General features: G+C 74.5%; 55 protein-coding genes and 1 pseudogene (2 of these 56 running past the window's edge). 29 read left to right on the top strand and 27 right to left on the bottom strand.

All coding sequences use genetic code 11. From position 1 onward, the window contains the following. Positions 1–1,111: the 3' portion of an alpha/beta hydrolase gene (locus ACIRVF_RS17920; protein WP_402818052.1), read on the top strand. 149 nt of this gene lie to the left of the window's left edge; the window shows 1,111 of its 1,260 coding nt (coding positions 150–1,260); its start codon lies off the left edge, out of view; the stop codon is at positions 1,109–1,111. 54 nt (positions 1,112–1,165) lie between these two features. On the opposite strand, the gene ACIRVF_RS17925 is transcribed toward ACIRVF_RS17920, so the two are convergent. Further along, on the bottom strand, positions 1,166–2,395 hold the full coding sequence (locus tag ACIRVF_RS17925; protein ID WP_402818055.1) for an MFS transporter: 1,230 nt from the start codon (positions 2,393–2,395) through the stop codon (positions 1,166–1,168). A 190-nt stretch (positions 2,396–2,585) separates the two neighbouring features. Here ACIRVF_RS17925 and ACIRVF_RS17930 point away from each other — a divergent pair, with 190 nt between their 5' ends. The 3 genes from ACIRVF_RS17930 to ACIRVF_RS17940 all read left to right on the top strand — a co-directional run bounded on the left by ACIRVF_RS17930 (position 2,586) and on the right by ACIRVF_RS17940 (position 3,492). Then, on the top strand, positions 2,586–2,822 hold the full coding sequence (locus ACIRVF_RS17930) for a DUF2277 domain-containing protein (protein WP_402818058.1): 237 nt from the start codon (positions 2,586–2,588) through the stop codon (positions 2,820–2,822). Positions 2,823–2,866: 44 nt separating this feature from the next. Next, positions 2,867–3,103, top strand: a complete 237-nt coding sequence (locus tag ACIRVF_RS17935) for a DUF6296 family protein (RefSeq protein ID WP_402818061.1) — start codon at positions 2,867–2,869, stop codon at positions 3,101–3,103. Between the two features lie 104 nt (positions 3,104–3,207). Next, positions 3,208–3,492: a DUF427 domain-containing protein gene (locus ACIRVF_RS17940; RefSeq protein WP_402818064.1), complete on the top strand. Its 285-nt coding sequence runs from the start codon at positions 3,208–3,210 to the stop codon at positions 3,490–3,492. A gap of 106 nt (positions 3,493–3,598) precedes the next feature. Here ACIRVF_RS17940 and ACIRVF_RS17945 read toward each other — a convergent pair whose 3' ends face one another. The 5 genes from ACIRVF_RS17945 to ACIRVF_RS17965 form a co-directional block, all read right to left on the bottom strand. Next, on the bottom strand, positions 3,599–3,934 hold the full coding sequence (locus tag ACIRVF_RS17945; protein WP_402818067.1) for a hypothetical protein: 336 nt from the start codon (positions 3,932–3,934) through the stop codon (positions 3,599–3,601). Between the two features lie 103 nt (positions 3,935–4,037). Next, positions 4,038–4,202 (bottom strand): hypothetical protein, encoded by a 165-nt coding sequence (locus ACIRVF_RS17950; RefSeq protein WP_402818070.1) that lies wholly within the window; start codon positions 4,200–4,202, stop codon positions 4,038–4,040. A 237-nt stretch (positions 4,203–4,439) separates the two neighbouring features. Beyond that, on the bottom strand, positions 4,440–5,657 hold the full coding sequence (locus tag ACIRVF_RS17955) for a cytochrome P450 (RefSeq protein ID WP_402818073.1): 1,218 nt from the start codon (positions 5,655–5,657) through the stop codon (positions 4,440–4,442). A gap of 156 nt (positions 5,658–5,813) precedes the next feature. Further along, entirely contained in the window at positions 5,814–6,032 is a 219-nt protein-coding gene (locus tag ACIRVF_RS17960; RefSeq protein ID WP_402818076.1) for a ferredoxin, read from the bottom strand. 218 nt (positions 6,033–6,250) lie between these two features. Continuing rightward, positions 6,251–7,795 carry an ATP-dependent DNA ligase gene (locus ACIRVF_RS17965; RefSeq protein ID WP_402818079.1) on the bottom strand — a complete coding sequence of 515 codons (1,545 nt, stop codon included), beginning with the start codon at positions 7,793–7,795 and terminating at the stop codon, positions 6,251–6,253. A 342-nt stretch (positions 7,796–8,137) separates the two neighbouring features. On the opposite strand from ACIRVF_RS17965, the gene ACIRVF_RS17970 reads away from it, so the two are divergent. Both ACIRVF_RS17970 and ACIRVF_RS17975 read left to right on the top strand, forming a co-directional pair. Further along, positions 8,138–8,689: a DUF3291 domain-containing protein gene (locus tag ACIRVF_RS17970; RefSeq protein WP_402818082.1), complete on the top strand. Its 552-nt coding sequence runs from the start codon at positions 8,138–8,140 to the stop codon at positions 8,687–8,689. Between the two features lie 13 nt (positions 8,690–8,702). Continuing rightward, the gene (locus ACIRVF_RS17975; protein ID WP_402818085.1) at positions 8,703–8,990 is read left to right on the top strand and encodes a hypothetical protein; all 288 of its coding nucleotides are present in this window, start codon (positions 8,703–8,705) and stop codon (positions 8,988–8,990) included. On the opposite strand, the gene ACIRVF_RS17980 is transcribed toward ACIRVF_RS17975, so the two are convergent. After that, the gene (locus ACIRVF_RS17980; protein ID WP_402818088.1) at positions 8,977–9,582 is read right to left on the bottom strand and encodes an SGNH/GDSL hydrolase family protein; all 606 of its coding nucleotides are present in this window, start codon (positions 9,580–9,582) and stop codon (positions 8,977–8,979) included. The two genes, ACIRVF_RS17975 and ACIRVF_RS17980, sit on opposite strands and share 14 nt — an antisense overlap. Before the next feature lie 259 nt (positions 9,583–9,841). Between ACIRVF_RS17980 and ACIRVF_RS17985 the strand changes: the two genes are divergently transcribed. After that, complete coding sequence (locus ACIRVF_RS17985) at positions 9,842–10,636, top strand: glycerophosphodiester phosphodiesterase (RefSeq protein WP_402818091.1); 795 nt, start codon at positions 9,842–9,844, stop codon at positions 10,634–10,636. A 7-nt stretch (positions 10,637–10,643) separates the two neighbouring features. Next, on the top strand, positions 10,644–12,035 hold the full coding sequence (locus tag ACIRVF_RS17990) for an MFS transporter (RefSeq protein ID WP_402818093.1): 1,392 nt from the start codon (positions 10,644–10,646) through the stop codon (positions 12,033–12,035). Positions 12,036–12,086: 51 nt separating this feature from the next. On the opposite strand, the gene ACIRVF_RS17995 is transcribed toward ACIRVF_RS17990, so the two are convergent. Then, complete coding sequence (locus tag ACIRVF_RS17995) at positions 12,087–12,845, bottom strand: hypothetical protein (protein WP_402818095.1); 759 nt, start codon at positions 12,843–12,845, stop codon at positions 12,087–12,089. Positions 12,846–13,067: 222 nt separating this feature from the next. Between ACIRVF_RS17995 and ACIRVF_RS18000 the strand changes: the two genes are divergently transcribed. The 4 genes from ACIRVF_RS18000 (at position 13,068) to ACIRVF_RS18015 (ending at position 17,481) form a co-directional block, all read left to right on the top strand. Further along, positions 13,068–13,574, top strand: a complete 507-nt coding sequence (locus tag ACIRVF_RS18000; RefSeq protein WP_402818097.1) for a GNAT family N-acetyltransferase — start codon at positions 13,068–13,070, stop codon at positions 13,572–13,574. A 120-nt stretch (positions 13,575–13,694) separates the two neighbouring features. Then, the gene (locus tag ACIRVF_RS18005; protein ID WP_402818099.1) at positions 13,695–14,681 is read left to right on the top strand and encodes a CAP domain-containing protein; all 987 of its coding nucleotides are present in this window, start codon (positions 13,695–13,697) and stop codon (positions 14,679–14,681) included. Between the two features lie 156 nt (positions 14,682–14,837). Then, complete coding sequence (locus ACIRVF_RS18010; RefSeq protein ID WP_402818101.1) at positions 14,838–16,505, top strand: sigma-70 family RNA polymerase sigma factor; 1,668 nt, start codon at positions 14,838–14,840, stop codon at positions 16,503–16,505. A gap of 223 nt (positions 16,506–16,728) precedes the next feature. Continuing rightward, positions 16,729–17,481, top strand: coding sequence for a hypothetical protein (locus ACIRVF_RS18015; protein WP_402818103.1), 753 nt, complete (start codon positions 16,729–16,731; stop codon positions 17,479–17,481). A gap of 120 nt (positions 17,482–17,601) precedes the next feature. Here the strand turns inward: ACIRVF_RS18015 and ACIRVF_RS18020 are convergent, their stop codons facing one another. The 5 genes and pseudogenes from ACIRVF_RS18020 to ACIRVF_RS18040 form a co-directional block, all read right to left on the bottom strand. Continuing rightward, the gene (locus ACIRVF_RS18020) at positions 17,602–18,480 is read right to left on the bottom strand and encodes a DUF4436 family protein (RefSeq protein ID WP_402818106.1); all 879 of its coding nucleotides are present in this window, start codon (positions 18,478–18,480) and stop codon (positions 17,602–17,604) included. 1 nt (position 18,481) lies between these two features. Then, entirely contained in the window at positions 18,482–20,071 is a 1,590-nt protein-coding gene (locus ACIRVF_RS18025) for an alpha/beta fold hydrolase (protein ID WP_402818109.1), read from the bottom strand. Beyond that, positions 20,068–21,150, bottom strand: coding sequence for an alpha/beta fold hydrolase (locus ACIRVF_RS18030; RefSeq protein WP_402818112.1), 1,083 nt, complete (start codon positions 21,148–21,150; stop codon positions 20,068–20,070). The genes ACIRVF_RS18025 and ACIRVF_RS18030 overlap by 4 nt, the downstream gene beginning before the upstream one ends. Positions 21,151–21,597: 447 nt before the next feature. Then, entirely contained in the window at positions 21,598–21,834 is a 237-nt protein-coding gene (locus ACIRVF_RS18035; RefSeq protein ID WP_402818115.1) for a hypothetical protein, read from the bottom strand. Positions 21,835–21,902: 68 nt separating this feature from the next. After that, a pseudogene (locus tag ACIRVF_RS18040) lies at positions 21,903–22,275 on the bottom strand (hypothetical protein); the annotation flags it as partial. A 627-nt stretch (positions 22,276–22,902) separates the two neighbouring features. Here ACIRVF_RS18040 and ACIRVF_RS18045 point away from each other — a divergent pair. Next, positions 22,903–23,808, top strand: coding sequence for a carbohydrate kinase (locus ACIRVF_RS18045; protein WP_402818118.1), 906 nt, complete (start codon positions 22,903–22,905; stop codon positions 23,806–23,808). Between the two features lie 8 nt (positions 23,809–23,816). On the opposite strand, the gene ACIRVF_RS18050 is transcribed toward ACIRVF_RS18045, so the two are convergent. After that, positions 23,817–24,344, bottom strand: coding sequence for a GNAT family N-acetyltransferase (locus ACIRVF_RS18050; RefSeq protein WP_402818121.1), 528 nt, complete (start codon positions 24,342–24,344; stop codon positions 23,817–23,819). Between the two features lie 158 nt (positions 24,345–24,502). Here ACIRVF_RS18050 and ACIRVF_RS18055 point away from each other — a divergent pair, with 158 nt between their 5' ends. Beyond that, the gene (locus tag ACIRVF_RS18055; protein WP_402818124.1) at positions 24,503–25,459 is read left to right on the top strand and encodes a polysaccharide deacetylase family protein; all 957 of its coding nucleotides are present in this window, start codon (positions 24,503–24,505) and stop codon (positions 25,457–25,459) included. Positions 25,460–25,481: 22 nt separating this feature from the next. Here the strand turns inward: ACIRVF_RS18055 and ACIRVF_RS18060 are convergent, their stop codons facing one another. From ACIRVF_RS18060 to ACIRVF_RS18075, 4 genes are all read right to left on the bottom strand, one after another. After that, positions 25,482–25,913 (bottom strand): YchJ family protein, encoded by a 432-nt coding sequence (locus ACIRVF_RS18060; protein ID WP_402818127.1) that lies wholly within the window; start codon positions 25,911–25,913, stop codon positions 25,482–25,484. Positions 25,914–25,991: 78 nt separating this feature from the next. Further along, complete coding sequence (locus ACIRVF_RS18065) at positions 25,992–26,648, bottom strand: NADPH-dependent F420 reductase (RefSeq protein ID WP_402818130.1); 657 nt, start codon at positions 26,646–26,648, stop codon at positions 25,992–25,994. Positions 26,649–26,740: 92 nt separating this feature from the next. Continuing rightward, entirely contained in the window at positions 26,741–28,294 is a 1,554-nt protein-coding gene (locus ACIRVF_RS18070) for an FAD-dependent monooxygenase (RefSeq protein ID WP_402818133.1), read from the bottom strand. Positions 28,295–28,321: 27 nt separating this feature from the next. Then, the gene (locus tag ACIRVF_RS18075) at positions 28,322–28,936 is read right to left on the bottom strand and encodes a TetR family transcriptional regulator (RefSeq protein WP_402818136.1); all 615 of its coding nucleotides are present in this window, start codon (positions 28,934–28,936) and stop codon (positions 28,322–28,324) included. 204 nt (positions 28,937–29,140) lie between these two features. Between ACIRVF_RS18075 and ACIRVF_RS18080 the strand changes: the two genes are divergently transcribed. Next, on the top strand, positions 29,141–29,539 hold the full coding sequence (locus tag ACIRVF_RS18080; RefSeq protein WP_402818138.1) for a cytochrome C oxidase subunit I: 399 nt from the start codon (positions 29,141–29,143) through the stop codon (positions 29,537–29,539). An 84-nt stretch (positions 29,540–29,623) separates the two neighbouring features. Here ACIRVF_RS18080 and ACIRVF_RS18085 read toward each other — a convergent pair whose 3' ends face one another. Further along, entirely contained in the window at positions 29,624–31,243 is a 1,620-nt protein-coding gene (locus ACIRVF_RS18085) for a cytochrome bc complex cytochrome b subunit (RefSeq protein ID WP_402818517.1), read from the bottom strand. 409 nt (positions 31,244–31,652) lie between these two features. On the opposite strand from ACIRVF_RS18085, the gene ACIRVF_RS18090 reads away from it, so the two are divergent. From ACIRVF_RS18090 to efeB, 3 genes are all read left to right on the top strand, one after another. Further along, positions 31,653–31,979, top strand: a complete 327-nt coding sequence (locus ACIRVF_RS18090) for a hypothetical protein (protein ID WP_402818141.1) — start codon at positions 31,653–31,655, stop codon at positions 31,977–31,979. 243 nt (positions 31,980–32,222) lie between these two features. Beyond that, complete coding sequence (efeU, locus tag ACIRVF_RS18095) at positions 32,223–34,277, top strand: iron uptake transporter permease EfeU (RefSeq protein WP_402818144.1); 2,055 nt, start codon at positions 32,223–32,225, stop codon at positions 34,275–34,277. After that, positions 34,277–35,629 carry an iron uptake transporter deferrochelatase/peroxidase subunit gene (efeB, locus tag ACIRVF_RS18100; RefSeq protein WP_402818146.1) on the top strand — a complete coding sequence of 451 codons (1,353 nt, stop codon included), beginning with the start codon at positions 34,277–34,279 and terminating at the stop codon, positions 35,627–35,629. The genes efeU and efeB overlap by 1 nt, the downstream gene beginning before the upstream one ends. A 93-nt stretch (positions 35,630–35,722) precedes the next feature. Here the strand turns inward: efeB and thpR are convergent, their stop codons facing one another. Next, a complete protein-coding gene (gene thpR / locus ACIRVF_RS18105) occupies positions 35,723–36,334 on the bottom strand; it encodes an RNA 2',3'-cyclic phosphodiesterase (protein WP_402818149.1) in 612 nt (203 codons plus the stop codon). 208 nt (positions 36,335–36,542) lie between these two features. On the opposite strand from thpR, the gene ACIRVF_RS18110 reads away from it, so the two are divergent. The 7 genes from ACIRVF_RS18110 to ACIRVF_RS18140 all read left to right on the top strand — a co-directional run bounded on the left by ACIRVF_RS18110 (position 36,543) and on the right by ACIRVF_RS18140 (position 43,053). Continuing rightward, complete coding sequence (locus tag ACIRVF_RS18110) at positions 36,543–37,439, top strand: DUF4129 domain-containing protein (RefSeq protein ID WP_402818152.1); 897 nt, start codon at positions 36,543–36,545, stop codon at positions 37,437–37,439. Continuing rightward, entirely contained in the window at positions 37,436–37,984 is a 549-nt protein-coding gene (locus ACIRVF_RS18115; protein ID WP_402818155.1) for a hypothetical protein, read from the top strand. The genes ACIRVF_RS18110 and ACIRVF_RS18115 overlap by 4 nt, the downstream gene beginning before the upstream one ends. Positions 37,985–38,057: 73 nt before the next feature. Next, a complete protein-coding gene (locus ACIRVF_RS18120; protein WP_402818158.1) occupies positions 38,058–39,110 on the top strand; it encodes an AAA family ATPase in 1,053 nt (350 codons plus the stop codon). Continuing rightward, complete coding sequence (locus tag ACIRVF_RS18125) at positions 39,107–40,507, top strand: DUF58 domain-containing protein (RefSeq protein ID WP_402818161.1); 1,401 nt, start codon at positions 39,107–39,109, stop codon at positions 40,505–40,507. Before ACIRVF_RS18120 ends, ACIRVF_RS18125 begins: the two co-directional genes overlap by 4 nt. Next, positions 40,504–41,214 carry a hypothetical protein gene (locus tag ACIRVF_RS18130; protein ID WP_402818164.1) on the top strand — a complete coding sequence of 237 codons (711 nt, stop codon included), beginning with the start codon at positions 40,504–40,506 and terminating at the stop codon, positions 41,212–41,214. The genes ACIRVF_RS18125 and ACIRVF_RS18130 overlap by 4 nt, the downstream gene beginning before the upstream one ends. A 106-nt stretch (positions 41,215–41,320) precedes the next feature. Then, positions 41,321–42,187 carry a helix-turn-helix domain-containing protein gene (locus ACIRVF_RS18135; protein ID WP_402818167.1) on the top strand — a complete coding sequence of 289 codons (867 nt, stop codon included), beginning with the start codon at positions 41,321–41,323 and terminating at the stop codon, positions 42,185–42,187. Continuing rightward, a complete protein-coding gene (locus ACIRVF_RS18140; RefSeq protein WP_402818170.1) occupies positions 42,184–43,053 on the top strand; it encodes an alpha/beta fold hydrolase in 870 nt (289 codons plus the stop codon). The genes ACIRVF_RS18135 and ACIRVF_RS18140 overlap by 4 nt, the downstream gene beginning before the upstream one ends. 96 nt (positions 43,054–43,149) lie before the next feature. Here ACIRVF_RS18140 and ACIRVF_RS18145 read toward each other — a convergent pair whose 3' ends face one another. Together ACIRVF_RS18145 and ACIRVF_RS18150 are read right to left on the bottom strand one after the other, a co-directional pair. Further along, positions 43,150–44,538 (bottom strand): ATP-binding protein, encoded by a 1,389-nt coding sequence (locus ACIRVF_RS18145; protein ID WP_402818173.1) that lies wholly within the window; start codon positions 44,536–44,538, stop codon positions 43,150–43,152. After that, positions 44,535–45,218: a response regulator transcription factor gene (locus ACIRVF_RS18150; protein WP_402818176.1), complete on the bottom strand. Its 684-nt coding sequence runs from the start codon at positions 45,216–45,218 to the stop codon at positions 44,535–44,537. Before ACIRVF_RS18150 ends, ACIRVF_RS18145 begins: the two co-directional genes overlap by 4 nt. Before the next feature lie 162 nt (positions 45,219–45,380). Between ACIRVF_RS18150 and ACIRVF_RS18155 the strand changes: the two genes are divergently transcribed. Beyond that, on the top strand, positions 45,381–46,898 hold the full coding sequence (locus tag ACIRVF_RS18155; RefSeq protein ID WP_402818179.1) for a glutamate synthase subunit beta: 1,518 nt from the start codon (positions 45,381–45,383) through the stop codon (positions 46,896–46,898). A 119-nt stretch (positions 46,899–47,017) separates the two neighbouring features. On the opposite strand, the gene ACIRVF_RS18160 is transcribed toward ACIRVF_RS18155, so the two are convergent. The 4 genes from ACIRVF_RS18160 to ACIRVF_RS18175 form a co-directional block, all read right to left on the bottom strand. Beyond that, on the bottom strand, positions 47,018–47,587 hold the full coding sequence (locus ACIRVF_RS18160) for a hypothetical protein (RefSeq protein ID WP_402818182.1): 570 nt from the start codon (positions 47,585–47,587) through the stop codon (positions 47,018–47,020). Between the two features lie 923 nt (positions 47,588–48,510). After that, positions 48,511–50,151 carry a TolB family protein gene (locus ACIRVF_RS18165; protein WP_402818185.1) on the bottom strand — a complete coding sequence of 547 codons (1,641 nt, stop codon included), beginning with the start codon at positions 50,149–50,151 and terminating at the stop codon, positions 48,511–48,513. 407 nt (positions 50,152–50,558) lie between these two features. Continuing rightward, positions 50,559–50,780 (bottom strand): hypothetical protein, encoded by a 222-nt coding sequence (locus tag ACIRVF_RS18170; RefSeq protein ID WP_402818188.1) that lies wholly within the window; start codon positions 50,778–50,780, stop codon positions 50,559–50,561. A gap of 23 nt (positions 50,781–50,803) precedes the next feature. Next, positions 50,804–52,105 (bottom strand): MFS transporter, encoded by a 1,302-nt coding sequence (locus ACIRVF_RS18175; RefSeq protein ID WP_402818191.1) that lies wholly within the window; start codon positions 52,103–52,105, stop codon positions 50,804–50,806. A gap of 102 nt (positions 52,106–52,207) precedes the next feature. On the opposite strand from ACIRVF_RS18175, the gene ACIRVF_RS18180 reads away from it, so the two are divergent. Beyond that, entirely contained in the window at positions 52,208–52,849 is a 642-nt protein-coding gene (locus ACIRVF_RS18180; protein WP_402818193.1) for a TetR/AcrR family transcriptional regulator C-terminal domain-containing protein, read from the top strand. A 25-nt stretch (positions 52,850–52,874) separates the two neighbouring features. Beyond that, positions 52,875–53,414, top strand: a complete 540-nt coding sequence (locus tag ACIRVF_RS18185; RefSeq protein WP_402818196.1) for an isochorismatase family protein — start codon at positions 52,875–52,877, stop codon at positions 53,412–53,414. A gap of 18 nt (positions 53,415–53,432) precedes the next feature. Here ACIRVF_RS18185 and ACIRVF_RS18190 read toward each other — a convergent pair whose 3' ends face one another. Continuing rightward, entirely contained in the window at positions 53,433–54,059 is a 627-nt protein-coding gene (locus tag ACIRVF_RS18190) for a class I SAM-dependent methyltransferase (protein ID WP_402818202.1), read from the bottom strand. Positions 54,060–54,332: 273 nt separating this feature from the next. Here ACIRVF_RS18190 and ACIRVF_RS18195 point away from each other — a divergent pair, with 273 nt between their 5' ends. Further along, positions 54,333–54,817, top strand: partial view of a helix-turn-helix domain-containing protein gene (locus tag ACIRVF_RS18195; protein ID WP_402818205.1) — the 5' portion only. The gene runs 88 nt beyond the window's last position; 485 of the gene's 573 nt are visible here — the first part of the coding sequence; the start codon lies at positions 54,333–54,335; its stop codon lies off the right edge, out of view.

Below are 54,817 nucleotides of genomic sequence, written 5' to 3' on the forward strand. Positions count from 1 at the left end.
GAGTGGTGCAATGTTGCCCAAGGCGTGGGCCACCGTGGCCGGCCAGGCCGAGGAGCGCGCCGCGCACCACGAGCGCGGGGGCTTCGTCCGGACCGCCGCCGACCTCTACCTGCGGGCGGCGGTGATGTGGGGCCGGGCGCAGTACTCGATCTTTGACGCCGCCGATCCGCGCAAGGCGGCCATGCGTGCCCGGGCCAACCACTGCGTGGAGCGTCTGGGCGCCCTGCGCGACGGCCGGGTGCGGCGCGTGGTGCTGGATTTCGAGGGCTCGCGGATCTACGCCCTGCTGCACCTGCCGGCCGGCCGGGTCGAGAACGCGCCCGCCGTCATCCTCGGTCCGGGGATGGACATGATCAAGGAGGACTACATCTGGGCCGCCGAGCGCTACTACACCTCGCGCGGCATGGTCGCGCTGTCCATCGAGGGCCCGGGCCAGGGTGAGAGCCGGGCCGGCGGACTGACCGTGGACCTCGGCAACTACGAGCGGGCGATCGGCCGCTACCTCGACCACCTGGCCTCGCTCCCGGAGGTCGACGCGGAGCGGATCGGCATGTTCGGCATCTCGATGAGCGGTTACTGGGGCTCCCGAGCCGCCGCAACCGACCGCCGGCTGGCCGCGCTCGCCGCCTTCGAGGCCGTCACCGGGGACTTCTCGACGATCTTCGAGCGGGCCCAGCCGACGTTCAAGAACAACTACATGTACATGGCCGGATACACCGACGAGGAGGCCTTCGACCGGGACCTGGCCCACCGGATGCCGCTCGGCGACCTGGTCGCCGACATCACCTGCCCGGTGCTCTACGGCATCGGCGAGTTCGACGAGCTGACCGACCTCGGCCAGGCCATGGAAAGCTTCGAGCGCATCCGGGCTCCCAAGGAGCTGCGGGTCTACGAGGGCGAGTTCCACCCGCTGGGCGGGGTGGCGGCCGAGGCCTTCCGCTTCGGCGCGGAGTGGCTGGAGCGAGCCCTGGGCGGCGAGTTCGCCGACCCCGGCCGCGACGTGCGCCACCATGTCCACCGCGACGGGCGCACCACCGACGGCACGGCCGACCCGGCCTGGTGGCTCGGCGCCGCCCCGGCGGCGCTCACCGACCTCCGCCGGGGTCAGTAGTAGCGCCCTACGGCCCCGGCGGCGCCCAACGACCCCCGCCGGGGTCGGTAGAGCCTACGGCGCCGGGATCAGGGCAGTGTCCGCCGGTTCCCCTGTTGCCCCCGTCGGTTCCCTCGCCGGTTCGACCGGTGCGGGGCCCGGCGGGCGCCGGTCGGCGGCCCAGGCCAGCACGGCCACGGCGGCGCCGGCGGCGGCCAGGCCCGAGCCCACCAGGGTGGGTGAGGTCCAGCCGAACCCGGCGTCCAGCGCCAGCCCCCCGAAGTACGCCCCCTGGGCGTTGGCCAGGTTGAAGGCGCCCTGCACCGTGGCCGAGGCCAGGGTGGGCGCGCTGCGCGCCTTCTGCATGACCAGGGTCTGCACCGCCGGGACGATGGCGAAGCCGAACAGTCCGATCAGCACCACCGTGACGGCCGCCGACCAGCGGGCGTGCGCGGTCACCGCGAACAGCGCCAGGGCGGCCGAGAGCAGGACGAAGGCCGCGCAGACGGTCGGGCGCAGCGCCCGGTCGGCGGCGAACCCGCCGAGTACGTTGCCGATCGTCATCCCCACCCCGAACAGCGCCAGCACCAGGGTCACCGAGCCGGTCGCGTACCCGGAGACCTCGGTGAGCAGCGGCGCGATGTAGCTGTAGCAGGCGAACAGTCCGCCGCAGCCGAGCACCACGGTGGCCAGCGCCAGCCAGAGCTGCCCGCTGCGGAAGGCCCACAGCTCGTGCCGCAGCCCGGACTGGGCGGGGGAGGGGAGGGCGGGCACCAGCCGGGCGATGGCGAGCGTTCCGGCGGCGGCGATCAGCACCACCACCAGCATGGTCGTCCGCCAGCCCAGGTGCTGGCCGAGCAGGGTGGCGGCCGGGACGCCGACGATGTTGGCGACGGTCAGCCCGGAGAACATCACCGCGACCGCCCGGGCGCGCCGGTCCGGCGCCACCAGCTCGGCGGCGGCCACCGCCCCGGCCCCGAAGAAGGCGCCGTGCGGCAGTCCGGTGATCAGGCGGGCGGCGGCCAGGGTCCAGAAGTCGGGCGCCAGGGCGCACAGCAGGTTGCCGGTCGCGAACAGCCCGGCGAGCGCCACGAGCACCGCCTTGCGGGGCTTGCCCGCGGCCAGCGCGGTGAGCAGCGGCGCGCCGACCACCACCCCCAGCGCGTAGGCGGAGATCAGCCACCCCGCCTGCGGGATGGAGACGTGCAGACTGTCGGCGACCTGGGGGAGCAGCCCCATGGCGGCGAACTCGGTGGTGCCGATGGCGAAAGCGGTGACGGCCAGCGCGAACAGCGCGAGAGGCAAGGGGACGGCTCCGGGGTGATGCCCGCGCCAGGGACGGCACGCGGGCGGGTGATTCGTTCACCGGGCATCCTAATCCGGCGGGATGACGCCCCCGTGAGGCCCGTGTGACGAACGGGCATCGGGCGACCGAAACGGGCCCGGGGGACCGTAGGGGGTCGCCGATGCGGCCGTGCCGCGGGAGACTGGGGTCATGTGCCGCAACATCAAGACGCTGCGACCGCCCGTGACGCCCGACGCCGACGAGGAGGATTTCCGCGCCGCCGCGCTGCAGTACGTCCGCAAGGTGTCCGGCTTCCGCGCCCCGGCCGCGCACAACCGCGAGGCCTTCGACCGGGCCGTGGACGCGGTAGCCGAGGCCACCGCCCGACTGCTGGACGAGCTGGAGGTCCGCGGCTCGCACGCCCGGGCCGCGGAGGCCACCGTCTGAGCGCCCGGCGCGTACGGGCCGCCCACAGCGAGCAGGAGCCGGTGATGAACCCCGCCAACCGTTACGCCCTCACCTTCCCCGGTACGCCCGGCACCCAGGCCCCGCAGGACGTGGTCGTGGTCACCCGGACCGATGCCAAGGGGCCGGGCGGGCACCCCGTGTACGAGGACGACAGCGGGATCGTCCGGGCCGAGATCAGCGACGCGGGGGAGGTCCGGATGCTCGCCAGCGGCGGTCACCAGAGCCCGCACGTGCCGGTGCACGCCCATCCGCTGCCGTAGCGGCCGTCCGCCCTGAAGGCCGGCCCGTCCGCCGGAGGGCCGTCCGCCGGAGGGCCGTTCCCGAACTCCCGCCCGCGAGGCGGTGCGTGGGGCACAATCGCCCCATGACCGCAGCGATCTGGCAGGGGACCGTCGTCGCCGAGAGCGAGGACACCGTCGTCGTCGAGGGCAACCACTACTTCCCGCTCGACTCCGTCCGGGCCGAGTTCCTGCGGCCCTCGGACACGACCACGGTGTGCGGCTGGAAGGGCACCGCGAACTACTACACGCTGGAGGTGGCCGGGCGGAGCAACCCGGACGCCGCCTGGTACTACGCCGATCCGAAGCCCGACGGCGAGCACGTCCGGGGCCGGGTGGCCTTCTGGCGCGGGGTGGAGATCACCGAGTAGCGCGCACGGCACCGCTCCCGCACCGGCCCCTGCCCGCCCCCGGCGGTCGGGGGACGGGCGTCGGGGGCCGGCGTTCGGGTCAGTCGGCCGGCCGTCGCGAGTCGGGTCAGGCGGCCGCGGGCGGGGCGACCGCGCCGCGCCCTTCCTTGACGCCGTTCACCATCGCCTGGTGGACGGCCCGCGCGGTGGTCTCGTCCGGCGCGGCCACCGGACTGCCGGAGACCGTGTACCAGTCGAGCGCGCCGGTGTACTGGACGGTCAGCCGGGCCTCGCCGTCCACCCACGTGGTGTGCACGGTGAGGTCGCCGGAGATCGGCCCGACCTCGGCGGTGGTGACCCCGCCGGGGCCGCTGATGATCGACTGGGTGGTCCAGGTCGCCCACGAGCTGCGCGGGTCCGCGGGCGGCCGGGCCTGTCGCCCGGTTTGATCGTGTTCGGTCATGCGCCTATCCTCCCCCGCCGGTGAGCCGCCGCCCGGGCAGCGACACCTGCGGTCGCAGGGACCGCCCGCTTCCACCGGGCGGTCGAGTGGGTGTGGCGGACGGTCAGCTGTTCGGGCCGGATTCGTCCAGCATGGAGTCGCCCTCCGCCTGGGAGGTGTCCTGTGCGTGCAGGTTCTGCATCGAGGTGATGCCCTCCTCGGGGTCTGCGGCGCGGACGTCCTCCTCGCGGTTCGTGCTCACTTTGGAGCGTTCGCTCATGTCGGTCATCGCGGGCTCCGTCTCCTCGGCCGGTCCCGGCGACGCCCGGGCCGGAGGCGTGGCTGGGCCGGGTCGGTCTGTCGCCCCTCCAGCCTGCCTCCGGCCGGGCGCAGGGGCCAGTCGGGTGACCCGCGCGCTCCAGCCACCGACGCCACCGCCAACCGCCGATGCCATCGGCACCCGCCGACGCCGCCGAAACCCATCGAGGCCGGCGTCCCGACGTTCCCGCGCCGCGGACGGTCGGGCTCACCAGGTCACGGGCAGTGACCGCATCCCGTAGATGAACGAGTCGGTACGGAACTCCCGTTCACCCCCGGTGACGGCCGGCCGCAGCCCGGGCAGCCGCCGGAACAGGGTCTCCAGGGCGATCTGGAGTTCGGCACGAGCGAGTGGCTGGCCCAGGCACTGGTGCACGCCGAAGCCGAACGCCATGTGCCGGCGGGCGTCGCGCTCCAGGTCCAGCTCGTCCGTGGGCCGCCGGTCGGCGCCGCCGAACACCTTCTCGTCCCGGTTGGCGGTGGAGACCATCGCTATCACGCCCTCCCCGGCCCGGACGGTGACGCCGCCGAGCTCCACGTCCTCCAGTGCCACCCGGGGCAGTCCGGTGTGCACGATGGTCAGCAGGCGCAGCAGCTCCTCGACCGCGCCGGGCAGCGCGGCCGGGTCGGCGAGCCTGGCGACCTGCTCGGGGTGCTCCAGCAGCAGGGCGGTCGACAGCGAGATCATGTTCGCGGTCGTCTCGTGCCCCGCGATCAGCAGCAGCACCCCGGTGCTGGCGACCTCGTGCAGGGTCAGGTCGTCCCGTACGGCGAGCCGGCTGAGGATGTCGTCCTCCGGCTGCTCGCGCTTGCGGGCCGCCAGGGTGCGCAGGTACTCCAGGACCTCGTCCTGGGCCGCCTTGAGCTGCTCCGTGGTGCTTCCCCGGCTGAGCAGGGTGCGGCTCAGGCCCTGGAAGCGGTCCCGGTCCTCGTAGGGCACACCGAGCAGCAGGCAGATCACCAGCGAGGGCACCGGCAGCGCGAACTCGGCGACCAGGTCGGCCTCGGTGCGGCCCTCGGTCATCCGGTCCAGTGCCTCGTCCACGATCCGCTGGATGTCCGGGCGCAGCGCGGCCACCCGCTTGACCAGGAAGTCACCGGTGACCATGCGGCGCTGCCGGGCGTGCTCGGGGTCGTCGAGCCGCAGGAAGCTCGGGTTGTCGCTGACCAGCGTCTCGCGGCTGCCGGGGACCAGCAGGGGGAACGCCGGGTGGCGCACGTCCGCGCTGAACCGGCGGTCGGACAGGACGGTGCGGACCTCGGCGTAGCCGGTCGCCAGCCAGCAGGAGCTGCCGTCGGGCAGGTCGGCGCGGGTCATCGGGCCGGTGGCGGCGGCCTCGGTGTACGCGGGCGGCGGGGCGAACGGGCAGCCGCTGGAGTGCGGGGCCGGCAGGGGGACGGCCTGGGCGGCGGGTGTGGTGGTCACGGTGGGGGTCTCCTCGCGTCGCGGTGTGCCGGGGTCGCGGTGTCCTCGTGGGGTCGTCGTGGGCCGTGGTGTCGTCGTGGGCCGTGGGGTCGTCGTGGGCCATGGTGTTCTCACGGGCCGTGGTGTTCTCGTGGGTGGTGGGGCCGCCCCCGCCGGTCAGGTGCCGGTCCGGTCCGTCCCGTCCGCGGTGACGGTGATCGCGCCGCCCGGGCAGAGCTCGGCAGCCAGTCCGACGGCCTCGAACTGGTCCGGCCGCAGCGTCGTCCGACGGAGTCTCACCAGGCTGTCCCGCTCGTCCTGGTCGAAGACCTCGGGGGCGTTCATGACGCACATCCCGGAGCTGCAACAACGGTCCCGGTCGACGCTCACCTGCATGTCGGGCACCTCTCGCCAGTGCGCCGCCGGCTGCCCGGCGGCCGCCTCTCGTTGTCATGGCCAACCTAACCGCCGCTCGTCCGTCCACGGAGTGCGCGGTGGCCGGATCACCGAGATTGGCCGATTCGACACTCGTGCCAACCGGCTCGCGGGTGAGCAGGTTTGAGCTTTCGACCCACCAGCGGGGCGGCGAACGGCGCTGCGTCACGAGTCGGGGTTCACAGTCCCTCGGCGGCCGCCAGGTCCCGTACGGTGGCGACGGTGTCCGCCTCGGCGGCGCTCTTGTCCGGCCGGTAGCGCACTACCCGGGCGAACCGCAGCGCCAGCCCGGCGGGGTAGCGGGGGCTGCGCTGGAGGCCGTCGAAGGCGATCTCGACGACCAGTTCCGGCCGGACCCACACCGTCCGGGCGTCCCGCCCGGTCTCCCGGGCGAGCAACTCGGCGGTCTGCCAGGTGAGGGTCGCGTCCGTCAGGCCCTTGAAGGTCTTGCCGAGCATCACCCACGGGCCGAGGCCCGGCTCGGCCGCGGCAGCCCGGGCCCCCAGGTGCAGATTGCTCAGGAATCCCTGGCGGCGGCCGCTGCCCCACTCGGCGGCCAGCACCACCAGGTCCAGGGTGTGCCGGGGCTTCACCTTGATCCAGCCCGCCCCGCGCCGCCCTGCCGCGTACCCGGCCGCCGGGTCCTTCACCAGCACGCCCTCGTGGCCGAGCGCCAGCGCCTCCCGGAAGAACGCGAGGGCCTGCGCCCGGTCCCCGGTCTCCGTCCGGGCCACCCGCAGCGCCTCCGGCACCGCCTCGTCCAGCGCCGCCCAGCGCTCCCGGCCGGAACGGTCCACCAGGTCCTCGCCGTCCCGGTGCAACAAATCGAAGAAGTAGACGCTGAGCGGCACTTCGGCCCTCAGTCGGCCCGGGTCCTGCCGGGAGGCGGAGCGTGCCGCGGTCTCCTGGAACGGGCGCGGCCGCCCGTCCCGACCGAGCGCGATCGCCTCGCCGTCCAGCACCGCCGTCCGCACCGGCAACGCGAGCGCGGCCTCCACCACCTCGGGCACCCGCGCGGTGATGTCGTCCAGGCTGCGGGTGAACACCGCGACCTCGCCACCGTCCCGGTGCACCTGCACCCGGATCCCGTCCAGCTTCCACTCCACCCCCGCCGGACCGGTGCGCTCCAGCGCCGACGCCACGTCCGGCGCCGAAGCCGCCAGCATCGGCCGCACCGCCCGGCCCACCTCCAGGCCGAACCCGGCCAGCGCCGCTGTGCCGCCCCGCAACGCCGCCTCCGCGACCGCGCGCGCCGACCCCCGGAACATCAGCGCCCGCCGCACCGCCGCCACCGGCACCCCGGCCGCCTGCGCGACCGCCTCCCCGACCAGCGCGTCCAGGGCCCCCTGCCGCAGATCACCGACCAGCACCGCCCGCAGGAACCCCTGCTCCACCTCCGTCGCCCGCCCGAACAGCCCCACCAGCAACCGCCGCCGCTCCGCCTGCGACCCCGGCCCGCTCACCCCCGCGAGCCGTTCCAGCTCCCGTTCCACCTCCCGGACCCCCAAGGAGGCCTCCGCCGCCGGCCCCGGCAGGTCCCGCAGGCCCGCCCACCCCACACCCGTCCGCAGCCGCTGCGCCTCGCCCGACAGCAGCACCACCGCCGCCGCCCCCTCCTCCGCCCCCAACTCCCGCAGGCACCCCGCCAACAACGCCACCTTCGCCCGCCGCCCGGGCTCCGCCGCCACCTCCCGCGACACCACCGCCAACCGCCACAATCCCATCCGCCCACACCTCCACCCCCAGCATCGGCGCCCGGGCCCGGCCGTGCACCCGGACAGCACCCGCGGGGGAGCGACCCTCCGGAACCCCACGTACTGCCCCGGACCCGCGACGACCGCTGCAAGAGGCCATCCGGACAGGGAAAACGCAACTTCGACACGGCCCGGAGAAGCGGCTACCTTCCACCTGGTCCTCGGCGATCGCCCACGGTCGCACAGGAGTTCCTTGAGGCTGAGCCACCCGTGACAGGGAAGTCGGTCATGCCCGGCGAACCCTCGGCCCCGCACGTGAGTCACCGAACCGGCTCCGCACCCACCAGGCACCCCCCGACCAGGGAGAGACGCATGCCCCATCTCGCGCTGTACACGTTCGGCACCCTGAAGTCTCCTCTCGTCGACCCCGCACCTCTCACGAACGAGTTCTACGACGTCGGCGCGACCGTCTATCAGGAGATCAGCCGGCACCCCGGGTACCTCGCGCACGCCGAAGCGGCGGACGCCGAACGGGGCGTGCTCTTCGAGGCGGACTGGGGCGCCTGGGGAGAATTCGTCGTACCGGCCTGGTACGGCAAGGGTCGTACCAGGGAGACCACCGCCCTGGCCGCTACCCTCTCGCTCTGGGCCGACCTGAGCTCCGCCTTCGATGCCGTTTACTCCGGCCTGCACCGTCAGTCGCTGGCCAGGCGACATGACTGGGTCGAGAGGACGGAGCACCCGAACTACGTGGCCTGGTGGGTCTCCGAAGGAGTGATACCCACCTGGCGGGACGCGGTGTCCAGGCTGGAGCGCCTCCACGGCCACGGCTCCGCGCCGCACGCCTTCACCTTCCGCGACTCGTTCACCCCGGACGGAACTCCGGTCAGGGTCAAGGGCGTTGGGAAGAGCCGGGACCACTGACGGGGGAGTCGCCGTGTCGATCGAGTTCGTTCGCCGGGTGGACGGCCTGGTTCACCGCTACCGCCGGGACGGCGAGTTCAACGGCAGGCCGTCGTTCAGACGGGTGGACCTCGACGTCCGGTGCCGGTGGCTGCCCGAGCGGGGCTGGTGCACCGTCGGTGCCGACGGGATCCCCAACGGCTGGCCGCTGCACGGGAGATCGGACGGGGTGTTCCCGCCGCTGGGCCCGTGGCGCAGTTGGAAGGCCGGCAGGTCGTACCTCTACGACCTGCGCTGCCCCTGCCCGGTCAGAGCCGGGTGAGCTCGCCCAGGCCCAGGGTGCGCAGGGTGTGGTTGGCCAGCTGGAGGTGGCCGACGGCGTTGGGGTGGGCGGGGTCGTCGAGCCACGCGATCGCCTCGCCGTCGGGGAAGGTGGCGAGCCAGTGCGCCTCGTGGTCGACGAGCAGTGCGCCGGTCTCTGCTGCGAGTTCGCGGACGGCCCGGCAGTACAGGGGCAGTTCGAGGTGGGGCATGTTCCCGGCGTGGCTGACCACGACGGGCGTGTGCAGCACGATCTGCGCACCGGAGCTCCGGCGGATGATCTCGCGCATGGCGTCGCGGAACTCCGCGACCCCGTCCGCCCCGGCGTGCGCGTCGTTGGTACCGAGCGACAGCGACAGCACGTCCGGCGCGAACCGGCCGATGACGAAGTCGTACGCCCCGAGCACGTCGGTGGCCCGCCAGGCGGACACGCCGGTGTTGATCACGATGTCCGTCAGCCGGTCCAGCTGCCAGCAGATCCGTTCCCGCACGTGCTCGACCCAGCCGCGCGCGCCGTGGGTGTGTTCGACGGCCTGGGTGATGCTGTCCCCGGCCATCACCCAGGTCATCGGATCGTCGGAGAGCTCGACCACGGGACGTTTCCCCCTCGGATGTCCTCGCAGCTTCCTGCTGCGACGCTCGGGCAGTCGATCCTGGAGCTCGCTCGACCGGCAAGCGTTCACCAGGGTACGGGCATTCCGTCCCAGGTGAGGAGCCCGCCGTTCTGCGAACGCCGTACCGTCCACCCAGCGTTACTGCTTGACATGGTGCGTAATACTGTAACGCGCGTGGTCCGGGGCGCCGTCGGAGCCGGCCGCGCCCGCGTACTCGCCCTGCAGCTCGGAGCACCACATGCACCCTTTCCTCGACCACCCGGGGCCGCTGGCCTTCGCGCACCGGGGCGGTGAGCTCGGGCACCCGGAGAACTCGCTGGCCGCGTTCGAGGCCGCCGTGGCGCTGGGGTACCGGTACCTGGAGACGGATGTGCACGCCACCGCGGACGGTGTGCTGGTGGCCTTCCACGACTCCCGGCTGGACCGGGTGACCGACCGCCGCGGAGCGGTGGCCGAGCTGCCGTGGGAGGAGGTCCGCCGGGCCCGGATCGGAGGCACCGAGCCGGTGCCGCTGCTGGAGGACCTGCTCGGCGCGTTCCCCGGGGCCCGTTTCAACGTGGACGTGAAGGCGGCGCCGGCCGTCGGGCCGCTGGTCGAGGCGATCCGCCGGACCGCCGCCTGGGACCGGGTCTGCGTCGGCGGCTTCTCCGACAGCCGCCTCGCCGCCGTCCGCGCCGCCGCCGGTCCCCGGCTGGCGACCTCGCTGGGCCCGCGCGAGGTGGCCCGGCTGCGGCTGCGCTCGCTGGCCGGTCCGCTGCTGCCCGGACGCGCGGCGCCGTTCGCCGGGGTGTGCGCGCAGGTGCCGGAGCGGCACAAGGGGGTGCGGGTGGTCGACCGCGCCTTCGTCCGGGCCGCCCACCGGCTCGGACTGCAGGTCCACGTGTGGACTGTGGACGATCCCACACGGATCGGGGCTCTCCTCGACCTGGGTGTGGATGGCATCATGGCGGATCGCATCGACGTCCTGCGGGACGTCCTCGGCGAGCGCGGCTGCTGGACGGACGGCAGCACCGGCTCCAGCACGGTGAAATAGGAGCCCCATGAGCACCACGGACCACTTGCCGGACGACGTCTCGTCGCCCCCGGCGTCCGCCGGCGAAGGCCGGGACCTGCGCCGGATGCAGTTCGGCTGGTACGTCAACGACTGGGCCAACGCCGCCTTCTCGGCCACCGTCCTGACGGTGTTCCTCGGGCCGTACCTGACCGAGGTGGCGAAGAACGCCGCCGACGCGTCCGGCGACGTGCACCCGCTGGGCCTGACGATCCGTGCCGGATCGTTCTTCCCGTACACGGTCTCCTTCTCGGTGCTGATCTCGGTCGCGGTGATGCTGCTGACCGGCACGGTCGCCGACCGCACCGGGCGGCACAAGGAACTGATGTGCGGCTTCGCCTACGTCGGCGCGCTCGCCACCATGGGGATGTTCCTCCTGCACGGCGACCGCTACCTGCTCGGCGGCGCGCTGCTGGTGGTCGCCAACGTCGCCTACGCGGTGTCCGTGGCGCTCTCCTACGCCTACCTCCCGGGCCTGGCCGCCCCCGACGAGCGCGACGCGGTCTCCTCCAAGGGCTGGGCGTACGGCTACGCGGGCGGCGGGCTGCTGCTGATCGCCAACCTGGCGCTGTTCCAGGGCCACGACGCGCTCGGCCTGTCCTCGGGCACCGCCGTGCGGATCTGCCTGGCCTCGGCCGGCCTGTGGTGGGCGCTGTTCACGATCGTCCCGATGCTGCGGCTGCCCTCCCGGGCCGGCGTCGTGCGCGAGCGCGCCGCGGCCGCGCCCGACCGGCCCGCGGCCGGCAGCCTGCGCGAACTCGGCCGCACCCTCAAGGGCATGCGCAAGCACCCGCTGACGCTGCTCTACCTGGCCGCCTTCCTCTGCTACAACGACGGCATCCAGACCGTCGTCTCGCAGGCCTCGCTGTACGGCAGCGAGGAGCTCGGGATGGAGCAGACCTCGCTGGTCATCGCGGTCCTGATGGTCCAGATCGTGGCGATCGGCGGTGCGCTGCTGCTCGGCCGGATCGCCCGCCGCCACGGCGCCAAGAAGACCATCCTCGGCTCGCTGGTCGGCTGGGTGGTCACGCTGGCCCTCGGCTACTCCATGCCCGCCCACCAGCCGGTCTGGTTCTACGTCCTGGCCTGCATGATCGGCCTGGTGCTCGGCGGCAGCCAGGCGCTCTCCCGCTCGCTGTTCTCCCACCTCATCCCGGCGGGCCGGGAGGCCGAGTACTTCAGCGTCTACAAGGTCAGCGACCGCGGCACCAGCTGGATGGGGCCGCTGGTCTTCGGCCTCGCCTACCAGGTGACCGGCAGCTACCGCTCGGCGATCATCTCGCTGCTGGTCTTCTTCGTGATCGGCTTCGCGGTGCTGGTGAAGGTCCCGGTGCGCCGCGCCATCGAGGCCGTCGGCAACCCGGTGCCCGAGCGGCTCTGACCCGGTCCCGGGCGGCCGGGACCGCAGCCCGGACGCCCGGGACCGGGCGGCTCAGAGGGCGGTGACCAGCCGCCCGATGCCGTCGAGGAACTCCTCCAGGGTGGCGGCGGCGAGCTCGAAGCCGCCGTCGGAGGAGGCCGTGGTCGACCTCCAGACCCGCCCGCTGTGCCCGGTCGCGAACAGGTGGCCTCCGCCGTCACTGCCGAAGACCAGCGCCAGCCGCTCGCCCTCGACGGCCGGGGTACCGTGCTCGCGGATGTGCGCCTCGACCGCCTGCGGCGGATGGACGAAGTAGCCGTTGTCGACGTCGGGCAGCGACGCCCGGTCGAGCACCGCGTAGAGCGTCGCCAGGTCCGGCGGGACCGGCAGCAGTTCGCCGAGCGCCGCCGTCGCCCGTCGCCCGGCGTCCGTCGCGGAGATCAGCGCGTTCTCGCCGGGCGGGAAGCCGTACCTCGCGGCGAAGGAGCGGGTGAACCCGGCGAGGGCGGCGCCGGTCTCCGCGCACCAGGTCCGGAGCCACCCCGGGTCGAGCTGCGGACCGGGCAGCGGGGTGGGGTTCCGGAGGTCGACGGTGACGGACCTGCGCCACCCGGCCCCGGGGCGGGCGGCGCAGGGACGGGCCTCCTCCGCGTCCTCCACCCCCTCCGCCCGCTCGGCCCGCAGTTCCTCCACCGCCCGGGCGCCCAGGGCGCGCAGCCGTGCCCGGCCCGGCTCGTCGAGCTCCTCACCGCCCGGGTGGAGGACGATGTGCCGGGTCCCGTCCTCGTCCTGCCAGCTGTAGCTCCGGTACTGCGTCGTCGGCTCGTCCACCGCCGGGAACCTCCGCTCCATGGCCGTCGGGTCGACCCACCGTAGGCGATGAGCCCGTTCCGGGGGGAAGCGCTTCACCCTCCCGGGTAGCGCCCGCAGGGGTGTGCGGGTAGCCGCCGGAATGGAGTGCGCGGCGGGCCGGCCTGGACGGGGTGGAGATCGGCCGGTGGCCGACGGGGCGTCATGCTGGGCCGGCCCGTCCGACCGACCGAGGAGACCGAAGTGAGCACCACCCCCGTGAACCGTTGGACCGTCAGCGCGCCGGAGGCCGGCGAGTACCCCGCCTGGCGCGAACTCTTCCGCGGCTACTGCGCGTTCTACCGGGTGCCGATGCCGGAGGAGAAGGCCCGGCTGGTGTGGTCCTGGCTCCACGATCCGGCGCACGAGCTGGAAGGCCTGCTGGCCCGGGACGCCGACGGGACGCCGGTCGGGCTGGCGCACTTCCGGCCGTTCTCCCGTCCGCTGCACGGCACGGTCGGCGGCTTCCTGGACGACCTGTTCGTCGCCCCCGAGGTGCGCGGCGGCGGGGCGGTGGACGGGCTGCTGGCCCGGCTGCGGGAGATCGCCGCCGAGCGCGGGTGGAGCACGGTGCGCTGGATCACGGCGGACGACAACCACCGGGCCCGCGGCAAGTACGACCAGGTCGCCACCCGGACGATGTTCGTCACCTACGACATGGCCCCCGAGGCCCCTGCGGCCGGGTCCCACCGAGTCAACCGGGGCGGATGACCGGTTCGCACGACCAAGTCGCCGGACACTCGTTCGGACTTTCTGTTATCGGCACTGCGCCGGGGGGTCTCCCAGGTGTCGGCACCCGACCAGCCGACCCGGACAGAAAGCAGTGGCCACGTGAACAGCGACGACAGGACGACCATCAGCCCGGTGACCGGCGGCGGGGACGGCGGTCACGGCCGCCCGGGCGGCCGGGCCGCGCGGCGGGCCGCCCAACGGCACCAGGGCCGCGGCCGCCGGGGGCGCGGACGTGGCGGCTTCGTGCCGGTGACGGCGGTGGTCGCCGCGGTGGCCGGGACCGGACTGCTCGCCGCGCTGGCCGGGGCGGGGTACGCGGCGTTCGACGGCAGGCAGTCGGACCGGGACCTCGCCGGCCAGGCGGCCGCGGCCGACTCGCTGGTCGCCGCCGAGTTGGGGACCCACGACGGCATACAGGTGCCGGGCGCCGGGGGAACCGACCCCTCGGGCGCCGCACTGCCCTCCGGCGGCCCGACGTGGACCGGCCCGGCGGCCACCCCGAGCGCGACCGCCACCGCGAGCGCCTCGGCCTCCCCGACGGCCGCGCCCACCACCACCACCGCCACCGCGAGCGCCCGGCCCACCGCCACCGCGAAGGCGAGTCCGACGGCCACCCGCACGGGCGCGAACGGTGGTGCCGGGGTCGCGGCCCAGCGGGCCGCCGCCGCCCCGGCGGCCGCCCCGGCGGGCGGCGGCCCGAACGCCTCGTACGCGCAGCAGGTCGTGGACCTGGTCAACGGCGAGCGCGCCAAGGCCGGTTGCGGCCCGGTCAGCGCCGAACCCCGGCTGGCGAGCGCGGCCCAGTCGCACAGCGACGACATGGCCGACCGCAACTACTTCGACCACGCCAGCCCCGAGGGCTACCACGCCGACCACCGGATCGAGGCCACCGGCTACCGCTGGAGCACCTGGGGCGAGAACATCGCCCGCGGCCAGAAGGACCCGGCGGCGGTGATGGACGCCTGGATGAACAGCCCGGGCCACCGGGCCAACATCCTGAACTGCTCCTTCACCCAGCTCGGGGTGGGCGTGCGGACCGGTGCCAACGGTCCGTGGTGGACCCAGGTGTTCGCCGCCCCGGCCTGATCGGGACCCAATGAGGGTTCCGGCCGGCCCCGGCTCCCACTCGTCAGCAGTAGTCCGATTTTCCGATTCCGCGCACATTGTTGTTATCTGATCACTCCCCACAGGTCTCCGAGGAGGCAGCGGCGGACGGAAACACGGCAAGACGGAGTGCGGACCATGAACGCTGATGTGCAGAACAGGACCGGGACGACCCTGGTACGCGCGGCGCAGGCAGGTGACCGGCAGGCCCAGGAGGCCCTGGTCGCCGCCTGGCTGCCGCTCGTCTACAACGTGGCCGGCCGCGCCCTCGGCGGCCACGCCGACGTGGACGACGTTGCCCAGGAGACCATGATCCGGGCCCTGGACGGCCTGGACGGGCTCCGCGAACCGGAGTCCTTCCGGTCCTGGCTGGTCGCCATCACCATGAACCAGGTCCGTCGCCGCCACGCCGCCGGACAGCAGCAGCCCACCGTGGGCGGTCTGGACGAGACCTGGGAAGTCGCCGACCCCCGGGCCGACTTCACCGACCTGACCATCCTGCGACTCGGCCTGTCCGGCCAGCGGCGCGAAGTGGCCGAGGCCACCCGCTGGCTGGACCCGGACGACCGCGAGCTGCTCGCCCTGTGGTGGCTGGAAGCGAGCGGCGAACTGTCCCGCGCCGAGCTGGCCGAGGCGCTGGACCTGAGCCCGCAACACGCCGCCGTCCGGGTCCAGCGGATGAAGAAGCAGCTGGAGGCCGGACGGGTCGTCGTCCGTGCCCTCGGCGCCTACCCGCGCTGCCCCCAACTCGCCGAGGTCACCGCCGGGTTCGACGGCACCCCGAACTCGGTCTGGCGCAAGCGGATAGCCCGGCACATCCGCGGCTGCGCCGACTGCGACGGCCTCGGCCGCGACCTCTTCCCCGCCGAGGGCCTGCTGGCCGGCCTCGCCATGGTCCCGATCCCCTCCGCCTCGCCCACCCTGCTGCACCTCCAGCACACGGCGGCCACCGCGGGGACGGCCGGGCACTCGGCCACGGCGGCGGGGACGGCCGGGCACTCGGCCACCGCGGCGGCCGGGGCCGGCACAACGGGTATGCCGGGCGCAGCAGGCGCGGGTGCGGGTTCGGGCGCCGGTTCGGGCGCCGGTTCGGGTACGGCCACCGGCACGGCCACCGGCTCCGGCGCGCACGGCGGTTGGGCCGGCGCCGCTGCCCGCAAGGCCGTCCTGGCGAGCGGCGCGGCCGCCGCGGTCGCGGTCACCACCCTGGTCCTGGTCTGGCCGAACCACAGCGAGCCGCCGAGCGCGGCCGCACCCGAACCCAGCACCCCGGCCGCCGCGGTGGACACCCCGGCGGTCCTGCTCGCGACCTCGGCGGCCACTCCCACGGCCACCCCGACGCCGACGCCGACCGAGACCCCGACGGCGACGCCCACGCCCACGCCGACCGCGACCCGGTCGGCCACCGCCGCGCCGCCGCCCACCCCGGAGCGGCAGTTGGTGGACCTGGTCAACGCCGAACGCGCCAAGGCGGGTTGCGCCCCGCTGCGGATCGACCCCCGGCTGCACAACTCCGCCCAGAAGCACACCGACGACATGGCCGCCCGCGGCTTCTTCGACCACGTCAACCCGGACGGCGTCCGCCCGGACGCCCGGATCACCGCGGTCGGCTACCGCTGGTCCCAGTGGGGCGAGAACCTCGACCGGGGCCCGACCACGCCGGCGGCCGTCTTCGCCCGCTGGATGGACGGCGGCATCCACCAGTCCAACATGCTCGACTGCGCCTTCAAGGACATCGGCGTCGGTATCGCCGCCGGCCCGGCGGGCACCCTGTGGACCCAGGACCTCGGCGCCCCGATGTCCTGACGGGCCGAGTCCCGCCGCCCGCCGCCCGCCGCCCGCCGTCGAGGCCGACACCGGCCCCGGCGGCGGGCGGCGGCGCGTCGGATTCCGGCCAAGTTCATGATGTGGCCATGCCACGCCTATTGGATCGTTCCAATCACGGTTAGGGTCGCACCAGCTCCACAACCCGGCGCCGCGCGGCCGTTCGTGCGGCGCCGCCCGGACCTGCCGATTGGACTGGTGTGAAGTGAACAGACTGCGTCACCGCATCCGCGGCCGACTCGCCTCCCTGGTCGGGGCGGTCGCCCTGCTGACGGCCGTCCTCACCGGTGTCACCGCCGCAACCGCGAACGCCGCACCCGCGAACGCCGCAAGCGCGCAAGCCGCAAGCGCACCCGCCGCCCCCGCCCGCGCCGCCGTCTCGGCCCAGGCCGCGGCCGGCATCGGGTGGATCTGCAACGGATCGCCCGTCACCCCGGGCTATGTCCTCACCGGTCACACGAACAACGGCTGCAACGGCGCCGGCATGTGGTGGCAGACGCCCGTCCGGGACGGGATCTGGACCTGCGCCACCTCCCCGATCCCGGCCGGGTACGTGCTCTCCGGCCACAACCCCACCGGCTGCGACGGCTACGACTCCTGGTACATGCGACTGCCCGTCGACGGCCTGTGGACCTGCGGCACCTCGCCGATCCCGCCCGGCTACGTGATCACCCAGCACGCAGGCAGCGGAATGGGCTGCGCCAACATCGACGCCTGGTACATGCAACTGGCCCGGGACGGCCTCTGGGTCTGCGCGGGCTCGCCGATCCCGCCCGGCTACGTGACCACCGGCCACAACATCAACGGCTGCGGCGGCATCGGTTCCTGGTTCGAGGCGGTCGCCAGGCCCGGCCTGCTGGTCTGTCCCAACGTGCCGATCCCGCCGGGCTACCGGCTCGGCAACTACAACGGCGCCGGCTGCAACGGCCTGGGCGGCTGGTACCTGCTCCGCAGCTGACCGCGACTCACCCCGACCGCGCCGGACACGCCCCTGGGGAGGGGAACCGCTCGACGGCCGCACCCATCCCCTCCCCGGGTCCCGACCCGCACCCGCCCCCGGGCGGCGCGCGGGGCCGACTCAGGGACCGCCCGGTTCCACCCCGGCGCGTCTCCGGCGCTCGACGCGGGTGCCGGAGACGACCGCCGCGGTCAGGCCGGCCGCGATGATCGCCTCGGCCCAGAAGAACGCGATGTAGTCGAAGAGCGAGCCGATCGGTGGCCCGCCCGGCGCCGCGTTGCGCAGGCCGACCAGCGCGAACAGGGTCGCCGCCATCCAGCCGAGGGCGGGCCACACCATCCCCAGGCGGCCCCGGTACAGCACCTCCGCGCCGACCATGACGGCCAGCGCCAGCGCCCACATCGCGCCGATCATGAACCAGACCAGGATCAGCGTGCTGCGGGCCCGGGTGGCCCGCGCGTCCAGGACCACCGTCCCGGCCGCCGGGCCGTCGGCGCGGGGGTGGACCGCGAAGAACGGGTCCGCGTCAGCGAAGACCAGGCCGACGGGTACGGCGCCGGCGCCGTCCGAGGCCGAGAAGCTGACGGTGAACCGGTAGCGGTCGAAGGGGTAGTCGGTCTCGGTGCCGCCGTAGAGGCCGGCCCGGACGAGTTGCGGCGTCGCCACCTCCCCGGGCGTCGTCCGCAGCACCGTCCTGGTGATCCCCCCGACCGTGATCTCCACCCCGCGGGTGAAGGCGGACGAGCCTGGGCTTTGCGCCAGGCCGCCGTGCGGAACGGGCACGACGAACAGCGCCAGTTGCGCCCCGCCCGGGTCGAAGTCCTGGGAGGCGACGTTGAGTTCGACCCAGTCGGGGGTACTCGGCGTCGCGAGCGCCCGACTCTGCTGCCGGGTCTCACGCTCGTCGAGGTAGAGCGTGACACCCGTTCCGCAGGCGAGGACCAGGAGCAGGACGGCGAGGGCGAAGCGGTGGCCGCGCAGCCTGCCGAGCACGCTCATCTCACGGCGCGATCTCGAACGCGGGCGGCTTGAGCCCCGCGAGGCAGCCCTTGTCCGGAGCGGTCGGGGTGTTGAAGAACGACCGCGTGATGGACTGCGCGCACGGGGAGTCGGCGAAGACCACGTGGGCGACGTAGGGGATGGTCAGTTCCGTGGACCGGCTCAGCGTGCGGGCGGCGTACGCCCCGCTGCTCGGTGCGGTCTGGGCGTCGAACCCGCCGGACAGCACCAGGGTCGGGATGTCGCTGCGCGTCACGTCCCGGACCGAGGCGTCGGCCGCCGGTACGTGCCAGGCCCGGCAGTCCCCGTGGAGGAAGGCGAGCAGCGGGGCGTTGGCCACCACCGACCGGGGGAAGGACGGAAACTCCCGGTGCCCGGCCCGGCTCACGTCGGCCCGGCTCTCGAACGGCGTCCACTCGCGGCAGAAGACCCCGTACGCGAGCCCGTGGGACATCCTCCCGACGGCCTGCGGGCTGAGCTTGCCGCCCGCCCACTGCTCGGCGACCCGCTGCGGCTTGCCGTGGGCCAACTCGTCGATGGAGCGGGGCACTCCGGCCGCCACGTGGGTGGCGGAGACCAGCCAGTTCACCAGGGCCCCGCCGTCCAGCACGACCTCGGCCGGCTCCGGGCGGCCCGGAACGGGGACGGTGGTGGTGACCGGATCGTCCTCCAGCCGGCTGACGAGGCGCTCGAAGGTGCCCTTCAGGTCCGGGTAGCGGGCGTTGCAGGCGGGCTGCTCGGCGCAGGCCTTGAACAGGCCGTCGAAGCCCTCGCGCGCCGCCTTCCAGGTCACGGCCCCGCCCGCCAGGGACGGCGGCAGCACACCGTCGATGCCGACCGACCGGATGCCCTTCGGGTGCAGGCGCATGTAGGTCAGGGCCAGGTCGGTGCCGTAGGAGATCCCGAACACGTTCCACTGCTCGACGCCCAGCGCCAGGCGCAGATCCGCGTAGTCGGCGGCGCTCTCGGTGGTGTCGTACGCGGCGAGGTCGGCCCCGCGGGCCGTCAGCTGGTTGCGGCAGGCCCGGGTCGCCCGGACGTGCTGGTGCCCGGTGGACCGCGCGTCGTAGACGAGGCCGACGGAGCGTGCGGTGAACTCGTCGACGTTGGGGCAGGTGAGCGCCGGATCGGCGGCGTAGGTGCCCCGCTGGGACATGAAGACCACGTCCCGGTCGCGGTTCAGGCCGCCGTTGAGCGCGAGCTGGATCTCGGAGACCGCGTCGTCACCGGGGCCGCCGGCGAGCCACACGACGGGGTCGTCCGCCGTCCGGTGCGCGGCCGGCACCACCGCGACCCCGAGGGTGATCTTCCGCCCGTCGGGTCGCTGCCGGCTCTCGGGCACGGTGAGCGTTCCGCAGCGGGCCCCCTTCAGTCCGGGGGCCGGGTCGGCGGTCCGCGGGCAGGGGCCCGGCTGGTAGCGGGCGTGGCCCGCCGTCCGGGCGACGCTGCCGAGGGGCTCTCCGGCGCCGGCCCCGGCTCGGGCGGGCGCCGCGGCGAGGCCGGTGACGAGGACGCCGGCCGTGGCCCCGGCCAAGGGGGTCAGGAGCCGTCGCACGGCGGGCCGGTGACGGGCTGGGAGGTGGGGGCTCATGAGGACTCCGGAGCGGGGGTGACGGTGAACGGTTCCGGGGCGAGCGCGGCCGCGCAGGAGGTGTCCGGCGCGGCCGGATCCGCCAGGAACGAGGCCAGGACGCGCTGCGCGCAGGGGGATCGGGGGACGACCCAGTGGCCCACCCCGGGGATCCGCACGGTGGTCGGGCGGGACAGCGTCCGAGCCGCGTACGGCGCCCAGGCCGCCCCGGACTTCGCGTCGAAGGTCCCGGAGAGGAGCAGCACCGGCACGTCGCTGACCGTGGCCACCCGCTGGACGTCCGTGCGGTCGGGGACGTCCCGGGCACGGCACACGCGGTGCTCGAAGGGCAGCTGCGGCGCCTGGGCCAGCACCTGGGCCGGCCAGTCGGGGAAGGCCTCGCGGCCCGCTTCCAGCAGGTCCCGGCGCGAGTTGTCCGGAACCCACTCGCCGCAGGCCACCGACTGGGCCAGTCCGTGGGCGGTCTCGCCGACGGGCGTCCTCGCGCCCGCGGCCCGGGCCCGGGCGAAGCGCTCCGGGTTCCCGCGGGCGAGTTCGTCGAGTGCCGCGGGGACGTCGACGGCCTTGACGGCGTTGGCGACCAGCAGGTCCACCAGGGCGCCGCCGTCCAGGACAACCTCCACCGGGTCCCCGCCCGAGGGCGGCCGTGCCGTCAGCCGCAGCGGGTGCGCCTCCAGCCGCCGGACCTGCCGGCTCAGCGTGCCCGGCAGGTCCGGGTAGCGGCTCCCGCAGGCGGGCTGGGCGGCACAGGCCGCGAGGACCGCCCCGATCCCCTCCCGGGCGCTGTCCCAGGTCCACGGCAGGCTCACGACGTCCGGGGGCACCACCGAGTCGATCGCCACCGAGCGGATCCCCTCCGGGTGGCGTCGCAGGTAGGTCAGGGCCAACTCGGTGCCGTACGAGTACCCGTAGACGTTCCACCGGGCAATGCCCAGCGCCTTGGCGTCCCCGCCGGGCCCCCCTTCCATGAACACCACCGGGTCCCCGGCGGGCCGGGCCGAGGTGGCCGGGAGGACCGCGACCGCCGGCCGGATGGTCCGCGCGCCGCGGCCGACGCGGTTCTCGGGCACCTCCAGCATCCCGCAGTGCCCGGGGACCGGCTCGGGAGTCCTCGGGCAGGGGCCGGGCACGAACCGCGGCGGGGCTCCCGGCGGGGGGCCGCCGACGGGCGGCGACACCGCGCCCGCCGGCGTCGGACCGCCCGCCCCCAGGAGGGCCGGCGCGGCCGCGGCCAGGGCCCTCCCGGTCCGTGCGCCCTGGTGGCGCCGCCGCCCGGACCGGGGCCGCGGCCGTATTCGTCCGGGGGCACCGCTCCCGTGGACGGACGGCGTGCCGCCCGGGCTGTCGCCCTGTCCCAGCATGAGGTCTCGTCTCTCTCAGGACCCCGGAGGGGCGGCGCCGCGTGATTCCGGCAGCCGCCGCACAGTTCGCACGGGGATCGCGTAGCCCAGCCTGGGGCTACGGGGAGACGTCCACCACTCGTGGGCTCCACACGGAGGAGCCCTTCGCGCCCGGAAGGCGACGACCTACGCGGGCGTGACCGGGACCAGGCCGTCCGCCGTACCGGTCACGAACCCGGTGGGGTGGCCGACCACGCCGCCCGCGTCGCCGACCTGGCCGGGGACCGCGCCCGGCACGCCGGTCAGCGGAGCGGGGAGCCCCTCCTGGCCGCCGACGGCACTGGCGTGCGCACTCGGCGCGGTGAGGGAGGCCACGAAACCGACCGCGATCGAGGCGACGGCGAGCATGCTGCGCTTCTTCATGGCCGGTCCAACGACCGTGCGCCGCAAGGGTTACGGCTGGATCCGTCCGTTCCGCCCCAGCGGATCGGCGTCCCGGCGTCGCCCATCACCACCACCGGGTGCAGGGCCGGGTCCAGGGCGAGCAGCAGCTCCCGCATCCGCGCCTCACTCGTGCTCACGCAGCCGTGGGTCGGCCCGCCGTGGTCGACGTGCAGCCGGATCCCGCCGCCGTACCGGTCGCCGCGCGGGCGGCGCGGGTCGAGCGGAGCCGGGGACGCGGTTGTCGTCGATGGTGACCACGTAGTCGAAGGACCCTTCCGGCGGCTCGCCCTCGAAGCCGGTGCCCGAGACCGTGAAGTCCTCGGAGCGGCTGTACGGCAGTCGGCTGCGCGGGTCGGGCAGGAGGCCGCCCTCGTCGCGGGAATGCGCACCCGGCCCCGTGACGGGCCCTCGGAGGCCGCCGGAGCGTTGGACGGCCCGCGTGCCGGCCGGGGCCAGGCCGGGCGGCAGGCGGGCCGTGGGGACCACCATGGCCTGCCGGGCCGGGCACGGCCAGGGGCGCACGGGGGCGCCCGGGGTCGCAGCGCGGCGCGATCGGGCGGGCGAATCGCGGCAGAGCGTCCGAAAGCCGATCAGAGTCCGCGAAGCGCGTCGGATCGTCCGCTTTCCCACCGTCGCGCCGGTCCCCGCTGCCGTGCGCCGGCGGCCGGGGCGTCCGCCACCGGAGCCATCGGCGCGACCGCGGTCTCCGAGGCGGTGCGCACGGAAGCGCGGGAACCGTGCACGACGTACCGGGCACGTACCCTGACTGTCCGTCAGCCGCTGCCGAACGGCTTCGGCCCGAACCGTGACGACACGCGGACATCCCCCGTACGGACCACGTTGCTGGCGGCGCCCCCGGGACGGGGGTTAACGTTCGAAGTGCTTCGTCCCCTGACGGACGGGGCCACGGCCGTCGGAGAACCTGGCCAGGTCCGGCGGCCGTACTTCTGTGCTCCGACGCTTCCCCGGCGCCCTGACGGCTCCCCGGGCGCAGCCCGTAGGCTGGCGCCCGAGAGGACGCCCGCGATCCGGATGCCAGGAGCCCCCGTGACCAGCCCCGCTTCACCCGTACTGGTGATCGGCGAGTGCGTCGCCGACATCGTCCGCACCGACGGTGCCCCCGACACCGTGCACCCCGGCGGCAGTCCGGCGAACCTGGCGTACGGCCTGGCCCGGCTGGGCCGTCCGGCCGTGCTGCTCACCGAGCTCGGGCCGGACGCCAACGGGCGGCTGATCCGCGCCCACCTGGAGTCGGCCGGGGTCGAGGTCCGCGCCGCCGAGGTGGCCCGGACGCCCTCCGCGGTGGTGCGGCTGGACGGCCAGGGGCGGGCCCGGTACACCTTCGACATCGGCTGGACCCTTCCGCCGACCGAGCTCTCCGAGGCGCCCGCCGCGATCCACCTCGGCTCGATCGGCGCGGTCACCGAACCGGGCGCGGCCGCGGTGCTGGCCCTGGTGCGGCGGTGGCGGGGCCGGGCGCAGGTCAGCTACGACCCGAACGTGCGCCCCGCGCTGATGGGCGGACACGCGGAGGCCGTCCGCCGGGTCGAGCGCTGCGTGGCGCTCAGCGACCTGGTCAAGGCGAGCGACGAGGACCTCGCCTGGCTCTACCCGGGCGAGCCGGTCGAGGCCGCCGCCGAGCGCTGGCTCGCCCTGGGCCCCGCCGTGGTCGCCGTGACCCTCGGTGCGGAGGGCGCCGTCGCGCTCACTGCCGGGGGCCGCCGGGAGCGGGTGGCGGCCGTGCCGGTGCCGGTCGCGGACACCGTCGGGGCCGGCGACTCCTTCATGGCCGCCTTCCTGCACGCCCGCGCCTGCGGCGCCGACCTCGCCGACTGCCTCACCCGGGCCGTCACCGCCGCCGCCGTGACCGTCTCCCGCCCCGGCGCCAATCCGCCCTCGGCCACCGAACTGGCCGACGCCCTGGGGCGCCACGCGGACGCTGACGCGGGGTAGCGAGCCGGTCAGGCGGCCGGGGTGAGGTCCTTGCCGTACCACACCTCGGAGTAGGGGCCGCTGTTGTACGCCGGTATCTCCCGGTAGCCGTGGCGCAGGTACAGGGCGCGGGCCTCGACCAGGTCGAGGCGGGTGTCGAGGACGATCCGCTCGGCGCCCATGCCACGGGCGGCCTCGTCGACGGCGGCGAGCAGCCGGGCACCGCCGCCGGTGCCGCGCAGGCCGGGGCGGACGAAGACCCGGGTGAGCTCGACGGTGGTGGCGTCGTGGCGCCGCAGGCCGGCGCAGGACTGGGCGGCGCCGTCGAAGCGGCCGAGCAGGAAGAGGCCGCTGGGGGCGGCCAGGTCGTCGCTGGGGGAGTCGGCGAGGCCGGCCTCCAACTGCTCCGGGGTGCCCTCCCGGCCCAGGTGGAGACGGTAGTAGCGGTTGGCCACGTCGTAGTAGTACTCGCGCAGCAGCGCCTCGGCCTCGGGGGAGGTCACGTCGGCCGTGGTGACGGTCCAGAGGTCGGAGCGGCTGCGGGCGGTGTCGGTCATGCGCGCATGATCCACTCCCGGGTGCCGTGGCCGCAAAGGGTTTTCGTGCCGGTTGCGGTGGATTCGGCAAAGGAACGGCAAGGCGACCGGCGTGCCGTTGCCCCGGGTGGGTGACGGGGGGATTGGCGGAGGCATACGGCGGGGGAGCAGTAGCAGCTATGAACGGACCATCAGTTTGTCACATTGGCGGGGGTTCGAGGACGAGTCAGAAGCGGACCGGCCTGCTCGCCGCCGTCTGCCTCACCGCCGTGGTCGCGGGTTGCGCCGCCCCCGCCGCCCAGCCGAAGCCCGCCCCGGCCGGCGGAGCCTCCGCGGTGCCGGGGGCCGTGCCGCTGAAGCTCCCCGGGCTGGCCCGCCAGGAGGAGGAGACCAGCGGCGAGGCGGCCGCCCGCCAGGCGGACGCGGCCCGCGCCGCGCTGGAGACCGCACAGCACTGGGGCCTCGACCGCCCGCCGCTGAAGGCCCCGCCCCGCCCGGCGGCCAGGACCGTGCTCACCCCGGTGCAGGGCGTCAAGCTGAAGGACGGCCGCCCGCCCGTGGTGTTCCGGGTGCCGACCCAGGAGAAGGTGGTCTTCCTGACCATCGACGACGGCCACGAGAAGGACCCGGAGTTCTCCCGGATGGCCGAGGAGCTGGGCATCCCGTTCAGCGCCTTCCTCTCCGACTACCTCGTCCGCGACAACTACGGCTACTACCGGGACCTGCACAAGCAAGGCGTGGAGATCAACAACCACACCATCAACCACCGCAACCTCAAGGTCCTCGACTACGAGACCCAGCGCCAGGAGATCTGCAACCAGCAGGACCAGCTGGAGCAGCAGATCGGCGTCCGCCCCCGGCTGTTCCGGCCGCCCTACGGCGAGTACAACGACGACACCCTGCGCGCGGCCGCCTCCTGTGGGGTGCAGGCGGTGCCGCTGTGGAACGAGGAGGCCTTCCCGGACCACATGGAGTGGCGCTACGACGACCGCAAGCTCCACCCGGGCGACATCATCCTCACCCACTTCCGCGGCACCTCCGACTGGAAGGCCACCATGCCCGACCTGCTGCGCAAGGTGGTCAACGACGTCACCGCGGCCGGATTCTCGCTCGGCCGCCTGGACGACTACCTGTAGACGACCACCCGCGGCGGCGACCTCAGCCGAGCGAGAGGGCGTCGAGGTACACCCAGGCGCCCTCGTGCCGGACGAACCGGCTGTGCTCGCTGAGCACGCCCTCCTCGCCGCCCTCGGTCCAGTGCGCCCGGAAGGCGACGGTGCCCTCGGCGTGGAAGGCGCCGCCCTCGCTGGTGGAGACCACCTCCAGCCGGGTCCAGCGCAGCGCCGGGTCGAAGTCCACCTCGGCGGGCCGGGTGTCCGGGTGCCAGGTGCGCAGCAGGTAGGCCTCGTCCTGGGCGGCGAAGGCGCTGAACCGCGAGCGCATCAGCGACTCGGCGGTGGTGGCCTTCGCCTGGCCGCGGTGCAGTCGGCCGCAGCAGTCGCCGTAGCAGGCGGGCAGGCCGCACGGGCACGGGGAGGAGGGCAGCAGCCGGGGAGCGGCGGGGCGGGGCGCGGAGCGACGTCGGGACATGCCGTCCATTGTCCCCCACGGCCGGTGGCCGCACGCGGGCCCGCCCCTCCCGGTCGGGAGGGGCGGGCCCCGGTGGCGCTACTTCGCCCGCTGGAAGGAGTAGTTGAACTCGGCGCTGCCGAAGTGGCCCATCATCCGCAGCCAGAACGGCATCATCATCTCGGTCGCCCGGGCGCCCGTGATGTCCCCGAGGTCGACGATCCATTCGGCCGGCCAGCCGAACTCGCCCAGCAGCGCGACCGTCTCGGCCTTGGCGCCGGCGTCGTTCCCGGCGATGAACAGGTTGTGCTCACCGGCCAGCTTGGCCGGCTCGACCATCAGCGCGCAGTTCAGCGTGTTGAGGGCCTTCACCACCCTGGCGTCGGGGAACTCGCGCTGGATCCGCTCGCCGATGCTGTCGGTGTTCACCGGGTCGAGGGTGACGACCCCGTCGGGGCCGAACACCAGCGGGTTGGAGACGTCGATCAGCAGCTTCCCGGCGAGGTGCTCGGCCCCGGCCGCGCGCAGCGCCGCGAGGGAGACCGTCCCGCCGGTGGCGTTCAGCACCACCTCGCCGAAGGCCGCCGCCTCGGCGAAGGTCCCGGTGCTCCCGCCGGGGACGGCCTGCTGCGCCCAGGCCGTCCCCTTCTCGTTGTCCTTGCTCCGGGAGCCCAGCATCACCTGGTGGCCGAGGGCGACCAGCTTGGTCCCCAGGGTCTGTCCGACCATGCCGGTGCCGATGATTCCGATGCGCACGTCTTCCCCGTTCCGTCCGGTGCCGGCCGGTCCTCGTGGAGCAGCCGCGACGACCATAGTTGACTTACCGTCACCAGCGGCGGAACCCGGCGTCAGCGGGTGCTTCCCGCTGGTTCGCCGAACCAGCGGCGCAGCGCCCGGTCCAGGCCGTGCGGGTCGGCGGCGCCGGGCGCGCAGGCCCAGGCGACGTAGCCGTCCGGGCGCAGCAGCAGAGCGGCGGCGGGTGGCTGCGGACGGTCGGCGGTCACCACGTCGACCCGGTCCTTCCAGCCCGCCGCGAGGTCGGCGAGGCCGAGCCCGCCGCCGCTCAGGTCGATCAGCAACGGCCGCGCGCCGCGGGCGAGTTCGGCGAGGCGGACGTCTCCGTCGGCGGTGCGGAGGGTGAGCTCCGGGGCGAAGCCCCCGGCGAGCGGGTGCGGGCAGCCGCTGTCGTAGCGGACGTCGCTGCCCGCCATCAGCGCGGCGATCCGGGCCAGGTTGTCGTCGTGGGAGAGCAGTTCGCCGACCAGGGCCCGCAGGGCGGTGACCTCGGCGCCGGGCGACATCAGCGCGATCTGTGCCTGGGAGTGCATGAACACCCGCCGGCCGACCGGGTGGCGTTCGCGCTGGTAGCTGTCCAGCAGACCGGGCGGGGCCCACCCGTGGAGGTCGGCGGCCAGCTTCCAGCCGAGGTTCGCGGCGTCCTGCAGACCGAGGTTGAGGCCGGGGCCGCCGGTGGCGGCGTGGACGTGGGCGGCGTCGCCGACCAGCAGCACCCGGCCGTCGCGGTAGCGCTCGGCGAGCCGGGTGTTGTGGCCGGCGGTGCGCCGCGGGGTGAACGGGCCGGCGGTGCGGGCCGGGGCGAGATCCAGCTCGGCGCCGGTGACCCGGCGGATGCTGGCGCGCAGCTCGTCCAGGGTGAGCGGGGCCTGATCGTCCACCGGCGGGCCGCCCCACTCCAGAGTGGCGATCATGACGGCGTCCGGGTTGAACGGGGCGATGACGAACACCCCGTGGTCGGTGCGGGTGTGGGTGTACGGGCGGAACGGAGTGGGGCAGCCGGGCAGCAGGACGTCACCGTCGTCGGTGATGCTGATCCCCTCGGGCGGCGGCACATGGGCGATGCGGGAGACCGGGTCGGGTGAGGTGACGCCGGGGAAGCCGATCCCGGCGAGTTTGCGGACGGTGCTGCGGCCGCCGTCGGCGCCGACCAGGTAGCGGGCCCGCAACCGCTCCGCGCCGTCGGGGCCGTGGACGTCGACCGTCACCCCGCCCGGGTCCTGGGCGAGGCCGGTGACCTCGCGGCCGCGGCGCACGGTGACGCCGAGTTCGAGGGCACGCTCCTCCAGCACCTCCTCGATCCGGTGCTGGGGCACGGGCACCGCGTGCAGCGGGTTCGCGTCGAGCCGGTGCAGTTCCAGCGGGAAGGCGCCGAACACGAAGCGCGGTACGGGCCGCGGCGCGCCCGGGGTGCCGCTGAGCGGTTCGTGGAGGCCGCGGTGGTCGAGCAGGCGGAGCACCTGGCCGACCAGTCCGTTGGCCTTCTGCTCGCCGGAGCGCGCGGGCAGCCGGTCCAGCACCACCGGCCGGACTCCGGCGAGTGCCAGCTCGCAGGCCAGGAACAGCCCGACCGGTCCGGCGCCGACGATGACGACGTCGTTGGTCATGTCGAATCCCCCTCCTTGACTTCTCGTTCAGGAACGTGGCGGTTCGGGCAGTCCGGCGGCCAGCTGCCGCAGTGCCTCGGCGAGCAGCGACTTGAAGGGCACCACGGGATCGGCGCTCAGGTAGTGCTCGTTGGAGACCTGCAGCGCGGAGAGCGCGGCCGAGGCGACCAGCTTCGGGTAGAGGTCCCGGGCGGCGTCGGTGCCGGTCCGGGCGGCGATCGCCGCGGTGAGCTCGGCCCGGGTCCCGGCGCTGCCGCGGACCAGCTCGGCCTGGAGCGAGGGCTCGCGCAGCAGCATCCGTACGGCGGCGACCCAGCCCGGGTCGGGCGCCTCCTCGGCGCCGTCGAAGGGCTCGACGAGCGCCTGGGTCAGCGCCTCCCAGAGTGGTTCCGCCGCCGGACGGGCCCGCAGGGCCTCGGCGGCCCGCAGGATTCGGTCGCGGTGCCGGGAGACGATCGCCTCGGCCTTGCTGGAGAAGTAGTTGTTGTAGGTGCGCGGGGACACCCCGGCCGCGGCCGCGATGTCCTCCACCCGGACGTTCTCCAGCCCCCGCTCCACCGCCAGCCGCAGTGCCGCCCAGCTCAGTGCCTCCCGCGTCGCGGCCTTCTTCCGTTCCCGCAGACCGGGCTGCCCGTTCGTCATGGCCTTCACTCTGCCGTGAAACCTGCGTGCCACGCAATAGTGCGTGCCACGCAAGTTTCTTCGGCGTTTCGGGGTCGTGGCGAGCCGCCTGCCACCTGCGGTTCGTCGCTGGTAGTAGTTGCGTGGTTGCGGAACGGTGCCCAGTGAGGGGCCGTGCCCGCAGGAATTCCGGCGGGACGACTCGACAGGACTTGAGGAGCGGTCATGGGTGGCAGACAGCGTCCGCCGCGAGCGCGCAGCCCGCGCCAGGGCGGGCCGGCCGGTGGCGGCCGGGCGAAGTCCCGGCTGGGGATCGCCCGGATCGAGGGCTACCTGGCCTGGGAGGCCGAGGTCGCGGCGGCCGAACGGGACGCCCGGGCCTTCGCCGCCCGGTTCCCGTGGCTGCCGGACACTGAGCGGGAGAGCCTCGAACTGGCCTACACCGCCGACCGGTTGCGCTACGCCGAGGAGGTCGTGGACCGCGCCGTCGAGCGCTGCCGCCGACTGGCCGCCCGCTACCGCGCCGAGTGCCGCCGGATCTGCACGCGCTGGGCCGCGCTCTGCCTGTCCGTCACCGTCGCGGCGGCCCTGTTCGCCGTCCTTCCGGCGGCCCTGCGGCTCTGAGCTCTGCCGGAGGTGTGCACGGCACGACGAGGGCCCGCCGCGCCGGCGTCGGCGCAGCGGGCCCTCCTCGCGTCGGGACCGGCATCAGTGGTGGCCGTGGCCGCTGCTGATCTCCGCGTGCTCCTCGGCCGTCGGCTTGGCGATCTGGCTGCCCTCGCCGTAGAAGCCGCGGGACAGCTTGGCCCGGGTGCGGGTCCACAGGCCGGCCCGGCGGACCACGCCGTTCTCGTCCACCTCGGGCTCCAGCACGATCGGCTCCGGCTGCTCGTGCGCGGTGAGGGTGAACAGCCGGCCCTGCGGTAGCGGCGCGTGCACCTCGACGTACTCGCCGTGCTGCAGCCGGTTGATGACACCGGTCTCCCGGCCGTGCAGGACCTTGTCGCGGTCCCGTCGCTGCAGGCCCAGGCACCACCGCTTGGTGATCACGAACAGGACCACCGGCACGGCGAAGAAGCAGGCCCGCACCGCGTAGGTGATCGCGTTGATCGACAGGTGGAAGTGGGTCGCCAGCAGGTCGTTGCCGCCGCCGGCGAGCAGGATCAGGTAGAGGCCCATCCAGGCCACGCCGAAGGCGGTGCGGACCGGGTGGTTGCGCGGACGGTCGGCGATGTGGTGCTCGCCGCGGTCCCCGGTGACCCAGGCCTCCAGGAACGGCCAGCCCCAGATGACCAGCAGCAGGGTCGGGAAGACCATCAGGGGGATGAACACCCCGAGGTTGAGGGTGTGTCCCCAGACGCTGATCTCCCAGCCGGGCATCACCCGGATCAGGCCCTCGGAGAAGCCCATGTACCAGTCCGGCTGGGCGTCCGTGGACACCTGGTCGGGCCGGTACGGGCCGTATGCCCAGATCGGGTTGATGGTGGCGATCGCCGACATGACCGAGACCACGCCGAAGACCAGGAAGAAGAAGCCGCCGGCCTTGGCCATGTAGACCGGCATCAGCGGCATGCCGACCACGTTCTCGTTGGTGCGGCCGGCCCCCGCGAACTGGGTGTGCTTGTGGTAGAAGACCAGGATCAGATGGGCCGCGAGCAGGCCCACCATGATGCCCGGGATCAGCAGGATGTGGACGGTGAACAGCCGCGGGATGATGACCATCCCGGGGAACTCGCCGCCGAACATGAACATCTGCAGGTAGGTGCCGACGATCGGGACGGCCAGGACCGCGCCCTCCATGAAGCGGATGCCGGTGCCGGAGAGCAGGTCGTCGGGCAGCGAGTAGCCCATGAAGCCGTCGAACATGCCGAGGATCAGCAGCAGCGCCCCGAAGACCCAGTTGATCTCGCGCGGCTTGCGGAAGGCGCCGGTGAAGAAGACGCGCAGCATGTGGGTCAGCATCGACGCGATGAAGACGACGGCCGACCAGTGGTGGATCTGGCGCATCAGCAGGCCGCCGCGGACGTCGAAGCTGATGTTGACCGTGGAGGCGTAGGCCTCGGACATCCGGATGCCCTTGAGCGGGACGTACGAGCCGTCGTAGACGACCTCGCCCATGCTCGGGTTGAAGAAGAGGGTCAGCCAGACGCCGGTCAGGATGATGATGACGAAGGTGTAGAGCGCGATCTCGCCCAGCATGAAGGACCAGTGGTCGGGAAAGATCTTGCGCAGGTTGGACTTGGCCAGGGAGTAGATGCCGAGCCTGCCGTCGGTCCAGTCGGCGAGGGCCTCGGCCTTGTTGGCCGGCTTGGTGCGCGTGCTGGTCACCCGTCCCGGCTGCGAGTGCAGTTCGGTGCTCACGACGGGCTCCCCGGCGTTCCCGGCGTGCCGTGGCGGAGGCCCGCCGGCGGGAACGCCGGCCGACGAAGTGTTGTGATCATGGGACCTCTCGATACGGGCCCGCCGGGCGGACCGGCGCGCGGACCTGGGCGGTTCACTGGACCCGTTGCTCAGGGTGATGGGGCGCTTACTCTGTCATGCTGTCGGCAGGGGGCCGACTGTGCACGTCCATCGGGCCGTCCGGCCGCGCGTGTCGGGCTGGACGGGGGGCGCTGACGCCCGATCGGCTGGCCCCCGGTCGGCGCAAACGGGGGCGATGCTGCGCTCGGGTGCAGCTGGAGCGTGTCGGTGCGCGCCGCGTCCGGGCGCCGCGAGGGCGGGGGCCTACGCTGCGCCAATGGCGGATCACCGTGAACTCTTCGAGGACGTCACCGAGGCCCTGGCCCGCGCCGGGTTCGACACCGCGCCGGGTGCCTCGCCCCTGTCGATCGGCCCCCACCCCGAGGGTGTGGTGGTCGGCTGGTCCCCGGGTGAGGAGCCGGACGGGCCGCCGTCCGGCCTGGCGCGGGCGGCGGTGACCGGAGCGGCCGCGCTCGTCCTGCGGGAACGGGGCCTCCTGGTCACCGAGACGAAGGAGGGGGAGCTGCTGGTGCGCTCCGCCGAACCGGTGACGGTGCCTCCGGAGGCGGAGGCCGAGGTGGCGCCCGAGCAGTGGTGGGGGTGACGAAGATCTCTTCCAGGGGGCGCCGGCGCGAGGAGTTGGCCGACGCATGGGTGTTCCCATACCGAACCCTTACCTGAACGCGGGGTGCAGTTGACCTCGGCGGCTCTAAGGTTTGCCTAAGCTAAGCGAAGCGCCCTGGACCATCCGTCCGGGGCGTTAGCCGTGCCCGCCCCGCCGGCGCTCCCGGCGTGGCGGTAGAGGACAGGTGACGACCCGGGGCGGCCCGGGGGAGGAGCCCGCTGCATGTGGGATGAGGCGTTTCCCAGCTTTCTGATCGGGCTGCGAGAAGGGCTCGAAGCAGGCCTGATCGTGTCGATCCTGGTCGCCACGCTGGTCCGGGCCGGCCAGAAGGGGCGGCTGCCCCAGGTGTGGACGGGCGTCGCGGCGGCCGTCGCGCTCAGCCTCAGCTTCGGCGCGGTGCTCACCTTCACCGCCGCCAACCTCTCCGGCCACGCCCAGGAGGCGTTCGGCGGGGTGCTGAGCCTGATCGCGGTCGGCTTCGTCACCGCGATGGTGTTCTGGATGCGCCGCTCGGCGCGCACCCTCTCCGCCGACCTGAAGGAGAAGGTGCAGGCCTCGCTGACGATGGGCGCGGGCGCGCTGGTGCTGACCAGCTTCCTCGCGGTCGCCCGCGAGGGACTGGAGACCTCGCTCTTCCTGTGGACCAACGCGCGCACCGCCGGGGAGTCCACCGGCCCGCTGCTCGGTGCCGCCGTCGGCCTGCTGCTCTCGGTGGGCCTGTGCTGGGGCCTGTACCGCCGGGCCCTGAAGATGAACCTCACCAAGTTCTTCACCATCACCGGCGCCGGCCTGATCGTCGTCGCCGCGGGCGTGCTCGGCTACGGCCTGCGCGACCTCCAGGAGTCCGGGCTGGTCGGCGGTGGCAGCACGTACGCCTTCGACCTGAGCGGACACCTGGACGCCTCCTCCTGGTACGCCACGCTGGTCCAGGGCACCCTCAACCTGACCGTCACCATGACGGTCCTCCAGGTCGTCGGCTACATCGCCTACCTGAGCATCGTGATGACCCTCTTCATCGAGGGCGTGCGTGGCGGCAAGGCGGCCCCGGCGGCGGCCCCGGCGGCCGCTCCCGCCGAGGCGGAGACGGAAGCCGGGAAGGCCGAGCAGCCGGTGCGCACCGGCCGTCCGCGCTGGGTGCTGCCGACCGCGGCGATCGCCGTCCCGGTCGTGGTGGCCGGTGCCGTGATCGCCGTCAGCGACGGCAAGCAGGACAGCTCCGCGACCGTCGCGGTCTCCGAGAAGGAGTGCGGCAAGGGCTTCGGCAGCCCCCAGCCCGGCCAGCAGGTGTTCCAGATGCACAACACCGGTGACAAGGTCTCCGAGGTCTACCTGGTCAACCCGGGCAGCGGCGCCGTCTACGGTGAGATCGAGGGCCTCGCCCCCGGCACGACCCGCGCGCTCACCGCCACCATCGGCTCCGGCGACTACGCCTGGCGCTGCGTGCCCACCGGTGGAACCGCCGTCACCTCCGCCACCGTGCACGTCACCGGCGGCGCCGAGGTCAAGGCCGTCAAGCCGGTCTCCGAGGACGACCTCAAGGCCCCGCTGGACAGCTACAAGGACTACGTCAACAAGGGCCTCGCGACCCTGATGACGCAGACCCAGAAGGTCCAGGCCGACGTGCGGGCCGGCGACCTCGCCACCGCCAAGGCCGACTGGCTCACCGCCCACCTGCAGTACGCCTCGCTCGGCGCCGCCTACGGCACCTTCGCCGACCTCGACAAGAAGATCGACGGCCGCGCCGACGGCTACGCCGACAAGGCCCAGGACCCGGGCTTCACCGGCTTCCTGCGGCTGGAGTACGGCCTCTGGCACGGCCAGTCCGCCGCCGACCTGACGCCCGTCGCCGACGAACTCGCCCAGAACGTCGCCAAGCTGGTGCACGACTTCCCGACCCAGGACTTCGATCCGGGCGACCTGCCGCTGCGCGCCCACGAGATCCTGGAGAACACCCTCCAGTTCGAGCTGACCGGCGACACCGACATGGGCAGCGGCACCAACCTGGCCACCACCCAGGCCAACCTGGCGGGCACCCAGGAGCTGCTGACCCTGCTGCAGCCGCTGCTCGACGAGCGCGACCCGCAGGTGCTGGTCCGGGTCAACGCCGACATGAAGCGGGTCGGGGACCTGGTCGCCGCCGCCCGCACCGCCGACGGCTGGACCCCGCTGGACAAGCTGCCCGCCGACAGCCGGCGCCGGCTGAACGGCGCCACCGGCCAGCTGCTCGAAGACCTCTCGCCCGTTCCCGCCATGCTCGAAATCCGGAAGGCCGCCTGATGACCGACCACACCGCAGCCGCCGGCTCCTGCCCGTTCCCGCACGCCGCTGCCGCCGCCGGGCAGGCCGTCGAGCAGGTCGTCGAGCAGGTCGTCGAGCAGGGGAGCTGCCCGGCCGGTCCGGCCCGCCGCAGCTTCGTCCGGGCCGCGCTCGGCGCGGGCGCGGGGGCCGCCGTCCTGGCCGGCGGGGCGTTCGGCCTCGGGGCCGAGCCGGCCGCCGCCGGGGACACCCACCAGACCAAGTCCGGGGCCGTCCCGTTCCACGGCGACCACCAGGCCGGCATCACCACCCCGGCCCCCGCCCACGCGGCCTTCGTCTCCTGCCAGGTGATCGCCCAGGACCGCAAGGGCCTGGAGGACCTCTTCAGGACCCTGACCGAGCGGATCCGCTTCCTCACCGCCGGCGGCACCCCGCCCGACCTCGGCGTCGGCGCCCCGCCGTCCGACAGCGGCATCCTCGGCCCCGTGGTGCCCACCGACAACCTCACCGTCACCGTCGGCGTCGGCGCCTCGCTGTTCGACGACCGCTACGGCCTCGCCAAGGCCAAGCCGGTCAAGCTGACGCCGATGAAGACCTTCCCCAACGACAACCTCCAGGCCGACGAACTCCACGGCGACCTCTCGCTGCAGATCTGCGCCGACCGGCAGGACACCGTGCTGCACGCCCTGCGCGACATCACTCGGCACACCCGCGGCGGGATGCAGATACTGTGGCGGATCGACGGCTTCCAGAACCAGTCCCGCCCGGACGGTGCCCAGCGCAACCTGCTCGGCTTCAAGGACGGCATCGTCAACCCGGACACCACCTCCAGCCGCGAGATGGACCGGCTGATCTGGGTCAACGACGGCGCGGGCGAGCCCGCCTGGGCGACCGGCGGCAGTTACCAGGTGATCCGGATCATCCGGATGCTGATCGAGTTCTGGGACCGGGTCAAGCTCAGCGAGCAGGAGAAGATGTTCGGCCGCCGCCGCGACACCGGCGCGCCGCTGGACGGCCACCAGGAGAACGACGCGCCGGACTACGCCAAGGACCCGAACGGCAACGCGATCCCGCTCAACGCCCACATCCGCCTGGCCAACCCGCGCACCGCCGACACCGACGCCTCGCGCATCCTGCGCCGCGGCTTCAACTACGACCGGGGCGTCGACAAGGCGGGCAACCTGGACATGGGCCTGGTGTTCTGCTGCTACCAGCAGGACGTGGTGCGGCAGTTCGAGGCCACCCAGACCCGGCTGATCGACGAGCCGCTGGTGGACTACATCTCGCCGACCGGGGGCGGGTACTTCTTCGTCCTGCCGGGCGTGAAGGACAACGCCGACTGGCTCGGACGGGGGCTGCTGGCCGCCGTCTGAGGGTGAGGTCGTCGACGGGCCCGGTGCTGCCGCGCACCGGGCCCGTTCGTCGTGCGCGGCCGTCCGGGAGCGAGCTGTTCGCCCCGGCGGTTCCTACGGTCCGGTGCGGGCCGGGTCGGTCCCGGCCCCGACGCCGAGCCGCCAGGACGCGACGTCGCGGTAGCGGATCGGTCCGGGGCCGCGGCCGATGTTGCTGCCCACAAGGTGCAGGCGTTCGGCCGGCCACGGCCGGCCCACGAAGCCGCTGAGCCCGGCCGCGGCCAGGGGCACGCTGAGCGGGTCGTCGCGGCGGGCCCGGGCCAGCGTCAGGTGCGGGCGCAGCGGCCGGTCCCTGAACCCGATCCCGCAGGACGTGACCACTTCCCGGACGGCGGCGGCCAGGCGGTGCAGCCCCTCCAGGTCGCCGTCGATCCCGGTCCACAGCAGCCGCTCGTCGAACTGGCCGCCGCCCCGCAGGCTCAGCCGCAGCGCGGGCAGCGACGCGACGGGCCCGGCCAGCGCCGCCCGCAGCGAGGGCACCACCGTGGACGGCTGCTCACCGAGGAAGGCCAGGGTGATGTGCCAGTCCTCGATCCGGTTCCACCGCAGCCGCGGGTACCCGACGTAGGCGGGCTGCAGGGCCCGGGCCAGTTCGTCCTTGGCGTCGTCGGGCGGGGCCAGGGCCACGAAGACGCGCCGCGTCGGGGGTTCCGGGTGATCGTGCACCAGGGATTTCTAGCACCCCGGCGCCGGTCACCGACCGGCGCCGCCCCCGGTCCGGACCGCCCGCGAGCCGGGCCGGCGGCGGGTGGCAGGGTGACGGATGGTGTGCGACGCTGCTTCTCGCGCGCCGTCGCGCGCGGGGGACCGGGGGGATCGGATGAGCCGTGGGACACCGTCAGGTGCGTACGGGCGGTGGGGACGGCCGGCGGGGGTGCTGCTGGTCGTCGGCGGGTTGTCGACGGCCGCCGCGACACTGCGGCCCGACGGCGGACTGCTGGGAACGGCGGCGACCGGGCCGGTGAGCGGCCTCGGGTTCGTGGTGCTGCTCGGGCTGGCCTGGGCCTCGGTGGTCGGCAGGTTCGCGGTGCGCTTCCGTGAGGAGGTCCGGCACCTCGACGGGCCCACACCCCGGGCCGAGCGCCTTCGGGCGGCGACCATGCTTCTGCTGCCCGTGGCCGCCGTGGCGGTGCCCGTGCTGCTCCTGGTCCTGAACCGCAGGGCCGCCTCCGGGCCGTCCGGTCCGCGGCTGGTGCCCGGGCTCGGCCCCGGGGCGGCCATGCCGACCCCGCAGGCGGAGACGCGGGCACCCGAGGTGCCGGGCGTCGTCCTGGGGGCCGGTGTGCTGGTGGCCGCCCTGTTCGTCCTGGCGGCGGCCGTCGCGCTGCTGTTCGCGGTCGTCGTCCTGCTCCGGCTGCGGGGGCGGCAGCGGCCGGTGGCGCTGCCCGGCGTGGTCGCCGCGAGCCCCGAATCCGCTCTCGCCGAGGCCGTCGCCTCGGGGCGGAGGGCACTGGAGGGAACGGACGCCAGGGCGGCGGTGATCGCCTGCTACGCGGCGATGGAGGGCTCGCTGGCCGCCTCCGGTCTGCCCCGGCACGCGTGGGAGAGCCCGACGGAACTGCTGCGCCGGGTGCTGTCCGACGAGCGGGTCGACGCCACCGCGGCGCGGGAGCTCACCGCGCTGTTCCGCGAGGCCCGGTACTCGACCCACCGGACGGACGACGACCACGTGCGCAGGGCCCGTACGGCCCTGGACGCCATCGCCGCCCGGCTCGCGGACGCCCGGCCTCCGGCGACCACCGGGGCGCACACCGAGGGAGGAGGGCGATGAGCGGGGCCGCGCCGCGACGGGACGAGCCCGTGGACACGGCGGACGCGACGGACCGCGAGCTCGCCCGTCCGGGCTCGGTGCGCCACAGCCTGATCGAGCTGGCCCTGCCCGCCGCCCTCGCGGAGATCCTCTGTGCCCTGGTCGGCGGCCGGCCGGCGGCGGGCGCCGGGGCGGTCCTGCTGGCCGTCACCGCCCTGCTCGTGGCCCGCCGGGTGGCCGGAGCGGGCACCGAGCCCTTCTCGCTGCGCCGCCGACCGCGAGAGATGGACGTGTACGAGCACGGCCTCGGCGACTGGCGCTGGACGATCCGACAGGGCCTCGACTCCCGGGGCGACGCCGTGGTGCTTCGGGCCAGGCTCCAACGGCTGTACGCGATACGGCTGTCGGAGGTCCACGGGCTGAACCTGACGGCCGACCGCGACCGGGCCGCCGAACTCCTCGGGCCGCGGCTGTGGCCGTGGATCGACCCGCTGGCGCCGCTGCCGGCCGAGGTCTTCCCGGCGGAGGTCCTGCACGGGCTGGTCGACCGGCTCGACTCGCTGTGACGGCGCCCGGTACCGACCCGGGTGCCGCAGCAACTTCCCCACCCAGATACCGAATCGTTTCCGCAGGAGCGCCATGTCCGACCTGTCCACCAGCCCGCACGCCACCGGCCCGCACGCCACCGGCCCGCACGGTCCCGCCGCTGCGGCCCCGGCGCCGCTGACCCCGCAGCAGGCCGGAGAGCGGGCCCGCGCGGTGCTCGCAGAGATCGAACGGGCCGTCGTCGGCAAGACCGAGGCACTGCGTCTGGTCATGCTCGGCGCCCTCGCCGCCGGGCACGTCCTCATCGAGGACCTGCCCGGGCTCGGGAAGACCCTGCTGGCGCGCTCGTTCGCGACCACCCTCGGCCTGGATTTCCGCCGGATCCAGTTCACCCCCGACCTGCTGCCCTCCGACGTCACCGGTGCGCCCTTCTACGAGCGCGGCACGGGCGAGATGGTGTACCGGCCCGGCCCGCTCTTCACCCAGCTGCTGCTGGCCGACGAGATCAACCGGACCCCGCCCAAGACCCAGGCCGCCCTGCTGGAGGCGATGGCCGAGGGCCAGGTCTCCGTCGACGGCACCACCCGCCGCCTGCCGGACCCCTTCCTGGTCATCGCCACCGCCAACCCGATCGAGTACGAGGGCACCTACGCCCTGCCCGAGGCCCAGCTCGACCGCTTCCTGCTCCGCGTGCGCATGGGCTACCTCCCGACCGCCACGGAGGCGGCCATGCTGCGCGCCCGGATCGACCGCGCGGCCCCCGAGCCGGTCCTGCGGACCGTGGCCGGCCCGGCGGAACTGCTCGCCATGCGCGCCGCGGTGGAGCGGGTGGAGGTCGACGACGACCTGGTCGACTACGTCATCGCCCTCGTCGACGCCACCCGCAACGACCAGCAGATCCAGGTGGGCGCCTCGCCCCGCGGCGGCCTGGCGCTGATCCAACTCGCCCGCGCCCACGCTATGCTGGAGGGCCGCGACTACCTCACCCCCGAGGACGTCAAGGCGCTCGCGGGCCCCGCCCTCGCCCACCGCATCACGCTCAAGCCCGAACTGTGGGTGCGTCAGATCGAGGCGGACGACGTGATGGCGCGGCTGGTCGCCTCCGTCCCGGCGCCGCAGACGCTGCCCCGGGCGGTGGCGCGGTGAACGCCGTCCGGTCGGCGCCGGGTTCGGCGCCGGCTGCGGAGCGGGCCCCGGCAGCCGAGGACACCGACCGCTTCGCCGACCGTGCCCGGGCCCTGGCCGTCGCCCGCAGTACCCGGGCCGGCGCCGCCGGCCTGCCCGACAGTCCGCCGTCACCGCACTGGCGGCCCACTGAGCAGACCCTGAGCCTGCTCACGGTGGCCACCGCCGCGGCCGTCGCCGCCCTGGTCACCGGCCACGCCTGGCTGCTCGCCCCGGCCGCCTTCGCGGGCGTCCTGCTCGCGCTCGCCGCTCCCGGGTCCGGCCGCCCCACCCGGCTGTCCGCCGGGAACACCGTCCAACCGCGGCGCTGCTTCGAGGGCGAGCCCGTCACCGTACACGTCACCGTGGAGCACGACGGCCGGACCGGCACGCCCGAACCCACCGTGACGCTCGGCCCCGGCCTGGCTCTGGACGCCCTGACCGTCACCCCGACCGGCGTCGACCTCGTCCTGCGCGCCGACAGCTGGGGCCGCCGCCACCTGGGAGTCGTCGACCTCGACGTGCCCGACGCCCAGGGCCTGACCCAGCGCACCGTCCGCACCGACCTCGGCACCGTCGACGTCTTCCCCGTCCCCGACGCCGCCCACCTGACCCCGGTCCCGGTCCGCCTGCCCGAACGGATCGGTGAGCACACCACCGCCCAGGAGGGCACCGGGATCGAGGTCGTCGGGGTCCGCCCGCACGTGCCCGGCGAACGGCAGCGCAGGATCCACTGGCCGTCCACGACCCGCCGTGACGCCGTCCAGATCAACCAGTTCGCCGCCGAGCGCGCCGTCGACGCGGTCGTCCTGCTCGACACCCTCGCCGACTACCACGACACCGCCACCGGACGGCGCAGCCTCGACGAGACCCTGCGCGCCGCCACCGGTCTGACCCGCGCCTACCTGCGCCGGCACGACCGGATCGGCCTCCTCGCGGTCGGCGGACGCCTGCGCCAGCTCACCGCCTCCAGCGGGGACCGGCAGTTCTACCGCATGGTGGAGTGCGTGCTGGAGACCCGCCAGGACCGCCCCCAGCGCGGCCCCCTTCCGCCCCTGCCGCACGCCGCCCTGCCCGGCCACGCTCTCGTCTACGCCTTCACCCCCCTCGCCGACCAGCGCATCCTGGACGTCCTCGGCCGGATCCGCGAACGCGGCAACCCGCTCGTCGTCGTGGAGATCCCGGCGGGGGAACCGACCGCCCGCCCCGACGACGGGACCGACGCCCTAGCGCTGCGCCTGTGGCGTGCCGAACGCGAGGCGATGCGGGCCACCCTGCGCGGCCGGGGCATCCCGGTGGTCGCCCACACGCCGGGCGAGGCCCTCGACCTGGCCCTCGGGCCCCTGCTGCGCCGCCGCATCGTGGGGGCCGGGCGATGAGCAACCCGCCGACCGTCGGAGCCACCGGGCCGACCGGGCCGACCGGACGCACGGAACCCACCGGACCGACCGGACGCACCGCACCGACCGCACCGACCGGACGCACCGAACCCACCGGGCCGGGCGGCGGGTCCGCGCGTCTCGAACGGGCCGTCCTGCGCGGTACCGGAACCGCCCTCGCCCTGGCCGCCGCGGGCACCGGACCCGGCACCCTCACCGACCGGCTGGGGCCCCTCTGCCTCCTGCCGATCGCCGCCGGCGCCCTGTGGGCCGCCGTCCCCGCACCGAACGGCCCGACCCCGGTGAGGTGGGCGGCGCGGCTGTCCGCCCGCCGTACCACCCTCCTCACCGCCGGGGCCCTCCCGCTCGCCGCGCTCGGCGAGCCGTCCTGGTGGCGGGCGCTCGCGGTGACCGTCCTGCTCGCCGCCCACCTGCTGCTGCTCGACGCGCTCGGTCCCCGTCGCCCGGGCATCCGCCCCGCCTCCGCGGTCACCGCCCTCACCGCCGCGCTGCTGGTCCTGCCCCCGGCCCTGGCGCCGATCGCGGCCGGCGAGTGGTCCCGCCCGCTCGCCGTACTGGGCCTGGCGGCAGCCGCTGTCGGTGTGGGCCTCGCCCTGCACCCGCGTCCCGAGCGTCCACCCCTCCGGCCCCCGGCGGACCGGGAACCGGACGGCGCGGGCCCGGGGCGCCAGGTGTTCCGTCCGTGAGGTCGGGGCCCGGGCGGCTTCGCCGCGGGACGCCGGAGGACGGCGGCCCCGGGTGGGTGCAGCGCACCCACGACCCGGCCCGGGGGACGGGTCTAGCGTGGCCGGCATGGAAAGCAACAACGAGCTCGGTGAGTACCTGCGTGCCCGCCGCGCGATGATCACCCCGCGGGACGTCGGGCTGCCCGACGGCGGGGAACGGCGGGTGCCGGGACTGCGGCGGGACGAGGTGGCGCTGCTGGCAGGGGTGAGCACGGACTACTACATCCGCCTGGAGCAGGGTCGTGAGCGGAACCCGTCCGAGCAGGTGCTCCGGGCGATCGCCGCGGCACTGCGGCTGGACGGTGCCGCGGCGGGCCACCTGTTCCGGCTCGGCCTGCCCGTCTTCGCCACGGCGGCCGCGGCACCCACCGTCGCCCCGGAGCTGGTGCGGCTGATGGACGGCATGCGCGACGTGCCGGCCTTCGTGGTCGGCGCGGCGCAGGACGTGCTCGCCGCCAACGCGATGGCGCGCGAGCTGTACCGCGGATTCGCCCGGTACGACAACCTGCTGCGAATGATCTTCCTCGATCCGTTCGCGCGGGAGTTCTACGTCGACTGGGACAGGGCGGCGCACACCGCGGTGGGCAACCTGCGGGCGTCCTCCGCGCAGTTCCCCGAGGACGAGCGGATCGCCCGGATCGTCGGCGAGCTCGGCGTGCGCAGCCCCGCCTTCACCGGCCTGTGGGCACGTTACGAGATCCGTCCCCGCACGCAGGAGGACAAGCACTTCCGGCACCCCCGCGTGGGTGAGGTGCGGCTGCACTTCGAGGCGCTGGCCGTCACCAGCGCCGCGGGCCAGCACCTGTCCGTCTACAGCGCGGAACCCGGCAGCGCCGGCGCCGACGCCCTGGTCCTGCTGCGCCGACTGGCCGAGCAGCGCTCGGCCGGCACCCTTCCGGACACCTCCGCAGAGGACGAGGACGTCCGGGCATGACCGCCGCCCGCCACGCCGACCGGCCCTCCCTCACCCACTCACCCGCACCGAAGAAGGCACCTCACTCCATGCTGCTCCCCTCCACCGAGGCGGGCCGGGGACGGACCGTCGTCCTGCTGCACGCCAGGCCCACCGACCGCACCATGTGGGACGCCCACCTCCCGCTGCTCGCCTCGGCGGGCGTGCGGGCCGTCGCCCTGGACCTGCCCGGACACGGCGAGGCGACCGTGCCCGACCGCCGCGAGGTGGCCCCCTGGTCGGACGTGCTCGCCACGCTCGACCACCTCGGGGCCGACCGCTTCGTGCTCGCCGGGAACTCACTGGGCGCCCTCGTGGCCCTCCAGACCGCCGTCACGGCACCCGAGCGGGTCGAGGGCCTGGTAGCCGTCGGGTACCGGCCCCACGACCAGCCCGCCTCTCCACGCCTGGAGGCCGCCTGGGAGGCCGAACGGACGGCGCTGGCCGCCGGCGACCTGGACGCCGCGGTGAAGGCCGGCGTCGAGGCGTGGACCGCGGCCGGGGCCACCGAGGAGGTACGCACCCGGGCCGCCCGCATGCTCCACCGCCGGCTGGCCGACCAGCTCGCCCACGGCGAACCGCCGCAGGCGGCGGATCCCCTCGGCACGGGCCCGGCGGCGCTGCGCACGCTCAGGGGCGTGCCCGCCCTGGTCGGCGTCGGCGAGCACGACATGCCCGACTTCCACGAGGGCGGCGAGGGCCTGGTCCGCGACCTCGGCGCGGGCGGCATCACCGTCATTCCCGGCGCCGGACACCTCGCCCCGCTGGAACGGCCCGCGGCGTTCTGCGCCCTGCTGCTGGACTTCCTCCGCCGTCTCCCGGAGCAGTCGTCGCCCGCGCCCAGGTAGGGCGCGTCCGACGGTTCCCGCCGGGTGCGGGCGAGTTGTCGGACACACCCGAGGACCCGGCGCCGGCCGTCGGCGTCAACCTCACTGTCAGTACAGCTAGCCGCCGAGGGTGAAGCCGATGACGGCGCCGCCGCCCTCGCGGTTGGCGGCGAAGGCGGTGCCACCGTGGGAACGGGCGACCTCGGCGACGATGGCCAGGCCCAGGCCGGAGCCGGGCAGGCTGCGGGCGGCGGTGGCGCGGTAGAAGCGGTCGAAGACCCGGTCGAGGTCGTCCTCGTCGATGCCCGGGCCGCGGTCGCGGACCTCGACCCGCGGGCCGCGCGCCACCAGCTCGATCGGGGACGTCCCGACCGGGTCGAACTTGGCCGCGTTCTCCAGCAGGTTGTTCACGGCGCGGGCCAGCGCGTCCGGGCGGGCGATGACGACGGTGCCGTCCGCGTCCACGGTGATCTCCCGGTCGCTGCGCCGACGGGCCTGGGCGGCGGCCTCGCGCACCACGTCGGCGAGCAGCACCTCGACCGGGTCCTCGTCCGCCTTGCGGTCGGCCGCGAGCGCCACCAGCTCCTCCACCAGCTGGGTCAACTCCCTGGCCTCCTCGGAGAGATCGGCGAGCAGCGCGGCGCGTTCGGCGGGTGGCAGCCGGTCGATGCTGGGCAGCACCGCGAGGTTGGTGCGCAGGCTGGTCAACGGGGTGCGCAGCTCGTGCCCGGCGTCCTGGACGAGCCGGCGCTGGTTCTCCTTGGCGGTGGCGAGGCGGACCAGCATCCGGTCGAAGGCGCGGCCGAGCCGGCCCACCTCGTCCGTCCCGGCGGCGGGCACCGGTACGTCCAACCGGCCGCTGGAGGCGACCAGTTCGGCGGCGTCGGTGAGCCTGACCAGGCGGCCGGTGATCCGTCCGGCGACCAACCGGCCGGCTCCGCCCGCCACCAGCACGACGGCGGCCACCACGGCCGCCATCTGGGTGCGCAGCCGCGCCAGCAGCTCCTCGACGTCGTCGAGCCGCTGCACGATCTGGACGGCCCCGCGGCCGCCGCCCAGCGAGACCACCCCCACCCGCCAGGTGGCGCCGGGGAGGTCGCGCTCGTCGGTCACCGTCCGGGCGGGGGCGTCGGCGCGGGCGAGCGCGAGGTCGTCCGGGGAAGTCGGCAGGACGATGCGGGAGGTGCCCGGGAGGACGGCCCCGTTGGGGTCGAGGGCCTGCGCCGTGACCCGGATCGGGTGCAGCAGCTGCTCGCTCAGGCCGCTCGGGCCGTTGAAGTCCCCGGGAAACAGCTTCTCGCGGTTGACCTGGCCGCTCACCGCGTGCAAGGCGGAGTTGAAGTCGTCCGTCTCGTCGTCCCGGATCAGGGCGGCGGCGGCGCGGTAGCCGAGCGTGCCGATCAGCACGGCGACCAGCGCCGCCATCGCCGCGAAGGCGAGCGAGAGGGTGGTGCGCAGGCCCGGGAGCGGCAGGCGGGGGCGGCGGCGGCCCGCGGGGCCGGTCACGGCTCGCGCAGCGTGTAGCCGACGCCGCGGACGGTGTGGATCAGGGGGGCGAGGCCGGGGCGGTCGAGCTTGCGCCGCAGGTAGCCGATGAACACCGCGAGGTTCTTCGAGCCGGGGCCGAAGTCGTAGCCCCAGATCCGCTCGTACAGGGTGGTCTGGTCGAGGACGGCGCCGGCGTTGCGGGTGAGCAGCTCCAGGAGGTCGAACTCGGTGCGGGACAGCTCCAGTTCCAGTCCGCCGCGCCAGGCACGGCGGGCGGGCGGCTCGACCCGCAGGTCGGCGACGGTCAGCACGTCCTCCGGGGTCTCGGCGGGCGGGTTGCGGCGCAGCAGGGCGCGCAGCCGGGCGAACAGCTCGTCCACGTCGAAGGGCTTGACCAGGTAGTCGTCGGCCCCGGCGTCGAGTCCGGCGATCCGGTCCGGGACCTCGACCCGGGCGGTGAGCATCAGCACCGGGGTGCGGTCCCCGGCGGCGCGCAGCCGGCGGCAGACCTCCAGACCGTCCGGGGCCGGCATCATCACGTCGAGCACCAGGACGTCCGGGCGTTGCTCGGCGAGGACGGCGAGGGTCTGGGTGCCGTCGGCGGCTATCCGCACCCGGTAGCCCTCCAGCGTCAGGGCGCGGGTGAGCGAGTCGCGGATGGCGCGGTCGTCCTCGGCGATCAGCACGGTGTGGGTCATGGGGGAGATTCTCCCTGGCGTGCGCACGGCAGTGGAGGGCGGGGCGCGGGCTTCCCGCCGCCGAGGGTTTCGCGCGCCGCTTCGTGGGCGTACGGTGGCCACACGGTGGCGTGCCGCCGGGTGGGCCGCCGGTCCGTTTCGGTACGCCCGCCGGAGGCCGCGATGGCAGAGCGGATGGCCTTCCTCACCACCCCGCGCGCGGAGCGGGAGCGGCGGGACGCGCGGGAGCGGCTGGGGGACTGGCAGGAGGTCTACCGGCCGGGGGCCCTGCTGCCGCTGGTGGGCGGGCAGGCGGCGCGGTGCATGGACTGCGGACTGCCGTTCTGCCACGCGGCGTGCCCGTTGGGGAACCTGGTGCCGGAGTGGAACCGGCTGGCGGCGGACGGGGACTGGCGGGGCGCGGCCGCCCGGCTGCTGGCGACGAACAACTTCCCGGAGTTCACCGGTCGGCTCTGCCCGGCGCCGTGCGAGAGCGCCTGTGTGCTGGCGATCGACGACGCCGCGGTGACGATCAAGAACATCGAGCTGGCGATCGCCGACCGGGCCTGGGAGGAGGGCTGGGACGGGCCGCTGCCGCCGGAACGGCGGGGCGCGGTCCGGCGGGTGGCGGTGATCGGCTCGGGCCCGGCCGGGCTGGCCGCCGCGCAGCAGCTGACCCGGGCCGGGCACGCGACCACGGTCTACGAGCGGGCCGACCGCCCGGGCGGCCTGCTGCGCTACGGGATCCCGCCGTTCCGGCTGGAGAAGCACCGGCTGGACCGGCGGATCGACCAACTGCGGGCCGAGGGCACCGAGTTCCGCACCGGGGTGTGGGCGGGACGGGACGTCACGGGCGAGTGGCTGCGCGCCGAGTACGACGCGGTGGTGGTCGCGGTGGGTGCCACCGCCCACCGGGAACCGGCCGTGCCGGGCTGCCGGCTGCCGGGGGTGCATCCGGCGATGGAGTACCTGACCTGGGCGAACCGGGTGGACGAGGGGGATGTGGCGAACTCGCCGCTGTCCGCAGAGGGCAGGTGGGTGGTGATCGTCGGCGGCGGGGACACCGCGGCCGACTGCCTGGGGACGGCGCTGCGCCAGGGCGCGGCGGCGGTCACCCAGTTCGACATCAATCCGCGTCCGCCGCGGCACCGGGCGCCGGAGCAGCCGTGGCCGGTCCACCCCAAGGTGTACCGGGAGACCACCTCCCACGAGGAGTCGGGGGCAGTGGCAGGAGGGACGGAACCGTCGGCGGAGGAAGGGACGGAACCGTCGGCGGCGGGCGGCCGGGTGTTCGAGGCGGTGACGGTCGGGTTCGAACCGGGGGCGGACGGGCGGCTGGCGGCCGTCCGCTTCGCGTCCTGCACGGGGGGCGAGCGTGAACCCCGGGCGGGTACCGAGCGGACGCTGCCCGCGCAGCTGGCCCTGCTCGCCCTGGGCTTCAGCGGGCCCGAGCCGGAGCAGCCGTTGTTCGCCCAACTCGGCCTGGCCGTCGGGCCGGAGGGCACGCTGGAGCGGGACGACGGCTTCGGGACCGCCGCCGACGGGGTGTTCGTCGCGGGGGACGCCGGGCGGGGCCAGTCGCTGATCGTCTGGGCGATCGCCGAGGGCCGCTCGGCGGCCGCGGCGGTGGACCGCTACCTGCGCGGGCGGACCGAACTCCCGGCGCCGGTACGGGCGTCGGCGCGGGCGCTCACGCCGTGAGGGCGGGCGCGCCCGCGCCGGTGGGCCCGGTGGCGGGGTTCCGGCGGGGATCCGGCGGACACCGGTACCGGCGGACACCGGTACCGGCGGACACCGGTACCGGTGAACGGGGCCTCCGGTCAGCCGAGGCCGAGGACCGAGAGGGCGGTGGTCCAGTCGGTGGCGATGGCCTGCTGGGCGGGCACCAGGTCCACCTGGTGGTTGCAGACGGCGCGGTAGAGCTTGTACTCCACGGTGTCCTTGTCGGTGGAGGACAGGCCGCTCGTGCCGGTGGTGTAACGCGGCTCGGGCCAGAGGTTGTGGGGGTCGGTGGGGTTGCCGCCGAGCGACAGCGGGATGAAGTGGTCCTCCTCGTAGTCCGCCGTGTTCGTGTCGGCGTAGCCGTACTGGGCGATCTGCTGGACCTTCAGGCGGTTGGTGTACGTGGTGGAGGGGCGGATCGAGGTGCTGTAGCCGCCGACGCAGATGGTGGAGTCGATGGTGTCCTGGCTGACGTCCGGGTTGGTGGCGCCGGGGGTGCAGGACGGGTCGGGCAGCGGCAGGTAGGCCTGGGAGCAGGTCGTGTCGAGGGCGGCGCGGGTGTGCGGGGCGGTGGTGGGGGCGGCGTGCGCGCTCCCGGCGGTCGCGAGGGCGGCCGCGGTGAGCACCACGGTGGCGACGGCGGGGGCGAGGCGGTGGACGCGAAGCATGTGGGGAGCTCCCTGTCACGGGCCCGGCGCGGGGTGCCGGGCGCTGTGTGTCCATGTCACCATCAGTGGGTCTATGCGAGTAGACAGGAGGCGGTGAACATCTGTCAAAGGATCAGTCAACGGAGCCGGGCGAGATTTCGCTTGACGTGGACCCGGCGGGTGGCCAGGCGTGCGCATGGTGAAGAGGGCGTGCGGCGGGGCTGCTCGCCGGGTGCGCACCTCCGCGCGACGCATGGCGCCCCGCACGCCGTCGCCCGCGTCGCGTGGCCGTAGTGACCAGGGGTAGGGGCCGGGCAGCAGACGACGGAGGGGACCGCCATGACCGACCGACTTCCCGGGGCGCCCGCACGGCCACCTGCACAGGTGCCCGCGACACAGCCCGTACAGGTGCCGGTTCAGCCACCGGCGCCGTCCGCGGCTTCGCCTGCGGCTTCGTCCGCGGTCTCGCCTGCGGTCTTTTCTGCGGTCTCCTCGACGGCCACGGCCACGGCTGCGGCCTCGTCGCCCGGGCCGGTGCCGCCGGCCGTGGCGGGCCCGCTCGGGCCGCCGGTGCCGCCGGTGCCGCCGTGGTCGGGGGGGTGGGCAGTCGCCGACGGTACTGGGGCACGCGGCCCGCAGCATCCCGAAGGCCACCCTCGTCCCGCTGAAGGTGGACGGCCCGCCGCACAGCCCCGGTTCGTGAAGCACGCCTATCTGCGCCGGCTCGACCTCCGGCCGGAGGAAGTGGCCGCGCTGCGCGGGCGGTTGACGGCCGAGCTGCCCTGGGACCTGCTCACCGCCTCCGCCGCCGACCCCGGGGACCGCCTGCTGCGGGCCGCCGTACTGGCCGACGTGCACGGCCCCGCGCTGCGCGAACTCGGCGGCGCGCTGGAGGCGTTGCGCGGAACGGACGCCACGGCGGCGTTCGGTGCCGGGCGCCGAGGTCAGCGGGGCAGTCGGCGGGCGAAGACGTCCGGGGCCCGGTTGGTGTCGCCCGGGACGAGGGTGCCGTCCTCCGAGGTGAACACCACCGTGGTGCCGCGGGCGTCGACGTACGGGTCGTAGGAGGCGCCGGCGGTCTGGGAGCCGTCGGCCGCCAGGCTGACCCGCTCGGTGCGGCCGGTCCGCAGGTCGCGCCGGAAGACGTCGCCGGCGCCGTTGGTGTCGCCGGGCACCAGGTTGGCGGCCGTCGAGTCGAAGTACACCCAGCGGCCGTCGGCGGTCATCCGGCCGTTGAGGGAGTCGCCGGTCGTCGTCGTCCCGGGCAGGCCTGCGCTGACCAGGGTCTCGGTGCCTTCCGCCAAGTCCCGGACGTACACCTCGAAATGGTGGTCCGGCCAGTTGTCGCCGTGCTGCACCCAGGCCGAGTAGACGGCGTAGCGGCCGTCCGCGCTGAGCGAGGGGTAGTCCGCTCCGCGCCAGCCGTTCTTGCCGTCCGGGCTGGCCAGGGTGGTTTCCTCGGAGCGCAGGTCGCGGACGTACAGCGGGTAGAGGTGGGGCTTGAGCAGCTGCGGATGGTCGGCGGAGCCGGGCGATCCGGTGGTGCGGGGTGATGCGGTGGTGCCGGGTGATGCGGTGGTGCGGGCTGATGTGGTGGCGCTGGGTGCCCCGGGGGCCTGGAGGGAGTCGTGGACGAACTGCTCGTCGGACTCCCGGTCGGACTCGGCCCCGAGCCGGGTGGCGGCGTCCGGCGAGAGCGCACCGGGCTGGCCGGGGGCGATGATGTTGGTGGCCTTGGAGATGAAGGCGACGGTGCCGCCGTCGGCGCTGATCACGGGGGAGGCGGAGGAGCCGTTCGCCTCCTTGCCGTCCGCGCCGGTGCTGACCAGGCGGTTCTCCCCGGTGCGAAGGTCGTGGACGTAGATGTTGGCGCCCTGCCAGGTGACCGTGCCGGGGGCCAGGTCGGAGCGGTTGGACTGGAAGGCGATGTAGCGGCCGTCCCGGCTGATCGAGGGGTGGCCGGAGGACCTGTCCTTCTGCGGCTCGCCGGGTTCCTCGCCGACGGAGACCAGGGTGGTCTCTCCGGTCCGGCGGTCGTGGACGTAGACGTCCTGGTACCCGAGGCCGGCACCGGGCGCGAGGTTGGTGGCGGAGGAACTGAAGGCGACGTAGCGGCCGTCGGCGCTGATGGCGGCCTCGAAGGAGGCGCCGTCGGCCTGGGCGCCGTCCGGGCCGGTGTCGACCCGCTCGGTGCGGCCGGTCCGCAGATCACGGACGAAGACGTCGCTCTTGCCGTTGGTGTCGCCGGGAACGAGGTTGGTGGCGGCCGAGGTGAAGACGGCGTAGCGGCCGTCGGCGCTCAGGCCGGCGGCGCGCGAGGCGCCGTCGGGCTGCGCCTGGCCGAGGCCGACGGACACCCGTTCGGTGCCCGGTGTGCGGTGGGGGCCGGGGTCGGCGTGGGCGGCCTGGGTGCCGGTCAGCGCGAGGGTGGCTGCCGCGCCGAGTGCGCAGGCGGCGCGCAGCAGGCGACGGGCCGTGCGGTGGGGTGGTGCGGTGCGAGTCGGTGCGGTGCGGGTCAGTGCGGTGCGAGTCGGTGTGGTGCGGGTCGGTGCAGTCTGTGCGGTGCGGGTTTGTGCGTGGCTCATCGGATCCCCTCCCCTGGGAACGGCCGGGCCGCTTCGACGACGGCGCCCGGTGGCGCCTGGTGGTGTCGAGTGGCCGGTGAGGACCGGTGACGTCGAACACCCCCGGCGGCCTGCTCGTGGGTGAGCCAACCGTCGGGTGGGGCAGGCGGTCAACGGCGGTCCGTACGGAACGACGTATTCACGTCAAGGAGGGCGGGATCGCCGGTGCGTTCCCCGTCGGAGTGGCCGGGCCGGCGTTTTGCCGGCATCCCTCGGAAACTGCCTGGTGAAAGGGCGTGCGGGATGGATTCGGGTGGGCGGGCGGAGAGGCTGGAGGTCCGCTACGCGCCGACGGCCGAGGACTTCCGGGCGCCCGGCGCGGCCCGCGCCCGGGGGACCGCGGCGGGCCGGCGGGCGCGGCGCAACAGCTACCTGATCGCGGGCGGTTCGGCACTCGGCGGGGTGCTGTGCTCGGTCGAGACGGGGTGCCTGAAGCCGCAGACGGTGTTGTTCGCCCTGATCGTGCCGGCGGTGCTCGGGGCGCCCTGGTGGCAGGTGCGGCGGGCGGTGCGGGCGGTGGCGGACCGCGGTGGGTTCCGGACGGTGCCGGACGACGCCGGGCTCACCGTCACCGACGCGGAGTCCGTCACGACGCTCTCCGCCGAGCCGGCCGTCACGGGACCGGTTCCGGTCGGTGCGCCCGCTGGTCGTAGCGCCAGAGCGCGGGCAGGGCAGCGGCCAGGACGGCGCTGCCGCCCAGGCACAGCAGACCGCCGGTGCGCAGCGCGGCCCGGATGCCCTGGCCGGCGGCCAGGCCACCCGCCCGCAGGTCGCCGAGGGCGGGTCCGGCGGAGCCGATCAGCAGTTCCAGACCGGCCGCGCGGCCACGGAGTTCGTCCGGAATGGACTGGTTCCAGATGGCGCTGCGGAAGGTGTCGCCGATCCAGTGCCCGCCGCCGGCGACGGCCAGGCAGAGCAGCACGGCCCACAGGCCGTGGACGAGGGCGGCCGCGGTGGTGGCCGCGCCGACCAGGGCGGCGGAGAGCAGGCCCAGCCGTCCGTGCCGGTGCACCCGCTCGGCCCAGCCGCCGGTGGCGGCCGCGACCAGGCTGCCGGCGGCGGACGCGGAATAGAGCAGGCCGAGCGCCCAGGTCGCGTTCAACTCCTCGGCCAGGAACGGGAACAGCGCGGTGGGCAGGGCGAAGACGGTGGCCGCGAGGTCGGCCAGGTAGGTGCCCAGCAGGTCGGGCCGGCGCGCCACGTACCGGGCGCCCTCGGCGAATTCGCGCAGCGGCGGTGCCTCGGCGTCCCGCTCCGAGGGGACGGGGCGGACGCGGGCGAGCAGGGCGATCGACAGCAGGAAGGTTCCGAGGTCGACCAGATAGGCGGAGGGGACGCCGGCGGTCGCGATCAGCAGTCCGGCGGCCGCGGGTGCGGCCACCCCGCCGATGCTCCAGCGCAGCGAGAGCAGCGCTCCGGCCGCCACCAGCTGATCCGGCGGCACCAGTCGCGGGATCATCGCCTCCAGCGAGGGTTGTTGGAGGCCCTGGACCGCGGCGGCCAGGCCGGCGGCGAGGTAGAGCGGCCAGACGGCGGGCGTGCCGAGCAGGGCGTTGGCCAGCAGCAGGGCACTGAGCACGGCGAGCGCGACCTCGGTGGCCAGGGCGACGGTACGGCGGTCGACGCGGTCGGCGAGCACCCCGCCGTAGAGGCCGAACAGGACGGTCGGCACGAGTTCGACCGCACCGACGGCGCCCACCGCGAGCGGCGAGCCGGTGAGGTCGGCGATCTGCAGCGGGATCGCGGTCATGGTGAAGATCGAGCCGAGCAGGGTGACGGTTCCGGAGGTCCAGGTGAGCCGGAAGTCCCGGGAGGAGCGCCAGGGTGTGGTGTCGGGAAGCAGCCGGGAGCGGGGGCGTTCCGGGCGGGGCCGGGAGGGGGGTAGGGACCGGGGGTGGTCCGTTCCTGAGGTCATGACGGGTCCTTGATCGCCTTTTCCTTATCACTGATAAAGTCGGGTCGGAACTTATCGGCGATAAGGTGGCCTCCGCAAGTCGATTACCGGAAGGCCGAACGGATGGCGCTGCAACGCGACGAAGTGGTGCGCACCGCTCTGCGCGTGCTCAACGAGGAGGGCATCGACGGGCTCAGCACCCGGCGGCTCGCCCGGGAGCTCGGCGTGCAGTCGCCGGCGCTCTACTGGCACTTCAGGAACAAGCGGGAACTGCTCGACCTGATGGCCGAGGCGATGCTCGCCGAGGCCCTCCCACCCGACCGCCAACCTGACCCGGAACACTGGCCCGAGTGGATCGCCGCCGACGCCCGCGCCAAGCGCACCGCCCTGCTCGCCTACCGCGACGGCGCCCGGGTGCACGCGGGCACCCTGCCCACCGAAGAGGAACTCCCGGCCCTCGAAGCCCAGCTGGGCGCACTCTGCCGGGCCGGGCTGCGCCCGCGCACCGCCCTGCGGCTGCTGCTGACCGTCGACCGCTACATCATGGGCTGGGTCACCGAGGAACAGGCCTGGCGGCAGGACGCCGCGGAGCGCACCCGTCCGCCGTTCCCGGACGAGGCCCTGCGCGACCTGCCGTTGCTCAGCGAGGCCGCCGACGTGCTGCGGATGACCGACCACGACGCCGACTTCGACTACGGGCTGCGGGTGCTGATCGAGGGGTTCCGGGCGGAGATCGCGCGGGAGGCGGCGGAGGGCTCGGGGTGACGGGGCATGGACTACCGTGTGCGCCATGACCACCCCTGATCCCCGTGCGCCCCTTGCTCCCCTCGATCCCCGCAGGACGGCCCTGGTCCTGATCGACCTGATGGACCGGATCGTCGCCCACGAGCTCGCGCCGCACAGCGGTCCGGAGGTCGTGACGGCCTCGCTGAAGCTCGCCGAGGACTTCCGGGCCGCCGGCGCGCCCGTCGTCGCGGTCCGGGTCGAGCGGCCGGGTGTCGCCGAGCAGCCGCCCGGCAGCGAACTGCTGGCCGAGGTCGAGGCGGTGGCCGACGAGGTCGTGGTGAAGCGCACCATCGGCGCCTTCCAGGACACCGGCCTGCACGAACTGCTTCGGGCCCGGGGCGTGGAGACCCTGGTGTTCACCGGGATCGCCACCAACCTCGGCGTGGAGTCGAGCGCCCGCGCGGCCGCCGACCGCGGCTACCGGCTGGTCTTCGTCGAGGACGCGATGACCGGGCTGACCGAGGCGGAGCACCGGGCCTCGGTGGACCTCGACTTCCCGCGGCTGGGCGAGGTCGTGGCGGCGGCGGACCTGCGGCTGGGGTAACGGGCGGCCAGGGGCCGCTCAGGCCGTCCGGCGCAGTGCGAGGACGTTGTCGGTGACGGTCGCGCTCCGCCCCTCGGGGCCGGTGGCGGTGCGCCGGGCCGCGAGGCAGCGTTCGGTGCGCCAGCCGTCGCCGAGCCGCAGCGCAGCGAGGGCCGCCTCGGGGGTGGGGAACTCCACGTCCTGCCCGGCCTGCCAGGACCAGGGCGCCACGGAGGCGTGGTCCACCACGACCAGCAGCCCGTTCGGCACCACCGCCTGCGCGGCGCGGCGCAGGACCTGATCGCGCGGGATCTCGACGGGCGTGTGGAAGTAGCTGGCGCTGACCAGGTCGAAACCGCCCGGAGGGAAGGTCCGCGCCAGGTCGTGACGGACGGGGTGGACCCGGGCGGACAGGCCGGCGGCCCCCGCCCGCTCCGCGACGCGGGCGAGCGCGGTCGGCGCGACGTCGACGGCGGTCACGTCCCAGCCGAGCGCGGCGAGCCGCAGTGCGTCGCCGCCGTGGCCGCAGCCCAGGTCCAGCGCCCTGCCGGGGACGGGGGCGAGGTCGGCGACCAGGCCGTCCAGGACGGTGTTGGGCCGGGTGCCCCAGTCGGGGTCGAGGCGGGAGTAGTGGTTCTCCCAGAAGGTCGCGGAGTCGGTGTGCATGGAGGTTCCCTTTCCGGGGTCGGGCTTTCCGGGTTGGCGGTTGCGGGTCGGGGGTCGGGGGGCGCGGTTCGCGGTTCGCGGTTCGCGGTTCTGGGTCCGGGGTTCTGGGTTCTGGGTTCGGGCTTCGGGGGTGTCCGGGGGGTGGGGTTTCGCTCGGCGTCGGCGGCTTCGTGGGGGAGGGCTCGACGCCACGACGGTGCCCCCGCTGCCACGACGGTGCCGCGTGCCCTGCCGGACTTGCAACGCTCCATGCCGTTTCGGCAACCTGAGCGCATGGGCAACGCGAAGAAGGACGTCCTGGCGGCGGTCGGCCCCCGCCTGCGCGAGCTGCGCCGCCGGCGCGGGATGACGCTGGCGGAACTCGCCGAGCGGACCGGGATCAACGAGAGCACCCTCTCCCGGCTGGAGGGCGGCACCCGCAAGCCCACCCTGGAACTGCTGCTGCCGCTCGCCGAGGTCCACGCCGTCCCCCTCGACGACCTCGTGGGAGCGCCCCGCACCGGTGATCCGCGCATCCACCTGCGCCCGGTGGCCAGGGACGGGATGACGTACGTGCCGCTCAGCCGCCCCGGCGGCGTCCAGGCCCACAAGCTGCTGATCCCACCCCGGCCCGGTAGCGAGCCGGAACTGAAGACCCATGAGGGCTTCGAGTGGGTCTACGTCCTCTCCGGGCGGCTGCGCCTGCTGCTGGGAGACCAGAGCCTGGTCCTCCGAGCGGGTGAGGCCGCCGAGTTCGACACCCACGTGCCGCACTGGCT

Source organism: Kitasatospora sp. NPDC101157, from assembly GCF_044768255.1.
In the GTDB taxonomy this organism is placed as follows: Bacteria; Actinomycetota; Actinomycetes; order Streptomycetales; family Streptomycetaceae; genus Kitasatospora.

Excerpts from the sequence above, each read along its gene's own strand:
- ACIRVF_RS18075 (WP_402818136.1), bottom strand. The coding sequence starts at position 28,936 with ATGACGAACGGGCAGCCCGGTCTGCGGGAACGGAAGAAGGCCGCGACG.
- ACIRVF_RS17960 (WP_402818076.1), bottom strand. The coding sequence starts at position 6,032 with ATGCAGGTGAGCGTCGACCGGGACCGTTGTTGCAGCTCCGGGATGTGC.
- ACIRVF_RS18080 (WP_402818138.1), top strand. The coding sequence starts at position 29,141 with ATGGGTGGCAGACAGCGTCCGCCGCGAGCGCGCAGCCCGCGCCAGGGC.
- ACIRVF_RS17935 (WP_402818061.1), top strand. The coding sequence starts at position 2,867 with ATGAACCCCGCCAACCGTTACGCCCTCACCTTCCCCGGTACGCCCGGC.
- efeU (WP_402818144.1), top strand. The coding sequence starts at position 32,223 with ATGTGGGATGAGGCGTTTCCCAGCTTTCTGATCGGGCTGCGAGAAGGG.
- ACIRVF_RS18150 (WP_402818176.1), bottom strand. The coding sequence starts at position 45,218 with ATGACCCACACCGTGCTGATCGCCGAGGACGACCGCGCCATCCGCGAC.
- ACIRVF_RS18090 (WP_402818141.1), top strand. The coding sequence starts at position 31,653 with ATGGCGGATCACCGTGAACTCTTCGAGGACGTCACCGAGGCCCTGGCC.
- ACIRVF_RS18025 (WP_402818109.1), bottom strand. The coding sequence starts at position 20,071 with ATGAGCCCCCACCTCCCAGCCCGTCACCGGCCCGCCGTGCGACGGCTC.
- ACIRVF_RS18035 (WP_402818115.1), bottom strand. The coding sequence starts at position 21,834 with ATGAAGAAGCGCAGCATGCTCGCCGTCGCCTCGATCGCGGTCGGTTTC.
- ACIRVF_RS18165 (WP_402818185.1), bottom strand. The coding sequence starts at position 50,151 with ATGAGCCACGCACAAACCCGCACCGCACAGACTGCACCGACCCGCACC.
- ACIRVF_RS18050 (WP_402818121.1), bottom strand. The coding sequence starts at position 24,344 with ATGACCGACACCGCCCGCAGCCGCTCCGACCTCTGGACCGTCACCACG.
- ACIRVF_RS18185 (WP_402818196.1), top strand. The coding sequence starts at position 52,875 with ATGACCACCCCTGATCCCCGTGCGCCCCTTGCTCCCCTCGATCCCCGC.
- ACIRVF_RS18175 (WP_402818191.1), bottom strand. The coding sequence starts at position 52,105 with ATGACCTCAGGAACGGACCACCCCCGGTCCCTACCCCCCTCCCGGCCC.
- ACIRVF_RS18180 (WP_402818193.1), top strand. The coding sequence starts at position 52,208 with ATGGCGCTGCAACGCGACGAAGTGGTGCGCACCGCTCTGCGCGTGCTC.
- ACIRVF_RS18020 (WP_402818106.1), bottom strand. The coding sequence starts at position 18,480 with ATGAGCGTGCTCGGCAGGCTGCGCGGCCACCGCTTCGCCCTCGCCGTC.
- ACIRVF_RS18160 (WP_402818182.1), bottom strand. The coding sequence starts at position 47,587 with ATGCTTCGCGTCCACCGCCTCGCCCCCGCCGTCGCCACCGTGGTGCTC.
- ACIRVF_RS18190 (WP_402818202.1), bottom strand. The coding sequence starts at position 54,059 with ATGCACACCGACTCCGCGACCTTCTGGGAGAACCACTACTCCCGCCTC.
- ACIRVF_RS18120 (WP_402818158.1), top strand. The coding sequence starts at position 38,058 with ATGTCCGACCTGTCCACCAGCCCGCACGCCACCGGCCCGCACGCCACC.
- ACIRVF_RS18130 (WP_402818164.1), top strand. The coding sequence starts at position 40,504 with ATGAGCAACCCGCCGACCGTCGGAGCCACCGGGCCGACCGGGCCGACC.
- ACIRVF_RS18070 (WP_402818133.1), bottom strand. The coding sequence starts at position 28,294 with ATGACCAACGACGTCGTCATCGTCGGCGCCGGACCGGTCGGGCTGTTC.
- ACIRVF_RS17970 (WP_402818082.1), top strand. The coding sequence starts at position 8,138 with ATGCCCCATCTCGCGCTGTACACGTTCGGCACCCTGAAGTCTCCTCTC.
- ACIRVF_RS18030 (WP_402818112.1), bottom strand. The coding sequence starts at position 21,150 with ATGCTGGAGGTGCCCGAGAACCGCGTCGGCCGCGGCGCGCGGACCATC.
- ACIRVF_RS18115 (WP_402818155.1), top strand. The coding sequence starts at position 37,436 with ATGAGCGGGGCCGCGCCGCGACGGGACGAGCCCGTGGACACGGCGGAC.
- ACIRVF_RS17965 (WP_402818079.1), bottom strand. The coding sequence starts at position 7,795 with ATGGGATTGTGGCGGTTGGCGGTGGTGTCGCGGGAGGTGGCGGCGGAG.
- ACIRVF_RS18055 (WP_402818124.1), top strand. The coding sequence starts at position 24,503 with ATGAACGGACCATCAGTTTGTCACATTGGCGGGGGTTCGAGGACGAGT.
- ACIRVF_RS17990 (WP_402818093.1), top strand. The coding sequence starts at position 10,644 with ATGAGCACCACGGACCACTTGCCGGACGACGTCTCGTCGCCCCCGGCG.
- ACIRVF_RS17985 (WP_402818091.1), top strand. The coding sequence starts at position 9,842 with ATGCACCCTTTCCTCGACCACCCGGGGCCGCTGGCCTTCGCGCACCGG.
- efeB (WP_402818146.1), top strand. The coding sequence starts at position 34,277 with ATGACCGACCACACCGCAGCCGCCGGCTCCTGCCCGTTCCCGCACGCC.
- ACIRVF_RS18010 (WP_402818101.1), top strand. The coding sequence starts at position 14,838 with ATGAACGCTGATGTGCAGAACAGGACCGGGACGACCCTGGTACGCGCG.
- ACIRVF_RS18140 (WP_402818170.1), top strand. The coding sequence starts at position 42,184 with ATGACCGCCGCCCGCCACGCCGACCGGCCCTCCCTCACCCACTCACCC.
- ACIRVF_RS17950 (WP_402818070.1), bottom strand. The coding sequence starts at position 4,202 with ATGACCGACATGAGCGAACGCTCCAAAGTGAGCACGAACCGCGAGGAG.
- ACIRVF_RS17945 (WP_402818067.1), bottom strand. The coding sequence starts at position 3,934 with ATGACCGAACACGATCAAACCGGGCGACAGGCCCGGCCGCCCGCGGAC.
- ACIRVF_RS18155 (WP_402818179.1), top strand. The coding sequence starts at position 45,381 with ATGGCAGAGCGGATGGCCTTCCTCACCACCCCGCGCGCGGAGCGGGAG.
- ACIRVF_RS17930 (WP_402818058.1), top strand. The coding sequence starts at position 2,586 with ATGTGCCGCAACATCAAGACGCTGCGACCGCCCGTGACGCCCGACGCC.
- ACIRVF_RS18135 (WP_402818167.1), top strand. The coding sequence starts at position 41,321 with ATGGAAAGCAACAACGAGCTCGGTGAGTACCTGCGTGCCCGCCGCGCG.
- ACIRVF_RS18060 (WP_402818127.1), bottom strand. The coding sequence starts at position 25,913 with ATGTCCCGACGTCGCTCCGCGCCCCGCCCCGCCGCTCCCCGGCTGCTG.
- ACIRVF_RS17940 (WP_402818064.1), top strand. The coding sequence starts at position 3,208 with ATGACCGCAGCGATCTGGCAGGGGACCGTCGTCGCCGAGAGCGAGGAC.